Origin of the sequence: Paracoccus sp. FO-3, assembly GCF_006386455.1 — a bacterium.
Classification (GTDB): domain Bacteria; phylum Pseudomonadota; class Alphaproteobacteria; order Rhodobacterales; family Rhodobacteraceae; genus Paracoccus; species Paracoccus versutus.
The window spans coordinates 1-43,053 of record NZ_VCBQ01000039.1 but is presented as its reverse complement, the minus strand read 5'-3'; the positions used below and the strand labels follow the sequence as shown (position 1 = coordinate 43,053).

At 66.7% G+C, this 43,053-nt stretch carries 43 protein-coding genes and 1 pseudogene; 27 read left to right on the top strand and 17 right to left on the bottom strand.

Annotation, left to right across the window (positions count from 1 at the left end; genetic code table 11):
- Nucleotides 1-247: 247 nt before the first annotated feature.
- The 3 genes from FE811_RS12750 to FE811_RS12740 all read right to left on the bottom strand — a co-directional run bounded on the left by FE811_RS12750 (nucleotide 248) and on the right by FE811_RS12740 (nucleotide 4,663).
- Nucleotides 248-1,573, bottom strand: coding sequence for an MFS transporter (locus FE811_RS12750; RefSeq protein WP_036758144.1), 1,326 nt, complete (start codon nucleotides 1,571-1,573; stop codon nucleotides 248-250).
- 157 nt (nucleotides 1,574-1,730) lie between these two features.
- Entirely contained in the window at nucleotides 1,731-3,257 is a 1,527-nt protein-coding gene (locus tag FE811_RS12745) for an AMP-binding protein (RefSeq protein WP_116222202.1), read from the bottom strand.
- On the bottom strand, nucleotides 3,254-4,663 hold the full coding sequence (locus FE811_RS12740) for an aldehyde dehydrogenase family protein (protein ID WP_116222203.1): 1,410 nt from the start codon (nucleotides 4,661-4,663) through the stop codon (nucleotides 3,254-3,256). The genes FE811_RS12745 and FE811_RS12740 overlap by 4 nt, the downstream gene beginning before the upstream one ends.
- A gap of 195 nt (nucleotides 4,664-4,858) precedes the next feature.
- Between FE811_RS12740 and FE811_RS12735 the strand changes: the two genes are divergently transcribed.
- From FE811_RS12735 to FE811_RS12720, 4 genes and pseudogenes are all read left to right on the top strand, one after another.
- Entirely contained in the window at nucleotides 4,859-5,905 is a 1,047-nt protein-coding gene (locus tag FE811_RS12735; protein ID WP_244295201.1) for a LacI family DNA-binding transcriptional regulator, read from the top strand.
- A gap of 268 nt (nucleotides 5,906-6,173) precedes the next feature.
- Nucleotides 6,174-6,371, top strand: coding sequence for a hypothetical protein (locus tag FE811_RS12730; RefSeq protein ID WP_140847829.1), 198 nt, complete (start codon nucleotides 6,174-6,176; stop codon nucleotides 6,369-6,371).
- 45 nt (nucleotides 6,372-6,416) lie between these two features.
- Nucleotides 6,417-6,572: pseudogene (locus FE811_RS12725) on the top strand (5-deoxy-glucuronate isomerase); the annotation flags it as partial.
- A gap of 725 nt (nucleotides 6,573-7,297) precedes the next feature.
- A complete protein-coding gene (locus FE811_RS12720; RefSeq protein ID WP_116222205.1) occupies nucleotides 7,298-8,623 on the top strand; it encodes an MFS transporter in 1,326 nt (441 codons plus the stop codon).
- A 465-nt stretch (nucleotides 8,624-9,088) separates the two neighbouring features.
- Here FE811_RS12720 and FE811_RS12715 read toward each other — a convergent pair whose 3' ends face one another.
- A complete protein-coding gene (locus FE811_RS12715) occupies nucleotides 9,089-9,358 on the bottom strand; it encodes a hypothetical protein (protein WP_036758138.1) in 270 nt (89 codons plus the stop codon).
- A 97-nt stretch (nucleotides 9,359-9,455) separates the two neighbouring features.
- Here FE811_RS12715 and FE811_RS12710 point away from each other — a divergent pair, with 97 nt between their 5' ends.
- The gene (locus tag FE811_RS12710; protein ID WP_116222206.1) at nucleotides 9,456-9,860 is read left to right on the top strand and encodes a methylglyoxal synthase; all 405 of its coding nucleotides are present in this window, start codon (nucleotides 9,456-9,458) and stop codon (nucleotides 9,858-9,860) included.
- Between the two features lie 256 nt (nucleotides 9,861-10,116).
- On the opposite strand, the gene FE811_RS12705 is transcribed toward FE811_RS12710, so the two are convergent.
- Nucleotides 10,117-11,268 (bottom strand): YncE family protein, encoded by a 1,152-nt coding sequence (locus tag FE811_RS12705; RefSeq protein ID WP_116222207.1) that lies wholly within the window; start codon nucleotides 11,266-11,268, stop codon nucleotides 10,117-10,119.
- A 351-nt stretch (nucleotides 11,269-11,619) separates the two neighbouring features.
- Here FE811_RS12705 and FE811_RS12700 point away from each other — a divergent pair, with 351 nt between their 5' ends.
- Nucleotides 11,620-13,248: an ankyrin repeat domain-containing protein gene (locus tag FE811_RS12700; RefSeq protein WP_116222208.1), complete on the top strand. Its 1,629-nt coding sequence runs from the start codon at nucleotides 11,620-11,622 to the stop codon at nucleotides 13,246-13,248.
- 73 nt (nucleotides 13,249-13,321) lie between these two features.
- On the opposite strand, the gene FE811_RS28625 is transcribed toward FE811_RS12700, so the two are convergent.
- Nucleotides 13,322-13,525 (bottom strand): LysR substrate-binding domain-containing protein, encoded by a 204-nt coding sequence (locus FE811_RS28625; protein WP_276330423.1) that lies wholly within the window; start codon nucleotides 13,523-13,525, stop codon nucleotides 13,322-13,324.
- Between the two features lie 325 nt (nucleotides 13,526-13,850).
- On the opposite strand from FE811_RS28625, the gene FE811_RS12690 reads away from it, so the two are divergent.
- The 3 genes from FE811_RS12690 (at nucleotide 13,851) to FE811_RS12680 (ending at nucleotide 15,787) form a co-directional block, all read left to right on the top strand.
- Nucleotides 13,851-14,777, top strand: a complete 927-nt coding sequence (locus tag FE811_RS12690) for an alpha/beta hydrolase (protein WP_116222209.1) — start codon at nucleotides 13,851-13,853, stop codon at nucleotides 14,775-14,777.
- Nucleotides 14,778-14,983: 206 nt separating this feature from the next.
- Nucleotides 14,984-15,178 carry a DUF1127 domain-containing protein gene (locus tag FE811_RS12685; RefSeq protein ID WP_072462037.1) on the top strand — a complete coding sequence of 65 codons (195 nt, stop codon included), beginning with the start codon at nucleotides 14,984-14,986 and terminating at the stop codon, nucleotides 15,176-15,178.
- 159 nt (nucleotides 15,179-15,337) lie between these two features.
- Nucleotides 15,338-15,787 (top strand): thiol-disulfide oxidoreductase DCC family protein, encoded by a 450-nt coding sequence (locus FE811_RS12680; protein WP_036758128.1) that lies wholly within the window; start codon nucleotides 15,338-15,340, stop codon nucleotides 15,785-15,787.
- 45 nt (nucleotides 15,788-15,832) lie between these two features.
- On the opposite strand, the gene FE811_RS12675 is transcribed toward FE811_RS12680, so the two are convergent.
- Complete coding sequence (locus FE811_RS12675; RefSeq protein WP_036758126.1) at nucleotides 15,833-16,528, bottom strand: gamma-glutamylcyclotransferase; 696 nt, start codon at nucleotides 16,526-16,528, stop codon at nucleotides 15,833-15,835.
- 120 nt (nucleotides 16,529-16,648) lie between these two features.
- The gene (locus tag FE811_RS12670; RefSeq protein ID WP_140847828.1) at nucleotides 16,649-17,428 is read right to left on the bottom strand and encodes an aminoglycoside adenylyltransferase domain-containing protein; all 780 of its coding nucleotides are present in this window, start codon (nucleotides 17,426-17,428) and stop codon (nucleotides 16,649-16,651) included.
- Between the two features lie 235 nt (nucleotides 17,429-17,663).
- Here FE811_RS12670 and FE811_RS12665 point away from each other — a divergent pair, with 235 nt between their 5' ends.
- Both FE811_RS12665 and FE811_RS12660 read left to right on the top strand, forming a co-directional pair.
- On the top strand, nucleotides 17,664-18,197 hold the full coding sequence (locus FE811_RS12665) for a hypothetical protein (protein WP_140847825.1): 534 nt from the start codon (nucleotides 17,664-17,666) through the stop codon (nucleotides 18,195-18,197).
- A 217-nt stretch (nucleotides 18,198-18,414) separates the two neighbouring features.
- Nucleotides 18,415-19,695: a replication-associated recombination protein A gene (locus FE811_RS12660; protein WP_116222212.1), complete on the top strand. Its 1,281-nt coding sequence runs from the start codon at nucleotides 18,415-18,417 to the stop codon at nucleotides 19,693-19,695.
- A gap of 99 nt (nucleotides 19,696-19,794) precedes the next feature.
- Here FE811_RS12660 and FE811_RS12655 read toward each other — a convergent pair whose 3' ends face one another.
- Together FE811_RS12655 and FE811_RS12650 are read right to left on the bottom strand one after the other, a co-directional pair.
- Nucleotides 19,795-20,841: a sulfotransferase gene (locus FE811_RS12655; protein ID WP_116222213.1), complete on the bottom strand. Its 1,047-nt coding sequence runs from the start codon at nucleotides 20,839-20,841 to the stop codon at nucleotides 19,795-19,797.
- 28 nt (nucleotides 20,842-20,869) lie between these two features.
- Nucleotides 20,870-21,460 carry a TetR/AcrR family transcriptional regulator gene (locus FE811_RS12650; RefSeq protein WP_072462031.1) on the bottom strand — a complete coding sequence of 197 codons (591 nt, stop codon included), beginning with the start codon at nucleotides 21,458-21,460 and terminating at the stop codon, nucleotides 20,870-20,872.
- 90 nt (nucleotides 21,461-21,550) lie between these two features.
- Between FE811_RS12650 and FE811_RS12645 the strand changes: the two genes are divergently transcribed.
- Genes FE811_RS12645 through FE811_RS12630 form a run of 4 tightly spaced genes read left to right on the top strand, consistent with a single transcriptional unit; the run spans nucleotide 21,551 to nucleotide 25,516 of the window.
- Nucleotides 21,551-22,537 carry a 3-oxoacyl-[acyl-carrier-protein] synthase III C-terminal domain-containing protein gene (locus FE811_RS12645; protein ID WP_116222214.1) on the top strand — a complete coding sequence of 329 codons (987 nt, stop codon included), beginning with the start codon at nucleotides 21,551-21,553 and terminating at the stop codon, nucleotides 22,535-22,537.
- Nucleotides 22,537-23,469, top strand: a complete 933-nt coding sequence (locus tag FE811_RS12640) for an NAD(P)-dependent oxidoreductase (protein ID WP_140847823.1) — start codon at nucleotides 22,537-22,539, stop codon at nucleotides 23,467-23,469. Before FE811_RS12645 ends, FE811_RS12640 begins: the two co-directional genes overlap by 1 nt.
- Entirely contained in the window at nucleotides 23,457-24,239 is a 783-nt protein-coding gene (locus FE811_RS12635; protein ID WP_116222216.1) for an MBL fold metallo-hydrolase, read from the top strand. Before FE811_RS12640 ends, FE811_RS12635 begins: the two co-directional genes overlap by 13 nt.
- Nucleotides 24,236-25,516: a F390 synthetase-related protein gene (locus tag FE811_RS12630; RefSeq protein ID WP_116222217.1), complete on the top strand. Its 1,281-nt coding sequence runs from the start codon at nucleotides 24,236-24,238 to the stop codon at nucleotides 25,514-25,516. Before FE811_RS12635 ends, FE811_RS12630 begins: the two co-directional genes overlap by 4 nt.
- Before the next feature lie 50 nt (nucleotides 25,517-25,566).
- Here the strand turns inward: FE811_RS12630 and FE811_RS12625 are convergent, their stop codons facing one another.
- Nucleotides 25,567-26,313 carry an SDR family NAD(P)-dependent oxidoreductase gene (locus tag FE811_RS12625; protein WP_208861604.1) on the bottom strand — a complete coding sequence of 249 codons (747 nt, stop codon included), beginning with the start codon at nucleotides 26,311-26,313 and terminating at the stop codon, nucleotides 25,567-25,569.
- 250 nt (nucleotides 26,314-26,563) lie between these two features.
- On the opposite strand from FE811_RS12625, the gene FE811_RS12620 reads away from it, so the two are divergent.
- Nucleotides 26,564-27,829: a CAP domain-containing protein gene (locus FE811_RS12620; RefSeq protein ID WP_116222218.1), complete on the top strand. Its 1,266-nt coding sequence runs from the start codon at nucleotides 26,564-26,566 to the stop codon at nucleotides 27,827-27,829.
- A 60-nt stretch (nucleotides 27,830-27,889) separates the two neighbouring features.
- Here FE811_RS12620 and FE811_RS12615 read toward each other — a convergent pair whose 3' ends face one another.
- Nucleotides 27,890-29,017 (bottom strand): hypothetical protein, encoded by a 1,128-nt coding sequence (locus tag FE811_RS12615; RefSeq protein WP_140847820.1) that lies wholly within the window; start codon nucleotides 29,015-29,017, stop codon nucleotides 27,890-27,892.
- A gap of 116 nt (nucleotides 29,018-29,133) precedes the next feature.
- Between FE811_RS12615 and FE811_RS12610 the strand changes: the two genes are divergently transcribed.
- Complete coding sequence (locus tag FE811_RS12610) at nucleotides 29,134-29,898, top strand: hypothetical protein (protein ID WP_116222220.1); 765 nt, start codon at nucleotides 29,134-29,136, stop codon at nucleotides 29,896-29,898.
- A gap of 179 nt (nucleotides 29,899-30,077) precedes the next feature.
- Here the strand turns inward: FE811_RS12610 and FE811_RS12605 are convergent, their stop codons facing one another.
- Nucleotides 30,078-30,401 carry an FYDLN acid domain-containing protein gene (locus tag FE811_RS12605; protein WP_116222221.1) on the bottom strand — a complete coding sequence of 108 codons (324 nt, stop codon included), beginning with the start codon at nucleotides 30,399-30,401 and terminating at the stop codon, nucleotides 30,078-30,080.
- A 149-nt stretch (nucleotides 30,402-30,550) separates the two neighbouring features.
- On the opposite strand from FE811_RS12605, the gene FE811_RS12600 reads away from it, so the two are divergent.
- From FE811_RS12600 to FE811_RS12585, 4 genes are all read left to right on the top strand, one after another.
- Nucleotides 30,551-31,234 (top strand): M48 family metallopeptidase, encoded by a 684-nt coding sequence (locus tag FE811_RS12600; protein WP_116222453.1) that lies wholly within the window; start codon nucleotides 30,551-30,553, stop codon nucleotides 31,232-31,234.
- Nucleotides 31,235-31,279: 45 nt separating this feature from the next.
- Nucleotides 31,280-31,924, top strand: a complete 645-nt coding sequence (locus FE811_RS12595) for a GntR family transcriptional regulator (RefSeq protein WP_036758106.1) — start codon at nucleotides 31,280-31,282, stop codon at nucleotides 31,922-31,924.
- Nucleotides 31,925-32,025: 101 nt separating this feature from the next.
- Nucleotides 32,026-32,877: an AraC family transcriptional regulator gene (locus FE811_RS12590; RefSeq protein WP_116222222.1), complete on the top strand. Its 852-nt coding sequence runs from the start codon at nucleotides 32,026-32,028 to the stop codon at nucleotides 32,875-32,877.
- A 127-nt stretch (nucleotides 32,878-33,004) separates the two neighbouring features.
- On the top strand, nucleotides 33,005-34,969 hold the full coding sequence (locus FE811_RS12585) for a TonB-dependent receptor domain-containing protein (protein ID WP_166435542.1): 1,965 nt from the start codon (nucleotides 33,005-33,007) through the stop codon (nucleotides 34,967-34,969).
- Nucleotides 34,970-35,227: 258 nt separating this feature from the next.
- Here the strand turns inward: FE811_RS12585 and FE811_RS12580 are convergent, their stop codons facing one another.
- Both FE811_RS12580 and FE811_RS12575 read right to left on the bottom strand, forming a co-directional pair.
- Nucleotides 35,228-36,085 (bottom strand): helix-turn-helix domain-containing protein, encoded by an 858-nt coding sequence (locus FE811_RS12580; protein WP_116222224.1) that lies wholly within the window; start codon nucleotides 36,083-36,085, stop codon nucleotides 35,228-35,230.
- A 76-nt stretch (nucleotides 36,086-36,161) separates the two neighbouring features.
- Nucleotides 36,162-37,163, bottom strand: coding sequence for a TAXI family TRAP transporter solute-binding subunit (locus tag FE811_RS12575; protein WP_116222225.1), 1,002 nt, complete (start codon nucleotides 37,161-37,163; stop codon nucleotides 36,162-36,164).
- A gap of 435 nt (nucleotides 37,164-37,598) precedes the next feature.
- Between FE811_RS12575 and FE811_RS12570 the strand changes: the two genes are divergently transcribed.
- The 6 genes from FE811_RS12570 (at nucleotide 37,599) to FE811_RS12555 (ending at nucleotide 40,933) form a co-directional block, all read left to right on the top strand.
- Nucleotides 37,599-37,892 (top strand): type II toxin-antitoxin system RelB/DinJ family antitoxin, encoded by a 294-nt coding sequence (locus FE811_RS12570; protein WP_116222455.1) that lies wholly within the window; start codon nucleotides 37,599-37,601, stop codon nucleotides 37,890-37,892.
- Entirely contained in the window at nucleotides 37,885-38,160 is a 276-nt protein-coding gene (locus tag FE811_RS12565; RefSeq protein WP_116222242.1) for a type II toxin-antitoxin system RelE/ParE family toxin, read from the top strand. Before FE811_RS12570 ends, FE811_RS12565 begins: the two co-directional genes overlap by 8 nt.
- A 187-nt stretch (nucleotides 38,161-38,347) precedes the next feature.
- Nucleotides 38,348-39,373: an AIPR family protein gene (locus FE811_RS27900; RefSeq protein ID WP_208861608.1), complete on the top strand. Its 1,026-nt coding sequence runs from the start codon at nucleotides 38,348-38,350 to the stop codon at nucleotides 39,371-39,373.
- Nucleotides 39,374-39,378: 5 nt separating this feature from the next.
- On the top strand, nucleotides 39,379-39,771 hold the full coding sequence (locus tag FE811_RS27895; protein WP_255469730.1) for an AIPR family protein: 393 nt from the start codon (nucleotides 39,379-39,381) through the stop codon (nucleotides 39,769-39,771).
- Nucleotides 39,772-39,773: 2 nt separating this feature from the next.
- Nucleotides 39,774-40,055: a hypothetical protein gene (locus FE811_RS27890; protein ID WP_219848882.1), complete on the top strand. Its 282-nt coding sequence runs from the start codon at nucleotides 39,774-39,776 to the stop codon at nucleotides 40,053-40,055.
- Nucleotides 40,056-40,300: 245 nt separating this feature from the next.
- Nucleotides 40,301-40,933: a tyrosine-type recombinase/integrase gene (locus tag FE811_RS12555; protein WP_140847814.1), complete on the top strand. Its 633-nt coding sequence runs from the start codon at nucleotides 40,301-40,303 to the stop codon at nucleotides 40,931-40,933.
- A gap of 352 nt (nucleotides 40,934-41,285) precedes the next feature.
- On the opposite strand, the gene FE811_RS12550 is transcribed toward FE811_RS12555, so the two are convergent.
- Nucleotides 41,286-41,882 (bottom strand): DUF4276 family protein, encoded by a 597-nt coding sequence (locus tag FE811_RS12550; protein WP_140847812.1) that lies wholly within the window; start codon nucleotides 41,880-41,882, stop codon nucleotides 41,286-41,288.
- 1 nt (nucleotide 41,883) lies between these two features.
- The coding region (locus FE811_RS12545; protein ID WP_219848881.1) for an AAA family ATPase at nucleotides 41,884-43,053 on the bottom strand (1,170 nt) is incomplete at its 5' end.

The window sequence follows — 43,053 nt, the reverse complement described above, 5'->3', positions numbered from 1 at the left end:
AAAAGACTCCTCAGTGGTCATTCTCATTTTATTTTCCTTGCATTTTCAGTATATTATCCAATGGCGGCGCGCATAATTCGCTGTCGGCCCAGACCGGGAACATGCCGATCCCAAGGAAAGACATTTCGCATCGGCCCTGGCATCGATCGAACTGCTCCGGGTGATCCTTCGCATGCCATTTGGCTTGGCTTGGCTTGGCTTGGTTTGGCGGGGGGATCGGACCTGCCCGGCAGGGCAGGTCCCTTCTTCATTTCGATACTGCGCCGGCGATCTGTGGATCGCAGTCCAGATCCTTGTCTTCGTTCGCGTCCTCGTTCGCTGGATCGTCGAGAAACGGACGGTCAGGCCGGATGAACAGTGCCATGCCCGCGCCCAGCAGAAGCAAGACCAGCGAGGCGGCAAAGGGCAGATCCCAGCGTCCGGTCAGGTCGATGATCAGCCCGAAGACGATAGGCGAGATCATCCCGGCCAGGCCAAAGCCGAAGTTCATGAAACCGCTGGCAGTACCGGAGTATTGCGGCGCGATATCCATCGGCGTGGCCCAGATCGGCGCCACGATCAGCTCGGCGAAGAAGAAGGCCGCGCTGAGGCTGATCGCCACCGTCACCAGATCGGTCGAGAACATTACCGGCAACATGCAGGCGAAGGCGCCCAGGAAGCCCAGGATGATCACGCTGATCCGCGCCAGGGCGACATTGCCGGTGCGGCGCAGGATGCCGTCGCTGAGCCAGCCGCCCGCCAGGTCGCCCACGACCCCGGCCAGGAAGACGCCGGCCGCGAAGATGGCGGATTTCTTCAGGTCCAGTTCGTGCTGGTGCAGGAAATAGGACGGGATCCAGTTCAGGAACAGCCACAGCGTCCAGCCATAGCAGAAATCGGTGATCGTCACCGGCAGCATCCGCTTGAGCAGCCGGCCCCAGGGCAGGGTCTTGCGCTCGCCCACGATCCTCTGGTCCGGCAGGGCCTCCAGTTCCTCGGGCGTGATGCCCTTGTGGCTGCGGGGATCGTCGCGGAAATACCACCACCACAGCGCCACCCACAGGAAGCTGATCAGGCCGACGATGACGAAGGCATGCCGCCAGGACAGCGCGATGACCAGGAAGGCGATCAGCGGCGGGGTCAGCGCATTGCCGAAACGGGCGAAGGCATGGGTGATGCCCTGCGCGAAGCCGCGCTTCTCGGCCGGCATCCAGTTCGACAGCGCCCGCGTGGCGGTCGGGAAGGCCGAGCCTTCGCCCATGCCCAGAAGCACGCGCGCGATGATGAGCGAGACCGCGCCCTCGACGAAGCCGATCATCACGGTTGCGGCCGACCAGACGGTGCCGCAGATGATCAGGGTCTTGTGCGGTCCCAGCCGGTCGCCCAGCCGGCCGCCGAGGATCTGGAACAGCGCATAGGGATAGGCGAAAGCGGAAAACGCCAGCCCCAACTCGAAATTCGACAGGCCCAGCTCGGCCTGCATGGCGGGGGCGGCGGTGCTGATGTTCACCCGGTCGATATAGGTGACCAGATACATCAGGCAGATGACGAACAGAACGCGGTCCGTCGTCCTGAATCGGGTAAGCCTTAGCATGTCTCCTCCCTGGATTATGCTGGATGTGTTGGCACGTCCGTTTGCGGCTCGTTGCGCGGTCCTCTGTTGAAGCTCCGCCCTCCTCCGGCGGGTCTTCGGGCTCCTGGCGGCGGGCCGTGTTCTTGGGAAACGACGCCTCCTTCCTGCCCCTTGGGCGCTATTGTGTCAGTTGCGCCAGCTTCAGGCGCTGGATCTTGCCCGAGGGGCCCTTGGGCAGCTCGGCCATCAGGTGGATCACCTCGGGCGACTTGAACTTCCCCAGCCGCTCCTCGCAGATCGAGATCAGCTCGGGCGCGCCAAGCGGCGAGCCGGGGCGCAGGGTGACGGCCGCCTCGACCCGCTCGCCGTAGCGGGCGCATTGGCGGGCGAAGGCCGCGGCCTCGATCACGTCGGGATGGGTATAGAGCGCCTCGTCGATCTCGCGCGGGGCGATGTTCTCGCCGCCCTTGATGATCAGCTCCTTCAGGCGGCCGGTGACGAAGACGTAGCCTTCCTCGTCCATCTGGCCCAGGTCGCCGGTGCGCAGCCAGCCGTCCGGGGTCAGCGCGGCGCCGGTGGCGGCCGGGTCGCCCAGATAGCCGCGCATGACATTGGCGCCGCGCACGGCGATCTCGCCCTCGATGCCCGGCGGCAGCGGGCGCAGGTCGGGCGACAGGATCGCCACCTGGTTGCCCACCGCCCGGCCGGGCGAGCCGATCTTGCGCAGGCCCGGCGGCAGCGGGTTCGACAGGATCTGCGCCGCGGTCTCGGTCAGGCCCATGGTTTCGACGATGGGAATGCCGAAGCGGCGCTCGAAGCCCGACTGCACCTCGGGCGCCAGCGCCGCCGAGGCCGAGCGGCCGAAGCGCAGCCGCGCCCGGGCCGCGGGCGACGGCTCGCCCTCGCCATGCAGCAGATGCGAGATGATCGTCGGCACGACCGAGAACCAGCTGGCCTCGTGCCGGTCGCACAGGCCCCAGAACCGGCTGGCCGAAAAGCGGTCGCAGACCACCACCGAGCCGCCCGAGAGCAGCGGGCCAAGGATGGTCACGCAAAGCCCGTTGATGTGATAGATGGGCAGCACGCACAAGGCCCGGTCCTCGGGCCGCAGCTCATGCGCCAACGCCGTGGTCCAGCCGCCGGCCAGCAGGCTGGCATGGCTGTGCACCACGCCCTTGGGCCGGCCGGTGGTGCCCGAGGTATACATCAGCAGCGCATCGTCCGCGGCGCCATGCGGATGCGGCTCGGCCGGCGCGCAGCCGGCGGGCCAGTCGAAGCCGGCACCCGCCTCGATCACCACAGGCGCGGCAGGATGGGCGGCGAGCGCCGGCTCCAGCAGCGCGCGCTGGCCGGGATCGACCAGCAGGGCGCGGGCGCCGGAATGCGACAGCACATAGCCGATGGCATCGGCGCCGGCGATCAGGTTGATCATGGTGGCCCGAAAGCCGCCGTAAAGCGCGCCGTAAAGGCCCAGCACCGCATTGCGGCCATTGGGCATCATCAGCGCGACGCTTTCGCCGCGCTCCAGGCCCAGCCCGGCCAGATGCCCGGCGATGCGGGCGGCCTCGTCGCGCAATTCGCGCCAGGTCAGGACCGAGCCGTCCTCGGGAAAGACATGGCTGATCGTCCGGCCCTGGTCGGCGGCGCGATGGTCCAGCCAGTCGCGGGTGGTGCCCTGCGGCGGGTTCAGCGGATCCAGCCTCATTTCCCCGCCTCCTGCCAATAGCTGCCGAAGATCTCGTCAAGCGCCGGCTCGCGCGGGGGAATTGGCCGCACGACGCGGGTGCGCTGCATGAAATGGCGCCAGTTCAAATTGGCGTCGATGGAGTTGCCGCCCCAGCTGCCGCACCCCATCGACAGCGAAAAGGGCAGGCCGTTGTCGAAGGCTCCGCCGGTCGCGAAGCAATGCGCCTGGTTGACGATGACCCGGCAGACCGGCAGGTCGCGGCCAAGCGCCAGCGGGCGATCCGCGTCGCGCGAATGCAGCCCGACCGAATGGCCGGCGCCCTGATGGCTCAGGATGCGGCGCGCCAGTTCCGCCGCATGCTCGAAATCCCGGGCGCGGTAAAGCGCGGCGATGCGGCTGAGCTTTTCGCCCGACAGCGGATGGTCGGGACCGATGCCCTCGGTCTCGACCGCGATCAGCCGGGTGCCGGCCGGCACCCTGCCGGCCAGCCCCAGCCGGTCGATCATCACCTCGGCATCCTTGGCGATGATCTCGCGGTTCATATGCCCGTCCTGCCAGAGCCGGGCCACGATACCCGGCGCCTCGGACGGCGGCAGGACCGCGCCCCCTTCGGCCGCAAGTGCAGCGGCGAAGGCGTCATAGACCGCATCGACCACGATCAGCGCATTTTCGGACGAACAGGAGGTGGCGTTGTCGAAGGTCTTGGAGGCGGCGATCTTGCCCGCCGCATCGGCCAGGTCGGCGGTCTCGTCCACGATCACCGCCACATTGCCGGCGCCGACGCCGATGGCGGGGGTGCCGCTTTCATAGGCGCGCCGTACGTTGTCCTGGCTGCCGGTCACGACCACCAGGTCGGCGGTCTCCAGCAGGCGCTGGGTCTTGGCCTTGCTGCCTTGCCCTGGAAGCATCTGCACCAGGTCGCGGTCCTCGCCGATGCGGTCGAACTCGGCATGGATGAACCCCAGCAGCATCTCGCAGCAGGCCACCCCCTTGGGCGAGGGCGACAGAACGATGGCATTGCCGCATTTCAGCGCGTTGATGATGTTGTTCGCCGGCGTCGCGGCCGGGTTGGTCGAGGGCACCACCGCGCCGATCACGCCGATGGGCCGCGCTATCTCGGCGATGCCGGTTTCGGGGTCGTCGGACAGGATGCCATGCGTGGCCACGCCACGGATGTCGCGCAGAAGCCCCAGCGTCTTGCGATGGTTCTTGACGATCTTGTCGGCGACATTGCCCAGCCCGGTGCTGCGGACCGCCAGTTCCGCCAGTTGCCGGTTGCGTTCGGGCTGCATGATGGCCCAGCCGACGGCAAGGGCAGCCCGATCATAGCGGCTCTGGCTGCCCCCCGCCTCGTATCCGGCCTGGGCGCTGCGCGCCCGCACCATCGCCGCGTCGACCGAAAGAATATCGTTCGAGATGTTCATACCTGTCATTTGCTCCTGCTCCCGGCAGTCCGCCCGCCGGGAAGGTGAATAGGTCAGCAGCCCGGAAAAACCGGGGCTCGCCCTGTCTGCAATGTTGGTCTGGCACGGCCTCCTCTTGCCGTGGTTTTCGACCCTAGGCCATGAAAACAGTCTTGCAACTGTTTTCATTAAATTTTATGATTCATAAAAATATATATGGAAAATCTGATGATTAAGCCAGATATTGTTTTCGTAGCCAATCTTGCAGGCGTTTCACCGGCGACGGTGTCGCGGGTGATGAATCACCCGGATCTGGTGCATCCGGCGACGCGCAAGAAGGTCGAACTGGCGATCGAGAAATCCGGCTATATCCGCAACCGCGCCGCGCAGGCCATGCATGGCAAGCGCAGCGCCACCATCGGTCTGGTGGTGCCGACCGTCGCCAACACCATCTTCGCCGAGGTGGTCCAGGCTTTTAACGACACGGTCAGCGAGCAGGGCTTCACCCTGCTCCTGGCCTCGCATGGCTACGATCTGGAGACCGAATATCGGCTGGTTCGCAAATTGCTGGAGCATCGCGTCGATGCGCTGGCGGTGGTCGGGCTGGATCACAGCGCCGGCACCTTCCGTCTGATCGCCGAACAGCGCGTGCCATTGCTGGCGCTCTGGAACTACCTGCCGGATTCGGCGCTGCCCTGCATCGGGGTGGACAACCGCGAGGCGGGGCGGATGGCCGCCGAGCATTTGATCGCGCTGGGGCATCGCCGCATCGGCATGGTCTTTCCCGCCACCTTCGACAACGACCGGGCACGTGACCGCAAGACGGCGGCGACGGCTGTTTTCCGCGATGCCGGCATCGTGTTGCAGGATCGCTGGCAGGTCGAGGTGCCCTACAGCATCGCCCAGGCCAAGGCCGCTTGCCTGGAATTACTGGCGGGACAGGACCGGCCGAGCGCCTTGCTTTGCGCCAATGACGTGATCGCGCAGGGGGCGATCTATGCGGCGGCGCGGCTGGGGATCGCCATTCCCACCACCTTGTCGGTGATCGGCATCGGCGACTTTGCCGGCTCGGCGCAGATGGAACCGGCGCTCACCACAGTGCGCATCCCCGCGCAGAAATTGGGGGCCACGGCGGGGCGAGAGATTCTTGCGATGATTGGAGCGCCCGACCCCAATTACATGGTTCATAGCAAGATTGAATTGGAACTGATTATGCGTAGCAGCACAGCGATTGCGGTCGAGCTGTCCGGGGCGATCGTGTAGGTATTTGCAGCGGGGAAGGCGTATCCCCTTGTCCGCACGCAATGCGTTTCGAAAGAATACAGCCGCATTGCCCTATTCCATTCCGCCCCATTGCGAGTTCTCCGAACCGGGTCAGCCGGCCTCATGGGCCAGCGCCCACCTCCGCATCTGCGTGAGTTTCCCCGCCCGCCGGCAGCCGTGCCAAGCGCCCGGCTGCCGGCGGTTGGTCTTCCTGCAATCGCCGGGGCGGCGGGGATCGGCGACGGGGCGACGGCCGCGGCCGGACGGGGTGACGCATCTGATCCCATTCGACGGGTTGCTGGATGGCGAAGGCCAGCCGCTGATCGGCGCGGCACTGATGCCGGCGAGGCGGGGGTCCGCGCGGCCTCCGGCGGCTGCCGCATCCTGCATTTTGCGGCGCATGGCTTTTTCCAGCCGGTCGCCGGGCGAGACGGCGAAGAGGATCAAGGTGATCGAGGCAGGATAAGGATGCCCAGAAGCGACGAAATCTCCAGCAGCGCCGCCGAATAACCGTGCGGATACCGACGACGGCACCCTTGACGAGTTGATGGCGGTGAAGGACGGCGACGTGACTCTGGTCCCGCGCGGCCACCATCCCTGCGACGCACCTCATGGCTTCCAGATCTACTACCTCAACGTCATGGCAGGGCCGCGCCGCCCCCAGAGGTCCGGGGGATCGGGTAACCATGGCCTTGCATATTGCTTGACTTTCGACACCAGGCCCGCATTTTCGGGCCTTCCAAGGCCAACAGAGGATGGCTGCGCCGCTACTTGCGCATTGAGCAACGCTTGGCGGCAACGGCACGCGAAGGCGCCTTGGCGGCGCGGGTTGCCTGCGCTTGCGCGATACCCTTCCCGACGGGCTTCAGGCAAGCGCGCCCCACGCCATCGCCCGCATCCCGGATGGCATGATCCCCAAGGCCGACGCTCTGCCCCCTTTCGCGCCGGGATGGGCGGTTGAACCGAAAGGCGTAACGCTCTTGCATAAGGCGGCCGGCCATCGGGTGGCGCGTCCCATCCGGCGCAGGCGGCATGCCCATCGGCGGCCGGCAGGCTTGCCGCCGAACCGCGCAAATCCGACAGAACGGATGCGAAAGAACCGCGGCAAATTTGAGCTGGATTGCTTGCGGGTTTCGCGCCCGATCCGCTGAAAAGACCCTGGCTGGGCGGCCTGTGCGCCATGGTGATGCAGCCGGCGACGCGCGTCGAAAGCGGCGCCGGGATGGCCTTGGCGGCCAGGTGCCAGGCATTCGCCGGCAAGCCATGCGCCAGCCACCGCCTTCATGGCCTGCGGAGGAGCCACATCGTGGGCAAGCCATGGATCATGCGGATTTGCGAGGTTCCGCCGCTCTTCAGCGGAAGCCTCGGGCTTGAACGGAACGAGGAGGATAGATGGCCATTGCAATACTGTCGGGCGGGCCGGCGGTGCGGGACGCCCAGGGGCGCCTGCCTGTCGACGAGGCGCCGCTGAAAACCATTCACATCCTGGCCGCCGCCGCCGTTCTGGGCGGCGCGGTGCTGGACGGCTATGTCCTGGGCATCGTCGGCCCGGCCCTGTCGCTGGCCGGAAACGAGATGCAGCTTTCCGCGCTGGCCCAGGGCCTGATCGCATCGAGCGCGCTGATCGGCATCTTCGTGGGCGGGCTGTTTTTTGGCAACCTGGCCGACCGCTTCGGCCGCCGGCCGGTGTTCGGCTGGAACCTTGCCGCCTTCATCCTGCTGTCGCTGATGCAACTGTTCGTCCAGGACGTCTGGCAACTGGTGGCGCTGCGGCTGGCGCTGGGCCTGGCCGTCGGCGTCGAATATGCGGTCGGCTCGTCGGTGCTGGCCGAGTTCTCGCGCCGCAGGGGGCGGGGGATGCTGCTGGGCAGCTTCTCGATCGGCTGGCAGGTGGGCTTCACCCTCGCCTTCATCGTGGGCGCGCTTTACCAGGGCGACAACTGGCGCATGCTGCTGGCGACCAGCGCCGTGCCGGCGATCATCACCTTCGTCTTGCGGATGACCCTGCCGGAAACCCCGATGTGGCTGCAAGCCAGGGGCCGCAAGGCCGAGGCGCGCGCCGTCGTCGACCGCCATTTCGGCAATGAGTTCTACATCCCCGAAATCGAGCTGGGCGCGGAACACGCCTCGCCGCGCGAGCTGTTCACCGCCCGGACCTGGCGGCAGTCGCTGTATTCGGGCCTTTTCTGGTTCTGCCAGGTCGGCCCGTTCTTCGGCATCTTCACCTTCATGATGCCGGTGCTGCAATCCCTGGGCGTCGAGGAATCGGGCTCGGTCGACATGTGGCTGAACGCCATCCAGATCGCGGGCGCGTTCGCCGGCATCCTTCTGCTGCACTGGATGAGCCGGCGCGGCTTCGTCATCTGGACGTTTGCCATCATCCTGCTGACGCTGCTGGGCCTGGGCCTGTTCCCGCAAGCGCCCGCCTGGATCGTGCTGGGCCTGTTCGGCATCTACATGTTCGTGGCCCCGGCCGCCAACGACATCCAGTATGTCTATCCGCCCGAGATCTTCGACACCCATGTCCGGGCCACCGGCGTCGGCTTCTCGGCCGCCTTCTCGCGCATTTCCGCGGCGGGCGTGACCTTCCTGCTGCCCTGGCTGATGCAGACCTTCGGCTTCTCGGCCACGCTGACGATGATGGCGGGCTTCCCGCTGCTGGGCCTGGTCCTGTCGATCATGTGGGCGCCGGAAACCAAGGGCAAGCACCTGAGCTGAGCGCCTCATTCAGCAAGAGACGACCAGCCGCCCCTCCCTTGCCGGCGCAAGGGGCGGCTGGTGACGGCGCCGGCAGGACATCCGGTCCGCCGCAGCCGAGGGTGAAAGGGCCGGGCAGGGAAGGGTCTTTTCCGGGCGTCCTGTCCAGGCGGATTTCGACACCGCCGGGCACGGATCGGCTTGCCCGGCCTTCGACAAGCTCTCCGCCGCCGGGACGAACCGGGCTGGCAGATGCCGGATGCCGCGGCGGGAGTTTTCAGCGCGACCCGCTGATCCAGCGTGCCGAGCCCGCGTCCAGCACGCAACGCGGCCCGGCCCGCGCCACGATTTTCGGGACGATCTCGGCGAGGTGGCCTCGGCGCGGGCCTTATCGCCCACGGCTCTCCACTACCCCCGGTCGCCGCCGGCCGGGCTGGACGGCGACCGGCGTCACGCCGATCCCGCATCCCTGCGCCGGCGCGGCGATCATGCGGGGTCCGCGAGCCTTGCCTTGATCTTCCAGCCGGCATCGTCCCGCCCCAGCAGCCAGGACTTGCGCGCGATGGAGGTTCCTGCCGCGGTGCGATGGCTGGCGATTTCCAGCCGGAATCCTTCGGGGCAAGGCGACAGGCGGCCCGGCACCTCGATCCCGTCGGCAAGGCATATGACGACATCGGTCCCGGCCGCGGGCAGATCGCCCGGCAATGTCGCGCGGCATCCCGGATAGGCATGGCTGTCGCCGAGGAAGATCTGCATCACCGCTCGCCCCTGAAAGTGCTTGCCATCATTAACTCGACTTGCGGCGGGCAAACCAATATGATTGCGCTAACAACAGCTATCTTGCGGAGCCTGCATGGATATTCACGCCGACCTGGCCCTTGTCGCGCATGACGGCAAGAAGGACGACCTGATTGCCTGGGTCGAAGAGCGGATCGACCGGCTGCGGCTGCGGCTGCGGCTGCGGCCGCTGTCGCTGGTCGCCACCGGCACCACCGGAGCGCGGATCCATGCGGCGACGGGGCTTGATGTGACCCGGCTTCTCAGCGGCCCGCTGGGGGGCGACGCGCAACTGGGGGCGATGATTTCCGAAGGGCGGCTGAAGAACCTGATCTTCTTCATCGACCCGCTGTCCGCCTTGCCCCATGACGTGGACGTGAAATCGCTGCTGCGGCTGGCGATTCTTTACGATGTGCGCCTGGCCGTGAACAGCAAAAGCGCGGATGCGGTGCTGGCGGCCATCGACGCAGATCCCCGCTGAACGGTGGGGCGATCCTGCGCCCCATCCTTTCCCGGACTGTGGTTCTTTGGCGTCGATTTCGAAGGTTTCCGTCGGAAAATGCCCTGGCGATCTTGCGGGCTCCGCCGGCCTGACGCGCATCGCGCGAGGCGTTCTTCGGGACGGCGGGGTCTGCGCAGGCTGACCCTGCGCGCAAGGTTCCAGGATCTCGTGCCGGCCAGGCCCCAATGGAAAGGGGCCGGGATGATCCGGCCCCCGATGCCCTTCGCGCGGGCGGTCACAGGTCGATGCGCGCCACGCTCTCGTCGCTGTTCTTGGGCGCGCCCTCGGCGGATTTCACCGTCGCGAACAGCGCGTTGCGGCCGGCGTCGAAGGCCAGGCTGTTCGGATGCGCGCCCGTCTCCAGCTTTTCCAGCAAGTCGTAGCTGTCGGTGTCGAAGACGCTGATGCTGCCCTCGGCCCGGTTGGTGACGTAAAGCCGCCGGTGCTCGCCGTCGAAGCGCAGGGCGACCGGTCCTTCGCCGCTGGCCATGCGCCTGATCTCGCTGCCGTCCCTGGTGCTGAAGACGAAGACCTGGTTGCCCTCGCCCCTGGGCTGGTAGTCGGGAAGCGCCTCGGCGCGGTATTTGGTGACACGCGGATGGCCCTGGTCGATGGCGAAAAGCCGCCCGCCCTCGGCGTCCAGCGCCAGGTTCAGCAACTGGTCCGCGCCGGTCTCGACCGTGCTGACGATCTCCAGCGTCCCGGTATCGACGGCGAAGAGCTGGCCTTGCAGGTTCGAGACATGGACCCGGCCCGCCGCGGGGTCGATGGCGATGCCGGTGGCGTTGTAGCCAAAGCCCGGCACGACCTTTTCCACCTTCATCGCCTCGGTATCGACGACATAGAGGCTGGAGCCCGTGGGGTGCAGGCCCGGCGCATAGAGGCGATGGCTCTCGGGGTCCAGCGCCAGTTCGCGGAAATGGTGGGGATAGGCGTCCTCACCTTTTTCGTCCTTGATCTTCTCGGCCAGCTGGATGGTGCCGACGACCTTGTTCGCGGCCGTGTCGATGACGATGACGGCGGCGTCCAGCCCGGCGCCGACGTAAAGCCGACCGGCCGCGTCGTCGATGGCAAGGCCGAAGCCCTTCCGGTCCAGCGGGATCTCGGCCTGGACGGCCAGGGTCTCGGGGTCGAGGCGCAGGATGCGCGAAGGCGCCGCATTCTCGCCGAAGCCGCCGGCCGAGGCCGCGAACAGCGCGCCCTGGCGGGGTGAATGCACCAGTTCGTAAAGCCCTTGCGCCAGGGCGGCGGTCCTGATCCGGCTGTCCTGCCGGACCGCGGCCGGATCGGCTTGCGGCGCCGGGGCCGCCTGTTCGGCATGGGCGGCAAGGCCGCAAAGCAGCGATGCGGCCAGGGCGGTGGCCAGTCGCAGGGATGAATGTCGCATGAGGTCTCCTTCCGTTTTTCCGGGAGTCTTGCGGATCGGGCCGCCGCCCTTTCCTTGCATCCGGGTGGTGGCCTTGCCCTTGGGTCCAGGGGCCGGAAGCTGCCTGCCGCACGCCTTCCGCTCTAGCCCGATTTCCCGCGGGATGCCAGTCCGCGCGCCGTCGCAGGGGGGTGCGGCGGATTTCCCGCCGTTTGACAGCCCCGCCTGCGCGACCTAATCTGCGGCCAGCGGTCCAAGCCGCTTCCAGACCCGCGGAAAGGGCCGAGCCCACTTGACCCGACGCCTGATCGTCGAACGAACCTTTGTGCTGCCGGATTGCGGGTCGTCGGCATCGGATGCACTGAGGGTTCCATGAGCGTTCTTCCCGAACGACCCGATCTTGATCAACTGAAACGGCAGGCTAAGGAGCTTTTGCGGCTTTGCCGCGCGGGCGATGGCGGCGCGCTTGACCGCCTGCGCCGCGGCTTGCCTGCGGCAAGGGGGCGCGGCGACGCGCAGGTCGCGGCGGCAGGCTGCCGGCTGCATGATGCGCAATCCTGCATCGCGCGGGAACATGGCTTCGCGTCCTGGGCGGCGCTGAAGGCCTTCGTCGAGGCGGCGCGGCCGCGCGGTTTGCAGCCCGGCGTGCTTGCCGAGGCTTTCGCGCGCTTCGCCTATGCCGGGGATATTGCCGGCGGCACCGGCAATGCGCGCCCGGAACTGGCGGTGCGGCTGCTGCAGGACCAGCCCCGGCTGCCGCTGGATTTCCCGATCATCGCCTGTGCCGCGGGGGATGTCGCCGCGGTGCGCCGCGCGATCCTTGCCGATGCGGGCTGGGTGCATCGGCCGGCGGGGCCGCTGTCCTTGCCGCCTCTGGTCGCCGCGACCCATTCGGGGCTGTTGCAGCTGCCGGCATTCCGCCCGCGCATCCACGCTGTGGTCGGGCAGCTTCTGTCCGCCGGCGCCGACCCCGACCAGCGGGTCGGCAGCCGCTGGCCGCCCGCCTCGGTCCGGGAACCGGACGCCGGCGTGCCGCTTTCCGCGCTTTACGGCGCCGTGGGGCGCAATCACGACGCCGAGCTTGCGCGCCTGCTGCTGGAGGCCGGCGCCGATCCGAATGACGGCGAGTCGCTTTACCATTCGCTCGAGGGCCTCGGCTGCACCGATCTGCTGCTGGCGGCGGGGGCGGTCGTCACCGGCACCAATGCGCTGTTCCGCTGTCTCGATTTCGACGATATTGCGCGGCTTCGGCTGTTGCTGGATCATGCCGGCGCCGCGCCCGAGCTGCGCGGCGGCGCCCTGCTGTTCCATGCCATCCGCCGGCGCCGCTCGCCCGCGCATGTCCGGGTGCTGCTTGCGGCAGGCGTCGATCCCGGCGCGCGGACCGGGGATGGCACCGATGCGGCCGCGCTGGCCCTGCGCTATGGCCTGCCCGAGGTCGCGTCCCTGCTGGGCCGGCCGGACGCGCTGTCGCCCGAAGAGCGCTTCATCGCCGCCTGCACAAGCGCCGATGCGGCCAAGGCCCGGCGGATGCTGTCGCAAGACCCCGGACTGGTCGCCCGCCTGGACCCGGCCCGGCTGCGGCTTTTGCCGGATCTGGCGGCCGAGGGCGCCCGCGATGCCGTCCGGCTGATGGTCGAGCTGGGTTGGCCCATCGAGGCGCGCGGCGGGGATTGGGGCGCAAGCGCGCTGAACCACGCCGTCTTCCGCGGCGATAGCGCCCTTGCCGAATTCCTTCTGCAGCATGGCGCGTCCTGGCGGGCCGGGCAGGGGTTCGGCGACGATGTGTCCGGCACCCTGGGCTGGGCATCCTTGAACCGGCCCGTGCCGGAGGGCGACTGGATTGGCTGCGCAAGGGTGCTGGCCCGGCATGGAATGGCGCCCTTCGGCCGCGATCCCGCGACGCCGGACGCGCTGCTTCTGGAAGGCCGCCGCCGGTATTTCTCGCCGGAGGTGGCCGATTGCCTGCTAAACGAAGCGGCCGGGGATCAGGGGCCGTGACGGGCCTGCTGCCTGTGGCAACGGCATGGGCCCGGATCGTCCGGCGTGCGGCTTTCGGGGCGTCGATACGCCATCACCCGCGCCAGCGCAGGGTTTCGACCAGCAGGGTGAAGGCCGACGAGGCATGGCGGCGGCGGGGATAATACAGGTGATAGCCCGGCAGGTCGGGCGTCAGCCGGGCCAGGACGCGCCGCAGGCGGCCGTCGTCCAGATCCTGCCGAACTTGGTCCAGCGGCAGATAGGCCAGGCCGTGGCCGTCCAATGCCGCATCGCGGATCAGGTCGATGCTGGTCAGGACCAGCGGGCCCTCGACCCGGACGCGGGTTTCCCGGCCGCCGCCAGCCGTTCAGCGTGCCGCTGGTCGGCAGCCGCAGGTTGATCGCCCGGTGGTCCACCAGCTGCGCCGCAGCGGTCGGGGGCGCGTGCTGGCGAAAGTAGTCGGGCGACCCTACGATGGCCATGGGAATGTCCGGCCCGATCCGCACCGCGATCATGTCCCTGGCGATCTCGCCGCCCAGCCGGACGCCTGCGTCGAAGCGATCCGCCACCACATCGGCCAGGCCGTAATCGAGGGTGATCTCGACCGTGAAAGGAACCGGACAATGACCAGGATCAGCTTCACCAACAGCAACAACCCGGCGATCACCATGGCGGCGGTCGTCCACTTTCCCCAAGGCTTCGACGCGGCCAGGACATGGCCTGCCATCGTCGTGTCGCATCCCGGCGGCGGGGTGAAGGAGCAGGCGGCGGGCACTTATGCCGCCCGGCTGGCCGAGAGGGGCTTCATCACCATCGCCTATGACGCCAGTTACCAGGGCGAAAGCGGCGGCACCTCGCGCCAGCTGGAAAACCCGCATATCCGCACCGAGGACATCAGCGCCGTCATCGACTACCTGGTGACGCTGCCCTATGTGGACCGGGCGCGGATCGGCGCGATGGGGATCTGCGCGGGCGCGGGCTATACCGCCAATGCCGCGATCCAGGACCGCCGCATCAAGGCGATCGGCACGGTCAGCGCGGTCAATATCGGCGCGATGTTCCGCAACGGCTGGGACAACGACGTCCGATCCAGCGACGCGCTGCCGCTGATCGAGGCGGGCTCGAACGCCCGGACCTCGGACGCCGCGGGCGGCAGCGCCACGATGCCGCTGGCGCCCCTGAAGGAAGCGGATGCGCCGACCGAGGAACTGCGCCAGGCCTGGGAATACCATCACACCCCGCGCGCGCAATGCCCGACCGCGCCGGGCTTCGCCACCCTGCGCAGCCTGAACCAGATCATCACCTATGACGCCTATCACATGGCCGACATCTACCTGACCCAGCCGATGCAGATCGTGGCGGGCAGCAAGGCCGGCAGCAAATGGATGAGCGAGGATCTTTTCGACCGCGCCGCCAGCGCCGACAAGGCCTTCCACGTGGTCGAGGGCGCCAACCACATGGATCTCTATGACGGCCGGGAATACGTCGGTGAGGCGATCTCGGTGCTGGCGCCGTTCTTCGCGGCCAGGTTGAAGGGCGCGGCGCAGTAGCGCCGCCCGCGATCCGGCTGCGGCTTGGGCTGCGGCGGGGTCGCGCCTTCGGCAGGGGTCATGGCCCTGCGCTGGGTGCTCATGCTGCGGCGCAGAATGCATAGCGGCTTTGCCGGGATCACGGCTACTTTCCGCGATTTGCCCAGCCTATATCCGCCTTGTCCGCAACATGCCCGCTGGATGGGCAAGATGAAAAAGGTGCCGAGATGTCCGCTGTCGAAATGAGCCATAACCATGCTGCCGGTGGCCTGGGCCAGGTCTTTGCCCGCGCGACCGCAATGATCGCCGCCTGGAACAACGCCCGCATCACCCGCCGCGAACTGGCCCGGCTGACCGACCGCGAACTGAGCGATATCGGCCTGACCCGCGGCGATATCGAGCGGATCGCCCGCGGCGCCTGAAGCCATCGCCATCGATGAACGAACCCCGCTTTGCCGCGGGGTTTTTTCATGCCCGCCGGCAGGGCCATGGTCCGGCCCCCTGGGCATCCCTCCGCGGCTGGACGACCGGCGGGCACGAAGGGGCTTGCCCGGCCGCCGTCCCTGGCCGATGCTGGCGGCATGACCGCGCCCTATTCCTTTCGCGACGATCCCTTGGTGCCGCGTTTCGACGATTCCGCGCCCCTGGCCGTGATGGATGCGGAATGCGCGCTTTGCAGCTGGGGCGCGCGGATGATCCACCGGCTCGACCGTTCGGGCAGGGTGCGGATATGCCCGGTCCAGACCCCGCTTGGCGCGGCGCTCCTGCGCCATTACGGGCTGGAGGCAGAAGACCCCGCAAGCTGGCTTTTCATCGAGGACGGCATCGCCCATGCCGATTGCGATGCGGTCCTCTATGCCGGGCGGCGGCTTGGCGGGCCCGGCAGGCTGGCCGCGCCGCTGCGGATCCTGCCGCGCGGGCTGCGCAACTGGCTTTATCGGCGCTTTGCGCGCAACCGTTATCGCCTGTTCGGCAGGGCGGACATGTGCGCCTTGCCGGACCCGGCGTTCCAGCGGCGGCTGCTGCGCTGACCGCGGCCGCCCGTCGCGCGCGGGTTCGCCGCCAGCGCCCGGCGGTCATTCGTCCGCGCCATCCGCCCCGGCCTCGATCTCTTCGGCCACGAGCTGCTGGAGCGTCCAGATATAGTCGTCATGGATGCCGTGTTCCGCCAGCCCGCGGACGGTGCGCAGCAGGTATTCCGCGCCCGATCCCGCGGCCCCCGATGCGCGGGCCAGCCGCCGCGCCTGATCCTCGACCGTCAGCTCGGCAAGCTGGGTGCCGATCGGGTCGGCATAGAAGGTCAGCGCCTCTTCCCGGCCGCGGGCGGTCTCGACCTCGATCCAGCAGGCGTTGGCCGAGAGTTCATGGGCGACAAGCTCGCGCCGCAGGATGGCGCGCAGCGACTGCGCCTCGGTCCCCTGGGCGATGTCGAGGACCAGCCCCTCGCAACTGCCGCCCGAGGCCAGCGCCAGCATCAGCCCCGGCCGCTCGGGCGTGCCGCGGAAATGCTCGAGCGAGATCGAGAAGCGGCGATGCCAGCCGATGGCGGTGGCGCGGCGCCGGGCGCCGACGGCAAAGCCGGGGTTCCAGATCAGCGAGCCATAGGCAAAGACCGGGATCGGTCGCGGCCGGTCCTGCGTAAGCCGGTCGGCCAGCAGGTCCAGATCGGCATCCTCGAGCATGCGCCAGCGCGGATCGTGCAGCGGCCCCTGGGCCGAGGCGACGCGGGCGACGTGATCGTCCGACAGCAAGATGGGGCGGCAATTGGTCATGGGGATTCCTGCAAGCGGCGACTGGTTCACCCGCGCAGGATTTCCGCGGCCGAGGCCGCCGGTCAACCCCGAAACCGGGCAAGGCCGCATCTCGGGGGCCGCGGGACGGGTCGCCGGCGATCACAGCAATGCGAGGATGCGATCCCGCAGGTGCTGCGCCAGCCGCCGCGCTTCGTTGCCGCGAAGGCGGCATTCCTCCGCGGCCTCGCCCAGATAGGCCCGCCGGGCATGATCCAGCACCGCGGCATCCTGCGGGTCGGGGATCTGCGGCATCGTCCATGCCGCGGCCGCGTCCTTGGCGACGAAGGCCCCGGTGCTGGCGGTGTGCCACATGCGGGCCAGCGTCAGCAGCACGTTGCGCCCGTCCCCCGGCAGTCCCGCCAGCAGCGCCGGCAGCGCATCGCGCATGGCCCGGCGGATATGGCCCAGGGGGATTTCGGGCAGCATTTCGGCTGCGGGCGGGCCGAAAAGCGGCCTGGCCTGCCGTTGCGCCTGCGCCAGCAGCAGCGTGTATTCGGGATCGCGGCTGGGCAGGGGGCTTTCGCCCGCCTCGAAATCCCCCCGCAGCCATTCGCCATAGAGGAACTCGGCCCTGGCCGGAAAGCCATGGGCAAGGTCCGGGGCGCGGACCACCAGCAGCTCGATGCAACGCGGCCCGCCGGGCCTGGCGGGATGGCGGGCGGAAATCCGCAGCAGGGCCGCCAGCAGCCTGGCCCGCCGATCCTCGGCCAGGCCCTGGGCGACGATGGCGAGCAGGTCGATGTCGCTTTGCGGGCGAAGCCCGCCCGACACCGCCGATCCGTGCAGGTAAAGCGCCAGCAGCGCCTCTCCGCACACGTCCTTCAGCGCGGCCATGACCGCCGGGATCTGGTCGGGGCTTTCCGCTGTGCTGTCCTGCATTCCGCCTTGCTCCTTGGAAGGCGTGACTATCACGGGGAAAGCCGCTTGTCCCCCCGTCGCGCTATCGTCGGCCGCCTTGTCCGACGTGTTCGTCGCCGGGTGCCGCATCCGCCGCCGCTGTCCGACCCGATTTCGGGCGGGATGTCGCAACGGCGCGGCCGCCCCCTTGCGGGCGCCGGTCCCCGTGCCTAAGTCCTGCCCGTGACCCGCCGGCAGCGAAAACAGAACAAAGGGCATGCTGACGATGCGTTTTCTGCTGACATTCCATTGCGAGGCGACCGGTCAATGGCGTTGCCTCGACACCGCGCTGCTTCCCGCGTTCCGGTCGGGCAGGGCCGAGGATCTGCCCGCCGCCCTGCGGGCCGAGCCGGAACTGGTCATGCGCTGGCTGCTCGGGCGTTATGAGATCGCGGATGCGCTGGTCTCTGCGACGACAGCGGCGCAGACGGGTCAGGGGGATGCGATCGCAGTCTATCCCCTTGGCGCCGACCGCGCGGTCATCGGCTTCGAGAATGCGTATAACGGCGCCTGGCTCGAGATATTCCTGCTTGAGAACCGGCCCATCGGCTTTGTCGCCGCCCACAAGCGGCAGGTCTTGCCGGCCGGCGGGGCGATGGCCTCGTTGAAGATACGGGCGGCGCGGCCGCTGCATGCCTCCGACCAGGCCTGCCGCCTGACGGTGAGCCGGATCATCGAGCATCGGCAGATATGGGCCGAGCAGCGCAGGGAGGGTGCCGATCCGGTGGCCGCCCTGACCGAGGAAAGCTGAGCCGGGCCTGACAGGCTTTCCGGGCGTTCGGCCCGCATGCGCCGGGAATGGGCCGAGGATGTCTGCGGATCATGCGGCCATGGGCTTTCCCCTCGGGATCGTCCGCGGCCGGGTCCAGGGTGGCCTCGGCCGAAGCCGCAGGGCGAGGGGCAAGCTTCATTGCCAGCGCTTGGCCTTCCTGTTACCCGGAACAAAACACGCACATGGTGGAATCCGCATGAGCGATCTTTTCGACGCCGCCCCGCGCCAGGGCCGGCTGCCGCTGGCGGCGGCGCTGCGCCCGGCCACGCTGGACGAGGTCATCGGGCAGCAGGCGCTGACCGCGCCCGGCTCGATCCTGCGCCGCCGCATCGCGGCCGGGGCGCTGGGCAGCGTCATCCTCTACGGGCCGCCGGGGATCGGCAAGACCTCGATCGCGCGGGCGGTGGGTGCCATGCTGGGCAAGAGCTTCCGGCCGCTGAACGCCACCCGCGCCGGGGTCGCCGACATCCGCCGCCTGGCGGACGAGGCGCGGATGACCCCGCTGCTGATCTTCGTCGACGAGGTGCAGCGCTTTTCCGCGACCCAGACCGACGACCTGCTGGCGATCTGCGAGGATGGCACGGCCGATTTCATCGGCGCGACCACCGGCAACCCCTATCACGTGCTGACCCCGGCGCTGGTCTCGCGCTCGACCATCCTGAAGCTGGAGCCGCTCTCCATCGAGGACATGGAACAGGTGGTGCGGCGCGGGCTGGATCACCTGCCCGGCGTGGCGATGACGCCCGAGCAGATCCGCCTGGTCGCCGGCCGCTCGGGCGGCGATGCGCGGCGCGCGCTGACCACGCTGGAAAGCCTGGCGCTTGGCCATGACGGGCCGGTCACGGAGGCGATGATCGAGGAAGCCTATGCGGCAGCGCCGATCAACCACGACCGCTCGGGCGATGCGCATTACGACGTGGTCTCGGCCTTCATCAAGTCGATGCGCGGCTCGGACCCGGACGCGACGCTTTACTGGCTGGCGCGGCTGATCCATGGCGGCGAGGATCCGCGCTTCATCGCCCGGCGCATCATGATCCATGCGTCCGAGGATGTCGGGCTGGCCGACAACACCGCCCTGCAGACGGCGGTGGCCGCGGCGCAGGCGGTCGAGAAGATCGGCTATCCCGAGGCGCAGATCGTGCTGGCCCATGCCGCGCTGCATGTGGCGCGGGCGCCGAAATCGGCCTCGGCCTGCCGCGGCATCATGGCGGCGCTGCAACTGGTCGCCTCGACCCCGCCCGCCCCGGTGCCGCTGCACCTGCGCGACGCGCATTACAGGGGGGCCGAGGCGCTTGGCCACACCGGCTATGTCCTGCCCCATGACGACCCGCGCGGCTGGGTCGAGCAGGACTATTCCCCGATCCCGCCCGGCACGCTTTACCAAAGCGACGCCCGCGACGCCGCGACCTTCGAGAAGCGGGCCGATGAATATTGGCGGAAGGTGACGGGGCGGCCACCGCACGGGCCGCAAACCTAGGCCGGTCGAGCATCCGGCCTTGCCGATATGCCGGGCGGGCGCCCACAGGCGGCGAACCATTCTTGCCGCCGCAAAGGCGGCCGCCCTTGGCTTTCCCGGCTAGGACGAGGGCGAAGCCGCTTCAGCACCCGCGCCGGAGCAGAAGGCGGCAAGCGCCGCCTCGCCGGGGGCGCAGGCGCGTTCCAGCGCCTCGCGCTCGGCGGGGGAAAGCGCGGCCAGGCGCGACGGGCGCAGCTGCGGCATGGCGGCGGCCCGGTCGAGCCATGCGGCGGGGGCGCCGGCCTGCAGATGTGCGCCCAGCCTTTCGATCCAGGTGCGGGGGTCGCGGCACAGATCCTCGTGGCGCAGGAGCATCGGCCGGGCGCCGCGCAGCCCTTGCAGGCCGCGGATGGTCAGGGTCGACCAGAAGGCCCCGGTTTCGGCAAGGCCGGGACGGCGGGCAACGATGCGCCGGACGCCGGACGGCCCGCTGATCGCGGCGACCAGCGGCCAGAGGGCGCCGCGCCCGAAATGCCGGCGCGGGTGCAGCAGGTCGAGGCCCAGCGGCCCGAGCCTGCGCCAGCACCAGATCGCCAGCCGCGCGGCGGGATAGTCGCGCATCGACAGCACCGTGTCCGGCCCGTTGCGCGCCAGCAGCACCAGCGCTGCATCGGGAAACATCTCGCGCAGCGTCGCCGCGGCCACCAGCGACCCGCCTGACCGTTCCACCCAGATCTCGCGCCCGCCGATCTGCCGGGCCATCGCCTGGAAAAGCGCGCGGTAATGCGCGGCCAGCGGGGCCGGGGCCCGCGCGCGCATCTGCCCGGCCAGCGCATCGAACAGGGCATCGGGGTTTTCGCTCAGATGCGGCAGCGTGACCGCCAGGATCGGCGGGCAATGCCACGGGTCATGCGCGGGGTGCGGGACGCGGCCGTAAAGGAACTCGGAGGGCGCGGCATCGGGGTTCGCCACCTGCGCCATGGCGCGCGAGGGCCGGGCCATATGCGCCCAGAACCGCGCGCCGTCCAGATGCCGCGGGCGAAAGGCGTTATGCCCGGCGGCGGCGAAAAGCTCGGAAACCGACAGGACGGCCGGATGCGCGTTCAGGATCTGCGACACCAGCGTCGAGCCGCAGCGGGCGGAGCCCAGGATCAGCGCCCCGCGCATGGCCGGTTCTGCAACCTCGTCCGGGGCATCATTCGGCCCCGGCACGGATGGCGGCGATCATGCGCTCGACCGCGGCATGCGCCAGGTCCATGGGCTTTTGCCTGGTGATCAGGTCCAGCCGGTCGATGGCCGCCAGGGCGACGATGCCATGCACCGACAGCAGCAGCTGCTCGGCCAGCAGGCGCGGGTCGCCCTTGGGCTTCAGCGCCGCCACCGGCTGGGTGATGCGGCCGATCAGCCCGTCGATCTGCGCCAGATACCAGTCGGGAAAATTGTTCGAGATGCGCGGCCCCTCGAACAGCGCCCGCCAGACCGCGCGGCGATCCAGCATGAAGGTCACATAGACCTCGGCCAGCGCCAGCAGGCGTTCGCGCGGCTCGGTCTCGCGCACCGCATCCACGGCGATCGCCAGATCGACCAGCGCCTGCCGGTTCACCTCTTGCAGCACCGCGCTCATGCTGTCGAAGAGGTTGTAGATGGTGCCGGGCGTCGTCTTGACCGCACTGGCCAGCGCGCGGGCGGTCAGCGCCGCCGGCCCGCCTTCCTCCAAAAGCAGCTTCGCCGCCTCGATCGTGCGGGTCCGCAGGGCGTCGTGATCATATCGTCTGGGTCTGGCCATGGTGTTCCTGAACTATGTTCAAAAATATGCTTGACAGGAATCGGGGCGATTGTCAATGTTAATGAACATCGTTCAATAATGGTGCCTCACATGTCTCCGATCAATCTCACAATCACCGGGACCGGCAGCTACCTGCCCGCCACGGTCCTGCCTTCGACCGATATCGACGACCGCATGGGATGGGCGCAGGGCGAATGCCAGGCGCGCTTCGGCATCGCCTCGCGCCATGTCGCCATGCCCGAGGAAACCACCTCGTTCATGGGCGCCGAGGCGGCGCGGCGCGCCATGGAGATGGCGGGTTGCAAGCCCGAGGATCTGGACATGATCCTGGGCGCCTGCGGGGTGATGGAACAGCCGATCCCCTCGACCGCGACGCTGGTGCAGGAACGGCTGGGGCTGGGCCGGTCCGGCATTCCGGCCTTCGACGTGAACGCGACCTGCCTCAGCTTCCTGCAGGCGCTGGACCTTGCGGCGATGTATGTCCAATGCGGCCGGGTGCGGCGGGCGCTGGTGTTTTCCTCGGACATCGCCTCGGTCGGACTGGACTGGAACCGGCCCGAGGCTGCCGCGATCTTTGGCGACGGCGCCGCGGCCGTGGTGGTCGAGGCGGGCGGCAAGGGCGCGGTGCTGGCGCATGATTTCCAGACCTATGCCCATGGCCATGACGCCTGCGTGCTGGCGGCGGGCGGCACGCGGGTCAATCCGGCCCGCGGCATCGCGCCGGGCCAGGACCGCTTTCACATGGACGGGGGCAAGGCGTTCAAGGTCGCCTCGCGCTATCTGCCGCGCTTTCTGCAAAGGCTGCTGAAAAAGGCCGAGGTGGGGCTGAACGGCATCGCCTGCGTCATCCCGCACCAGGCCAGCGCCCAGGCCCTGCAGCACGCGACCCGCAATCTGTGGCTGCCGCCCGAGCGGGTGATCGACATCTTTGCCCATGCCGGCAACCAGATCGCGGCCTCGATCCCGACGGCGCTGGATCATGCGGTGCGCTCGGGGCGGCTGATGCGCGGGGATACGGCGCTGCTGATGGGCACCTCGGCCGGCATCTCGCTCGGCGGCACGATGGTGCGGTTCTGATGCGCGCGCTGGTGACAGGGGCCAGCGGCTGCCTGGGCCGTGCCTTGGTCGAGCAGCTGGCGATGCATGGCTGGGACGTCAGCACCACCGCGCGCCAGCCCGCGGCGCTGCCCGGCTTTCGCGCCGCCGATCTGGTCAGCGCCGATCTGGGCCCGCTGCTCGACGGCATCGACGTGGTGTTCCATTGCGCCGCGCGCAGCTCGGCCTGGGGCACGCGGGCCGAGTTCCATGCCGACAACGTGCTGGCGACCCAGCGATTGCTGGACGCGGCCGAGCGGGCAGGGGTCAAGCGCTTCGTCCTTGCCTCATCGCCCAGCATCTATGCCGACGGCACCGACAGGCTGGACGTGGCCGAGGATGCGCCGCTGCCGGCGCGCCCGCTGTCGCTCTATGCCGAAAGCAAGCTTATGGCCGAGCGGATGGTGCTGGGCCATGCCGGGGCCATGGGCTGCACGGCGATCCGCCCGCGTGCCATCTACGGCCGCCACGACCGGGCGTTGCTGCCGCGGGTGATCGAGGCGATGCGGCGCGGCCGGCTGCCGATGATCCGGGGCGGGCGGGCGCTGATCGACCTGACGCATCGGCACGATGCGGCGCGGGGGATGATCCTGGCCGCCTCGGGTCCGCGCGGGGGCGTGTGGAACATCACCTCGGGCGAGGCTTTCCGGTTCTGCGACCTGGCCGAGATCATCGCGCATCGCGCCGGGCTGCGCCTGCGCGGCATGCCGCTGCCGCAGGGGCTGGCGCGCTGGCTGGCCGGTGCCTCCGAGGCCGTGGCCCGGATGCGCGGCGGGGCCGAGCCGCGGCTGACCTTGCAGGCCGTGGCGTCCCTGGGCAGCAGCCTGACGCTGGACATCTCGGCCGCGCGGCGGGATCTGGGCTATCGGCCGCGGGTCGGCTTCCAGGAGGGGGTGGCGGAATGCTTCGCCTGACCACGCTGAAGATCGGCGAATGCCGCGCCCCGGCCTGGGGCGCGGGACTGCCGGGCCTGGGCGGCGCCACCTTCCCGGCGCTGGCCACGCTGGTCGAGACGGAAAGCGCCTGCGTGCTGGTCGATACCGGCTATGGGCCGGCCTTCTTCGCGGCGACGCGGGGCTTTCCGGCCCGGCTCTATCGCTGGCTGACCCCCGTCCGGCAGCCGGCGCAGGAACAGCTGCTGCGCCGGCTGCCGCGCCTGCCGGATCTGGTGTTCCTGACCCATATGCATGCCGATCACAGCGCCGGGCTGATCGACCTGCCGGCCGGCATTCCGGTCACGGCCTCGGCCGCGGCGATTGCCGAATTGCGGGCGCTCGGCGATCTGGCCAGCATCCGCGCCGCCTGTCCGCCGCTTTTGCGCGACGCGATCCTGGCGCGCGATCCGCAGCCGGTCGAGGCATGCGTGGCGGTCCCGACCGGCCTGCCCGAATTTCCGCAAGGCCATGACCTGCTGGGCGACGGCCGGCTGATCGCCGTGCCGCTGCCGGGCCACGGCACCGGACAGACGGGGATTTGGCTGCCCGAGACCGCGCGCTTCCTGGTCGCCGATGCCGCCTATGGCCGGGCGCAGCTGCGCGCAAACCGGCTGCCGCCCGGCCCGGTGCTGGCGCGCCTGGGCGATGCCGCCGCCTATCGCCGGACCTTCGCCCGGCTGCGCGCGCTGATGCTGCGCCGCCCCGACATCACCATCGACCCCTCGCATTGCCCCGAGACCGCCAGATGAGCCTGACCGCATTCCTGCACAGCCGCCATGGCCGCGGCTTTTCCTGCCGCGCCGAGATCGAGGCGCATCACGCCGCCGCCATTCACCGCTTCCGCGCGCGGGTCATGCCGCGCTCGCCCTTCTATCGCGGCATGGCCGACCTGCCGCTAAAGGCGTTGCCGCGCATGGACAAGGCGCGGCTGATGGCGAATTTCTCGGCCATCAACACCTGCGGCATCGATCATGACGCGGCGATGCAGGTGGCCATCCGGGCCGAGGCCAGCCGCGATTTTCGCCCGCTGATCGGAAAGGTCTCGGTCGGGCTTTCGACGGGCACCTCGGGCCAGCGCGGGCTGTTCCTGGCGACGCCGCGGGAAAGGCGGCTCTGGGCCGCGATCATGCTGGGGCGCTACTGGCCGGAACTGTGGCGGCGCCAGCGCGTGGCGTTCTTCATGCGCGCCGACAATGCGCTTTATCGCAGCCTGTCGAATCCGCTGGTCCGCTTTGCCTTCTTCGACCTGCTGTCGCCCTTCGAGGATCACCTGGCCCGGCTGGCCGATCTGGACCCCAGCGTCCTGATCGCGCCCGCGCGCATCCTGGCGATGCTGGCCGAGCGGCAGGCGGCGGGCGGGCTGGCCCTGTCGCCGCGGCGGGTGATCTCGGTCGCCGAGACGCTGTCCCCCGAGGATGCGGCGCTGATCGAACGCGCCTTCGGCACCCGCGTCCACCAGGTCTACCAGGCGACCGAGGGCGTCCTGGCGATGACCTGCCGGCTGGGCCACCTGCACCTGAACGAACGCTGGCTGCGCATCGACCGCGACGTGATCGACGCGGCAAGCGGCGCCTTCTGCCCGGTCATCCACGACTTCACGCGCGAAAGCCTGCCGATCCTGAACTATCGCCTGGACGACGTGCTGATCCCCGATCCCGAGCCTTGCCCCTGCGGCTGCGCCAGCCAGCGCATCGCCCGGATCGAAGGCCGCGAGGACGATGTCTTGTGGTGGCCCTCGGCCATGGGGCCGCGCATGGTCGCGTCCGAGGCGATTCGAACCGCCATCGCCTGCCTGCCGCAGCCCTTGCGCGACTATCGGGTCGTCCAGCAGGGCAGGATGCTGCACCTGTGGCTGGACGCAGCCGCGCCGGGTGCCGAGCCGGCGCTGCGAACCAGCTTGGCCGGGCTGGCGCGGCGACTGGGGGCCGAACTGCCCGCGCTTGCCTTTCATCGCGGCCTGCCGCCGGAAACCGACGCCAAGCGCCGCCGGATCAGGGTCTTGCCCGAGGCGCGGGCCGGGGTGTAACGGCCGGAGCCCAGGGGTTTCCGCCTGCCCGGCAGCCCCCCGCGACCGTGTCAGACATGCTGGCCGCCGTTGATGTGGATCTCGCTGCCGGTGACATACGACGCCTGCCCGCTGGCGAGGAAATAGACCACCTCCGCCACCTCTTCCGGGCGTCCGAGGCGCTTCATCGGCACCTGCGCCTCGATGATCCGGTCGGTGCCCGGCGACAGGATCGAGGTCTCGATCTCGCCGGGGGCGACGGCGTTCACCCGCACCCCGTATTCGGCAAGGTCATAGGCCAGCTCGCGGGTCAGGGCCGAGAGCGCGGCCTTGGAAACGGCATAGGCCGCGCCGGCGAAAGGATGCACCCGGCTGCCCGCGATCGAGGTGATGTTGACCACCGCGCCCTGCCTTGCCTTCAGCGGCTCCAGAAGCTCCTGGCAAAGCTGCAGCGGGGCGACCAGGTTGACCTGCTGCACGCTCAGGAGCGTTGCCAGCGGCGTGACCAAGGCCCCCATGCGCCCGCCGTCCCCGCACTTCGGGGAAATCCCGGCGTTGTTGACCAGGGCCGACAGCCCGTGCCCGTCCAGCATTCGTTTCAGCCTGTCGGCGGCGTCGGTGATCGAGCCGGGATCGGACAGGTCGACCTCGATGTGATGGATGATGCCTTCGGCCCAGGGGCATTGCGAGGAGAACGGCGTCCGCGCCAGGGTGATGACCTTCCAGCCCTGGCGGTGGAAGTGGCGCACGATGGCATGGCCGATGCCGCGGCTGGCGCCGGTCACCGCGACGACGGGCTTGGAAGGATCGGTCATCATTTCTCATGTCCAGGTGACGGTGCGCGTGGCGAGCTTAGCCCCGGCCTCGGTCCAGATCAAACGGGTCCGCCGGTTGCGGCGTTCGGGCGGCGCAGGTCCGGGCGATGCCTGCGCGCCCGGCCCTGGCGGCGGGGCGGCTGGCTGATATCCGCCGTCCTGCCCTGGCGGTGGTTCTGATTCCACCCAGGCTCTGATATGCTCCCTGAAGCTGCATTTTATGAGATGAATTCTCGCGAGGCGGATAACGACCATGTCCTTTGCATCTGCAAACGAGCGCTACTTCGTCAGCCTGGTCAACCAGGCCCGTCAGGCCGAAGGGCTTCCCGCGCTGTCCATCGAAAAACGGCTCAACGATTCGGCCGAGGGCCATAGCCGCTGGATGCTGGAGACGGATGTGTTCTCGCATACCGGCCGCGGCGGCTCTTCCTCGCGCGAGCGGATGGAGGCGGCGGGCTTCGACCTGGCGGGCAACTGGATGACGGCCGAGAACATCGCCTATGTCTCCATCCAGGGCGAGGCCGACCTGCGCGACGAGATCCGCCAGCTGCACCAGAACCTGATGAACAGCTCCGGCCACTATCAGAACATCATGAGCGATGCGGCCTTTATCGGCATCGGGCTGGAGGTCGGCTATCTGACGGTGAACGGCCGCGACTACAAGGTTCTGATGGCGACGCAGAACTTTGCCGATACGGACGGGCAGGTGCGCGTCGACACCGGCACCTTCACCCGCGTCGCCAATCCCGGCGCGGACCTGTCGATGCAGTCCCGCGCCGACTGGCTGGCAAGCTTCAACGGCGAGGTCTTCGTCACCCCCGGCCCGACGCAAAGCACGCCGCGCAACGACGATTATCGCCTGACGGCCCGCAACGATCTTGCCTCGGCCGGGGACGGCCACGATTGGATGGACGGCAAGGCGGGGAACGACACGCTGAGCGGCAACGGAGGCCACGACCGGATCATCGGCGGCGAAGGCTTCGATTCCCTGCATGGCGGTTACGGCAACGATACGCTGCAAGGCGGCCCCGGCAACGATTCCCTGGCTGGAGCCGAGGGCAATGACCAGTTGCGCGGCGAGATCGGCGACGATTCCATCTGGGGCGGAGTGGGGCAGGATCGCCTGCTGGGCGGGGTCGGCCACGACATGCTGGACGGCGGTGCAGGTAATGATTGGCTGAGAGGGGAAGGGGGCAACGACCGCTTGATCGGCGGCGATGGCAATGACACGCTGCATGGCGGCATTGGCAACGACGTTCTGGCCGGCGGGGCCGGGGCCGATGTCTTCATCTTCCAGGATGGTCATGGCGTCGATACGATCAACGGCTATCAGCGCGGCATCGACCGGCTGCTGATCGACGATGCCAGGCTGGATGCGAACCCCGCCGCCTTCATCCGCGACCACATGCAAAAGACCGCGAATGGCGTGGTGATCGACTTCGGCGACGGCGACCGCATCGTGGTCAACGGCCAGAACCTGACCGTGGCCCAGGTGGCGGACGACATCTTCGCGATCTGACGGCGATCCCCCGGCCGAAACAAACGGCCGAGGGCAGGATATGCAGAAGCGGGCCGCCGGTCACGCCGCCTCTTGCAGCCGTTCGGGGGCGGGTGCAGGCAGCAGGCGCTTGCCGCAAGCTGCAATCAGGTAATGCTGCAAATAGCTGCCCGCATTTCCGGTGATGGACCCGCCGAGCCGAGGATTGATCTCGAAGATCTTGGGCTTGCCGTCCACCTCGCGATAGTCGATGCAGCAGGCGCCATTCGCAAATCCCACCCTGTCCAGGATTTCCGTAAACAGATCCCGATGGCGCGAACCTTCCTGCCATACCAGGCTCTTGTGCCCGGTATTGATCCCCTTCACATGCGGCATGTCCGGCATGTCGAATATGGCCGTGCGGGAAAAAGCGATCCGGCCGTCGCGCATCAGCAGATATGCGGATAATTCGGTCGTGCCGGGAATATATTCCTGCAGGAATTCCTGCTCGGGATCGTAGACCAGCGGCGAATCCGGGGTCAGGCAGCAAATACGCGACAGCTTGCCCCATTCATCCTTGCGGCGCTTGACGATGATGGGCTCGCCAATCGGAAGGTTGCCGGGATCGGCGAACATGGCCGGGACGTAATCACCCAGGCTGGAGCTGGCCATCAGCCGGTTGAAGGCAAGCTTGTCATGGCAGTTTTCCTGTGCCGTGGCGCTGGGGAACAGGGCGTTGAACATCTCGCCCCCGGCACGCCTTTGATCCAGGAAATCGCGGTCCCACAGGGTCAGCGGGACCACGGCGTCATAGCTGGACAGATCGGCATGGCGAAGATCCGCCATATGGCTTTGGATGCCGATGGCCTGCGCGCTGCGCTCCAAAGCTGCCGACCAGTCGGCCTTCATTCCAAACAGAATACTTTTCACCACAAACCTCCCAGGCAATCGATAACTGATTGCAATCCGCCAGAGACAACAATCGGAACGCGAACAGGCCCAGTGATGCCCCACGGGGTGCTGCATGAGAAGCTGACTTTTTGGGCAGTTATTGCCCGAATCCTGCGGAGAATTGGCGCCAGGCGCCGGATATTTCCACGATATGGACGGATTTCCCGCCCGCCGCCGGATTGGCGGATCGGCAGGGGTGACGGCGCTGCCAACCGCTCCGGGCGCCGCGCCGTCGAGGGTATTTTCGCCCCGGTCGGCGATTCTCGAAAATGGTTTCAAGGGGGTGCGACAACGATACGCAGCTGCGCGGGATGACGCGGATGCGATCCGGCGCGACGAAACCCTTTACCGCTCGCCGGGGTTTAGACCCGATGAGCATGAAGGAGGTAAGAGTCATGCTGAAACGCAGTTTGACGACCGCCCTGGTCGGCGGCAAGGCATTGGCGCTTGGCGCCATCATGGGCTCCACCGCACTTGCGCAAAGCGGCGAGGTGATCGATGGCAATACCACCGTCATCGAGACGCCCTCGGGCAACACCGCCATCGCGCCGGGCGCGGCGGTCGAGCCGAGCGCGCCGGTGGGCGCGGTTCTCGAGCCGGATTACCCGTTGCTGGAGCAGCTCGACAATGACCAGGAGATCGCGCGGACGCTGATCGCGCAGGGCTTCAGCGACGTGCATATCCTGCGCGAGGGCCCGATCCTGACGATCAATGCGCAGCGCAACGGCCAGCCCACCGAACTGGTCTACAGCATCGCCAATGGCAGCCTGATCTCTGTGGACGGCGTGGAACTTCGCGCCGAACCGGACGAAAGCGGCAAGGGCGGGCCGACCGTCTCGGAAACCCAGGATGGGCCCGGCGCCGGTGATGAACCCGGCGAGGATGCAGGGGGTGATACGGGCGGCGATACGGGTGACGGGACTGGCGACGGGACTGGCGACGGAACCGGAGAGAATGGCGATGGTTCGGACGGCTCCGACAGCGGCTCCGACAGCGGCTCCGACAGCGGCTCCGACGGCGGTTCGGACGGATCGGATGGCGGCACCGGGGGCTCTGACGGAGGCGCGGATGGCGGCGCGGACGGCGGCTCCGACGGTGGTTCGGATGGCGGCTCCGATGGCGGTGATTCCGGCGGCGATGGTGGCGAAGGCAACGGCTGATCCCTGCCGCTAAGCCTACGCCAGCCCCTGGGCGGGCGCGTGCCCTCATTATGGCCGCACCGGCCGGCGAAGGCCGGGCCAAGATCGACGATACCCGTCGGACCCTGCCATGGCCCGATGGGAAAGGCCCCGGCGGCGCGGTCGCGCTCCGGGGCCTTCTGGTTGGTCAGGACGCGGATCTATTCGTCGTCGCTGTCCGGCACGTCGGCGATGTCGTCCAGCGACATGTCGCCATCGTCGTCGTCATCGTCCAGCAGATCGTCGTCCAGATCGCCGGTGTCGGCGTCGTCGTCCAGATCCTCGTCCTCGGCCAGGTCGGCCTGGTCCGCGTCGCGCGCAGCGGTCTTTTCCGAGATCAGCGAGCGCGAGCGACCGTTGGTCAGGCTTTCCACGGTAAATTCCGCACCGCAGGCCGGGCAGGTAATCGGGTCGTTCATCAGGTCGTAAAAGCGCGTCGCGCAATGGGGGCAAAGGCGTTTCGTGCCCCATTCCTCTTTGGGCATGGTTGTTCTCTTTCTGCCGCGTTCAGCTAAATCCGCTGTCCCCTGCCACAGCCGGGGCAGGGTGTCAAAGCCTTTTCCCCCTTGCGGCCGGCCGGCGGTGCGGGGGAAAGATGGGCAGAGGCGCGGCCCTTCGCAAGATGGGGGAACGGATGGACAGGATTCTGGTCGGAGGCGACATTCCGGTGACGCTGCGGCGCTCGTCCAGGGCGCGGCGCATGACCCTGCGCGTGGCGCGCGCGGGGGGCGAGGTGGTGCTGACCCTGCCCAGCCGCACCAGCCTGTCGGACGGCCGCGCCTTTGCCGAATCACGGGCCGAATGGCTGCGGCAGACCCGCGCCGGGATGCCGCCGCTCTGCGTGGTCGAACCGGGCGCCCTGCTGCCCGTCCAGGGGCGCCCGCGCCGGATCGTGCCCCATGACGGGCGGCGGGTGGAACTGACCGAGGCGCTGCTGCTGGTCCCGCAGGGCCGTCCCGCCGGCCTGCTGGTCGAGGCCTGGCTGAAGCACCTGGCGCAGGCGCGGCTGAGCCGGGCCTGCGACCGTCATGCCGCGGCGCTGGGGCGCGGGTTTCGCGCGCTGGCGCTGCGCGACACGCGATCGCGCTGGGGCAGTTGCACCCATGACGGGCGGCTGATGTTTTCCTGGCGGCTGGCCATGGCGCCGCCCGAGGTGCTGGACTATGTCGCCGCGCATGAGGTGGCGCATCTGCTGCACATGGACCATTCGGCCGCCTTCTGGGCCGCAACCGGCCGGCTGATGCCCGATTACGCCCGCCATCGCGACTGGCTGCGCCGGCACGGGCATGAACTGCTGGCCTGGCGCTTTCGTTCCTGATCGAGGCGGCTTGACGGCGCCCGCATTTGTGATCACAGATGGCGCATGACAGCTTCGCGTTCCTCGGAAAGTTCGGCCCATGAGCGGCTTTATCGCAACCTGCGCCAGCGCATCATGCTGGGCGAGCTGCCGCCGGGCCTGCCCCTGACCCTGCGCGGCATCGCGGCCGAGCATCGCGTCTCGATGACGCCCGCGCGCGAGGCGGTGCGGCGGCTGGGGGCCGAGGGGGCGCTGTCGCTGTCCTCTTCGGGGCGTATCGCCACGCCGGAACTGTCGGTCGAGCGGATCGAGGAGCTTGCCGCCTTGCGCGGGCTGATCGAGCCGGAACTGGCCGCCCGCGCCCTGCCGCGCGCCCATCAGGCCCTGATCGAGCGCATGGCCGTCATCAACGCCGCCATCGGCGAGGCGGCCGAGCGGCACGACGCCGTGGGCTATATCCGCACCAACCTGGAGTTTCATCGCCTGCTTTACCTGCGCGCCCAGGCCCCGGCGATGCTGGCCATCGTCGAGACGGTCTGGCTGCAGCTGGGCCCGACCATGCGGGCGCTTTACGGGCGGATGAAGCGCAACGAGCCGCCGCGCCATCACCGCATGATCCTGGCCTCGCTGCGGGCGGGGGACGAGCCGGGGCTGCGGCTTGCCGTGCGCGCCGACGTGACCCACGGGCTGCGCCACCTGGGATCGAACTAGGCGGGGGGCTGCCGGGGCGCGACAAGTCATCGCTGCCCGAAATGATTTACCTTAACACTCAGGTATTCTAGGCATGGCGGATCAGGAGGTATCCCGCGACCATGCCAGGCTTTGCCCAGGACCGGACGACCGCTTTTGCCGGCCCCGAACTCGGGCGCCTGCGCCAGATCGACAGCTGGAGCGCACCGCTGCTGCTGCGCATCACCCGCCTGCACGAGGGCCAGGCCTGCAAGCCCCATGCCCATGCCCGCGGCCAGTTCCTGTTCCCGCGCAGCGGCCGCTGCCGGATCTGGACCGAGGGCGAGATCTGGACCGCCTCGCCCCGACAGGCGATCTGGATCCCCTCCGGCGTGCTGCATTATGTCGAGGGGATTGCCGCGACCGAGGTGCATAACGCCTATGTCGATGCCGGGATCTGCCGCGACATGCCGGGCCGGGCCAAGGTGATGACCGTCTCGCCGCTGCTGGCCGAGTTGATCGCCTATGCGCTTGGCCGCGGGGCGGAGGCCTTGCCTGTCGGGGCGGATGCGCGGGTGTATCAGGTGATCGCCGACCAGATCCGCAGCGCCCGCGACATGGCGGCGATGCACCTGCCGCTAAGCGGCGACGACCGGCTGGGGCCGCTGCTCGACCGGATGGTGCGCCACCCCGAGGACGGCCGGTCGCTGGAGCAATGGGCCGATGCCGCGCATATGAGCGCGCGCACGCTCGCGCGGCTGTTCCTGCGCGAAACCGGGCTGTCCTTTGGGCAATGGCGGCAAAGGCTGCGGATCATGGAGGCGATGGCGCGCCTGGCCGAGGGGCAGTCGGTGCTGGCCGTGTCGCTGGACCTGGGCTATGCCAGCCAGAGCGCCTTCACCGCCATGTTCCGCAAGGTGACGGGCATGACCCCCTCGGACTTCCTGCGCGACAGCGCCGCCCCGACCGGGCGCGGCCGCCGTCCGGGATCCTGATCGCGCCCTGTCCGTTTCTCGACGGCTTTTGGCCGGGGCGAAACAGACCGCCCCCCGCCCGGCTGATACAAGCCTGCATACCCAAGAAAATTTATCGGGTTTGCCGGAGGCGAAGGAACAGATGATTGTGAAAAGGTTGATTTCGGGAAAAGGGCGCCGGGCTTGCCTGGCCGCCGGGCTGGCCACGGCTTCGGCCTTGGCGATGACCTCTGCCGCGGCCCAGGAGGACACGGTGCGGTTGGAAACGATCTATCTCAAGGCCGGAACCGACGCGGACGGTCAGTCCGTGACCGATGAAAGGATCGCGCAGCGCCAGCCGCTGACGCTCAACGATCTCTATGCCGCCGAGCCCGAGGTCCGTGTCAGCGGCGCCGACCGCAGCACGGCGCAAAGGGTCTATGTCCGCGGGATCGAGGAAACCAGCCTCAACGTCACCGTGGACGGCGCCCGCCAAAGCGGCAACCTGTTTCGCCACAACGGCAACATGGGCATCGACCCCTTCATGCTGAAGCGGGTCGAGGTCGAGGCGGGCACCGGCGGCGCGCTGGCCGGTCCGGGCGCCCTGGGCGGCGCCATCCGCTACGAGACCAAGGATGCCGAGGATCTGCTTCTGCCGGGGCAGCGGCAGGGGGTGATGCTGCGTTTCGCCGGGCAGAGCAATGGCGACCGGCTTTCGCCGTCCCTGGGCTTCTACGGCCGGCCGGACGAGCGCTTTTCCTATCTGGTCTATGGGTCCAAGACCTGGGCCGGCAATTACAAGGACGGCGGCGGCAACGAGGTTCCCTATAGCGACGACGAACCCGCCGAGGGCCTGGTCAAGCTGCGCTTCCGTCCCGCCCCGGACCACGAGATCGCCCTGACCCACAACCGGCGCGAGGATAACGGCATGCGCGCCACGCAGGCCAATTTCGGCCTGCCGGATGCCGAGCCGCAGGACCAGGAGTTCATCCGCGAAACCACCAGCCTGCGCTATTCCTATGCTCCGGCGGGCAACCCGCTGATCGACCTGGAATTGCGCGCCTATGACAACCGCAGCGCGCTGAAGCGGCTGACCGCCTCGCCGTCCGAGGGCGAGTGGCTGACCAGCGGCCTGGATATCCGCAACCGTTCGGAACTGGGGGCGCTGGTGCTGACCTATGGCTATGACTACACGAGGGAACAGTCGCGCGGCCGCGCCGGTTCGGGCCCGCGTGTCTCGGAGACGGGCGAGACGCATGGCCTGTATCTGCAGGCCGAATACGGCTTTGCCGGGCATTGGCTGGCCTCGGGCGGGCTGCGCTATGACAGCACCTCGCTGACCGATCTGGCGGGGAACGTCTATGACGGCGACCACCTCAGCCCGAATGTCGGGCTGCGCTTTGAAACGGCGCAGGGGCTGTCGCTTTTCGCCTCGTGGTCCGAGGCGCATCGCGGTGTCCGTCCGGTGCCGGGAACGCAGCTGACAAGCGGGATCAACGCCGCCGCCACCGACCCGACGCTGGAGGGCGAACGCGCCCGCACCACCGAGATCGGCGCCACCTTCGACGCCAATGGATGGCGCGCGGGGCTGATCCTCTTCGACACCCGCATCGAGGGTTCGATCCTTTACGGCGGGCAGCGCGGCATGCCCTATGCCCGGACGCGCGGCGGCGACATCGACAGCCGGGGCTTTACCGCGCGGCTTGGCCGGGACTGGGGCGGCTGGAGCCTGGACCTCAGCTATTCCCGCGCCGATGTCGATTACGCCGGCGTTCCGGTCGGGCCGGGCGACTGGTCGAACGGCGTGGCTCCCCAGGGCGACAAGCTCGTGCTGGACATCGCCCATGCCATGGCCGCGCATGACCTGCAATTCGCCTGGACCAGCATCCTGGTCCTGGCCGAGGACGACCTGCCCGCCGCCTTCACCGCGCTCGAGGAACTGCCGGGCTATGCCGTGCATGACCTGTCGGTGGTCTGGCGGCCGGCGGAAGGGCAGGAATACAGCCTGGCGATCCAGAACATCTTCGACAAGCGCTACCTGGATCATTCCACCCCCTACAGCGTGTCGGGCGGCGTGACCAATCTTTACGAGATGGGGCGCAGCATCCGGCTTGCCGGGGGCTGGCGGTTCTGAACCCCGACGCGGACTGCCGGGGGCCGTGACGGAAGGCGATCACGGTCCCCTGGGGCAAGGCGTTCGGGCGACGGCCACCGGTGCCAGCGTCACCGGCCGTTCGCCAGCGCGCCGACGGGTGTCCCTGGCGATGGGCGCGAAGGTCGCCGGGGCCGTTCACCAATGCGCCGCGCATCCGCCGGGGCCAGGCTATGGCGGCGCGGGGTGCCGATTGCGACGATCGTGGCCCCGCAGGCCCGCGCTGCGAAAGGCCGGAGATCAGCCTTCGGCGGGGGCATCGGGGGCCCGGCCGATCCGGTCCACATGGCCTTGCAGCGACAGGCGGTCGAGCGAGGCGATGGGCAGGCTGACGAAGGCCGAGATGCGGTTCTTCAGCGCGCGATAGGTCTCGGCAAAGGCCAGGTGCCGCTCGGCCTCAGTGCCGGTGGCGGCGGCCGGGTCGGGCAGGCCCCAATGTGCGGTCATCGGCTGGCCGGGCCAGACCGGGCAGATCTCTCCGGCCGCATCGTCGCAGACGGTGAAGACGAAATCCATCTGCGGCGCCTCGGGTCCGGCAAACTCGTCCCAGCCTTTCGAGCGCAGCCCGGCCGTGTCATGCCCCCGCCGCTCGAGCAGTTGCAGGGCAAGAGGGTGGACCGTGCCTTTGGGAAACGAGCCGGCGGAATGGGCGCGGAACCGGCCCTTGCCTTCGGCGTTCAGGATGGCCTCGGCCAGGATCGAGCGGGCCGAATTGCCGGTGCAGAGGAAAAGGACGTGATAGGGATGGTCGGTCATGGCGGGCCTCCGGCCGTTGCGGGCGATCTGGTCCAAAACCGGCTGGCACAGCTCGGGCCGGCCGCCGCAGCAATCCTGCATCAGGAAGGCCAGCAGCCCGCGCATCGCCTCGATCCCGGCGAAATAGCGGATCGAGCGGCCCTCGCGCGCCGAATGCACCAGCCCCGCCGCGGCAAGGACGGTCAGGTTGTTCGACAGCGTATTGGCGCGGATGTTCAGCATATCCGCGATCTCGCCTGCCGTCCGACCCTCGGGACCGGCCTGGACCAGCAAGCGGAACACATCCAGCCGGATGTCATGGGCCAGGGCGGCGAGCGTGTCGAGAACGCGATTCTTTTCCATTATTCATGTATAATGGAAATAATTTGGCAAGGCAAACGCCGGCCATGGACGCGGGCATGGCCGTTCGCGACCCGGTTCATTCCAGCTGACCGGCTTCCCTGTAGAAACGCTCGGCGCCCGGATGGAAGGGGATGCCCGCGCCCTGGGTCGCATTCTCCAGCGTGATCAGCCTGCCCCTGGGATGGCCGGCGGCGAGCAGCCTTTGCGTGGTCTGGTTGTAAAGCGCCTGGGTGATGCCGTGGATCAGCACCTCGGGCTGGTCGGCGCTTGTCACCAGCTGCGCCCCGACCGAAAGCGTGGCGACATCGGCATCCTGCCCCTCATAGGTGCCGGCCGGCACCGTGTCGGTGGCAAGGAAGGTGTAGGTTTCGCGCAGCCCGTCGACCTCGGGTCCGGCGATCGGCACCAGCGCCACCTCCTGCTGGCTGGCCAGCTTGGCGATGGCGCCCGCCGGATAGCCGCCGACGAAGAAGAAGGCGTCTATCGTCCCCTCGCGCATGCGGCCGGCCGCCTGGTCGAGCCGAAGATATTCCGGCGTGATGTCGCTTTCCGACAGGCCGAAGGCCGCGAGGATGATCTTGGCATCGACCAGCGTGCCCGAGCCCGGCTCGTCCAGCGATACCCGCTTGCCCCTGAGATCGGCGACCGAGGCGATGCCGGCATCGGCGCGGGCGACCAGGTGGATGCTTTCCGGGTAAAGGTTGGCGATCAGTCGCAGCTTTTCGACCGCCGGCTGGCCTTCCCACAGCCCGGTGCCGGTCTGCGCCCAATAGGCCACGTCGGACTGGCTGAAGCCGGCCTCCAGGCTGCCGCCGTCGATGGCCTTCACATTGCCGACCGATCCGCTCGTGGCCAGCGCCGTCGCCACCAGCCCCGGCACGCCGCAGGAGCCGCCTTCCTCGCAGGCACGCGGGCCGGGCGGGCTCGAGATCGCATTCGCGATCAGCCCGCCGATCGGGTAATAGGTGCCGGCGGTGCCGCCGGTGCCGATGCGGAAGAACGCGATCTCTTGCGCCGTCGCGGCCTGGCCCAGGCCGGCGGCGATGGCGAAGGCCGCGAACATTGTCCCTAGCTTCATGGCATGCCCCTGTTGCCCCGATCGTCCGCGGCGATGCTAGACAGAGCCGCCGCCGTCAACAACCGGCGGGGGCTGCGAAAATGCGCGGCCGTCCAGCTGCCTGGGGGAGGAGGGATCCAGCCGACCTAGGCGCGCATTCTATGCGCTGGCCTAAGTCGCTGGGAATCATGGTGGGCGATAACGGATTTGAACCGCTGACATCTTCGATGTGAAGCCAGAAATTGCTTTGTCACCCCATTGCACGAGATGACACGAGACTGCATGAAAGTCTAGGATTCGAGGCGTCGGGGGAAGCGGGCCACCGGGCGGTGCTAATGTGCAAAGGTGTCGAAGATCGTGCAATCTGGTCGAATCCGGGGGAGGTGACCGGATGGTGACCATGCCTTGCTTCTGGGTCTCATTTGAGATACAATGCTGAAAGCACAGGAGGCCACCATGCCCGCACAAACTTCGATGCTGCACGTCCGCGTGGACGACCAACTCAAGGCCCAAGCTGCTGAGGCGCTGGCTGGCGTCGGCCTGACCCTGTCGGATGCGGTTCGCATCTTGCTGACCCGCGTCGCGCGGGAGGGCGGGTTGCCGGCCGGTTTGACAGCCGATCCAGATGCCTATGACGCGTGGTTTCGTGCCAAGGTGCGCGAAGCACTTCAGGATGATCGGCCGACGATCCGTCATGCCGATGTCATGGCAGAGATGCGCGAACTGATCGAGCGGAAGCGCCGTGCCTGAGGTGGAATGGCGGCAAGCCGCCCGTGACGACCTGCGTTCGATCTTCGAGTACATCGCCGATGACAATCCGACAGCGGCACTTGCGCTGCTGGATGAGATCGAGGCAAAGGTTGGCAAGCTGCCTGATCGGCTTAGAGCGTATCGGCCGGGCAGGGTGACAGGGACACGCGAAATGGTCGTCCGGCCTAACTATCTTGTGGTCTATGCTGAGGTCGGGGGAGCGCTGGTGATCCTGCGGGTTTTGCATGCGGCGCAGATGTGGCCGTGAGAGGCAAAGGTGGCAAAGACGGCCCAAAGCCGCCTGTCGCCCCTCTCGACGCTGCGTAGCCGCACGCCATTCGGACCATTCGTTGCGCCAGTAAAGTTGCATCCTGACGCCAGAGGTACATTTTGGATTGTTGTGCTGCAGCACGGTCGTATATGCTTCCCGAGCATCGTCACTGCTGGGATCCATCATGCATCTGGTTACAAAGTCTTATTTCGACACTTTCTGCGCAAATTTTGCCTCCCCTTTCGACGACGCAAAAAACTTCGAAGCTTTCACCGCATACTGCGCCTTCACCCGCTATTCCGCCGACAATGTTGAAGCGACGGACTTGGTGTACGATGGCGCTGACCCGGGGATCGACGGTGCACTTCTCTTTCTTGATGACCGGGCAGTTTTCTCCGCTGACGAACTTGAAGAGATTTTCAAGTCGTCCCGTCGAGAATTTCACGTTACGGTCGTCCTGACACAAGCCAAGCGATCTGTGACTTGGTCGAAGCAGGAGATCGACTCGTTTGTTGCGGCAATCACAGACTATTTGTCCGAAGCCCCCAAACAGCCGCACAGCCAATTTTTGGCAGATTTCAAAAGTATGTTTCAGCTGTTGTTCAAGAACATCGGCCGTATAAGGGGCGGCCTTCCAGACCTGCACACATACTTCTTCACTGCTGCGCCGGACACTGATGCAGTGGAAATCAACGCAGCCTTCGATGCTGGCCTAATTGCGATCGGGGCGTTGGGTTATTCGAATGACACAAAGCTAGTTAAAGCTCATCGCGACGTGATCCACGAGTACTGGCTCGCGGCTGATGGCCCCGTCGAAGCCAGCCTAACGACTGTTGGATATGCGCCATTCCCGGCAGCTCAGAGCATCAACAACGCATATGTTGCCACGGTGAAGGCGCGAAGTTTCATCCAAGCAATCCTTAAGGATCAGCACGGAGTACCTCGGAAAAAACTTTTCGAAGAAAACGTGCGTGATTTCCTCGGCGTCGACGCAGACGTGAACGCCGAAATTGCAGGAACTCTTGGTGATGCTAACAAAAAGGCTCGATTTGGCCTTATGAACAATGGGGTAACCATCGTTGCGTCGAGCGTTCGGCCTTCCGGTCAGGAAATCTATATTAGGGACTTCCAGATCGTGAACGGCTGTCAGACATCGGTCAGACATCGAATGTGCTTATCGCGCTTGACGATCAAACGGATGACACGGTGAGTCTGATGGTGAAGTTGATTGAGGCTGATGACCCTGCCGTGATTGATGATATTGTCCGAGCGACGAACCGTCAGTCTAAGGTGGAAGATGCTCAGTTCGTCTCAACCATGGCAACGCTTCGAGATTTGGAGCGATATTTCAATGCTCGCGGCGCAGGCGAAGCCAATCGTCTCTACTTCGAACGCCGGAAAGGTCAGTATGGGCCCGAAAATGTGGCTCCAGTCAGGATTTTTGATGTCAGGGAGACAGCGCGATGTTATGCTGCGACGGTGATGATGCGGCCTGATCTGGCGAGCCGCTACCCTAATCGCCTGACTGGAGAGCTACTGTCTGAGGTCTTTGGTGCAGGAAACCGGAAGAAGATTACTACACCGCCTGCTTCTGCCACTATCGCCTGAGGATGCTCACCTCGAATAAGCGGTTCGATGGCAAGTATTCTAAGCTTCGTTGGCACATCATGACGGCCGCAGTAAAGTACTGCGGCGCAAAGTACAAAGAGTGGCGTTGTAAGACTCGCAATGAGGCGCTGTACAACCTCTTTGCCTCGAACGATGGCGAGTGGTTCGAAAGGCTGGATACGTTGATTAAAACAAGCATCCCGGATCCGGACCTATCGCGCGACGTGCTTAAGTCTCCGCCGCTGACCAATACGACTTTGGCGAACGTCGATCAGTTGCTTTGAAGTAGTTGCCGCCTGCTGGAGCAACGTAAGCAGCCGGCTCTATGGGGAAATTCAACCGATTGAGTTGCCCGGTCTTTCCAATTGAATATCGGATTGTGCGACATGCCGCGGTTGCGGTGCTGCAACGCTGCATGTCCGCTTTCCGCCCGCGAGGCTGCGCAGAACGACTCGGACATCTCGTGATATCATCGAGCTTGTCGGATCATCCGAAGTCAGGGCGGGGCTGGAGGACAGGAGGTAACGCCATGTCCGCTGACTATCTTCCAGTACTCCGGCCTGAACATCCTGCCTGGAACAAGGGGTGCATCATCGGCCAGAAGCGCCCGCTGCTGCCGAAACACGTATGGTCGATCCGAGTCCGCCTGGAGATGGCAGACAACCGACGCGACCTGGCGTTGTTCAATATGGCTATCGACAGCAAGCTTAGGGGTTGCGACCTTGTCTGCCTGAAGGTCCGCGCCGTCTTCACGGCGGGGAGAGTCAAGGAGGGCGCCTCCGTCACCCAGAGCAAGACGGGCAAGCCGGTTCGCTTCGAGATCACCGAAACGACGCGCCAATCGCTTGATCGCTGGATCGCCGATCCTGAGATGCTTGGGCTGGAGTATCTCTGGCCCAGCCGCCTCCACCACAGCGCTCATTTGTCGACACGCCAATATGCGCGCATCTTGCGGGGATGGGTCACGTCGATAGGGCTCGAGCCGAGCGCCTATGGCACGCATTCGATGCGTCGGACAAAGGTGGCGCAGATCTACAAGAGGACCGGCAACCTGCGGGCGGTTCAGCTTCTGCTGGGCCACACCAAGATGGACAGCACAGTTCGATACCTCGGCGTCGACCTTGACGATGCGTTGACACTGTCAGAGGGGATAGACCTGTAGTCCGGAAGCCGGTCAACAGATTTCCTGCTGGCCGACCCTTACCTGCCGTTCGGCTCAGCGAGATGCTGCATGCCCGCATTCTCCAAAGCCGCCCCTCGACACGTGACGCAGCAAAACACGCGAGAGGCATGGTAGTGATGCGGGACCTAGCTGCCGTTTGCAGGTGCCGCGCGACGAAGCGCGCCATCGCCCCCGGGCCGACCTGCAGGGCGGGGAGCCGCCTGTGAGGTTGCTGCATTGCATTCTTGGAATTTGTTGATAGCAGCCCCTTGTCGTCTCCATGGAGCGGCTGCAATGCGTGGAAAGCAAACTGGCAAACGCTGCCACTCTCTGTTGTCCTCTTGGGAGCTATTCAGGTAGTTGCAAGGCGCTCAACTTCCGCCAATAACTTTCGAAATGAACGACACCGGCCTCTAACGACACTTAAGTCAATTTGAGCGGTGAACTTCGACTGATCAACAGTTTCAGAGTATGTTCGTCCCTCTATGAGTATCTCCCTATCGAAAAAACCTTTTGCTCCCCGAATCGTCTCCGCCTGATCATGCGAAGGTGCATCATTTCTCACCCATTCGTGCGCCCTCATATTTTCTCCACATGCAATAAACCAAGCCTCATACTCTCGGTTTGCAAGAACGAACGAAACTGGAAAGTTGAATCCATTCTGGTTGCAGAACTCGATGAATCTGCCATGCATTTCTGCTGGGCAATCGTCGTCGGCGTCGGCAACTATCATAACTCCGCCAGCACCCCCCGCAATTTTTAGACCGCCGAACTGCACAGCTTTCAGGAGATCGTCGTCAAATTTTCCTATTTTAGATCTGGGAAGCCTATATGGAGTGATTATACTGCAGTCGAAAATAAGCAGCTCCTCGTGCAAAACTCTTCTGACTAGAAGGGGAACCGCGTCAACCTCTCCATGCCCTTCAACAATTGGAAAAATCAAGCTCATGTTATTGCGCGAACAAACTTGCTTGTGAGAGGTTAACCCTTTCTTTCTTGTTGACTGCCAGTTGGTTGGCTCGAAGTAGCTCTCCAGCGGTCATAAGGCTATCTCTCATAGCTCTACGAGAAGCTTCGTCCGCATGACCAACGCTCGTCTCGTTTCGTTCGCTGGTGACTACCAAGAGATTATCATCGCGCACCCCAGAATGATCCAGCAGCTCGGGGCTGTGCGTTGTCAAAATCACTTGGCTCGACTTTGCCGCCTCCAATATAGCATCCATAAGTACAGCCGCTGCGCCTGGATGAATAGTGCCTTCAGGTTCTTCAATTCCTGTGAATGCAGCCCTTGAATTCCGATGCATTTTTTGGTGGAATAGGGCCGTTAATACCCCCAAAGAGCGTAGGGTGCCATTAGACATATTCAAAGCATCAAATCTCCAAGGCGATGAACCGCCCTGCACATTCTGCGAAAATTGAATAGTTTCGGTGGGGCCAAGAGACTTCACTTCGACGCGCTCGATTCCGGACACAATCCGCTTTAGATATTCTGATATTCGATCATAAATCATCGGCGACTCGTTGCTTACTTCTCGGAGAACCGCCGCTAAGTTTTGCCCCGACGAGTTCAATGAGCTTCCCGCCTCATGTGGCTGTGGAAATCGGAAATCATCTGGGTTGATGTCATAAACCACTAGGCTCGACATCGCATCGAAAAGTAGATCAAACGGCTTTAACCCCGCAACACTTGTAAGAAAAAGTCGATCTGGTCGAATATCAGGCTTCACGCCAATATCCGTCATTGATATTATCATTCCTCGTTCGACTTTATAATCATAAGACTTGGTTGGGTCAGGATCGGAGATCGAAGCAACTTCCTTTCTGACTTCAAATTTTTCTCCAGGCAAAGCAGATATCTCAAATGCGTAGAAAGCATTTCTTCCTTCATCCAGATTTACAAAGAATGACATACCGAAATTTACTGGATGCCCTCCGGATTTCCGTCGCACGGCCCCAACTCCACCACGGTTCCGAAGAGCAGCGTCGAGGGTGTTGTTGCAAGCATCTGAAATAAATGCGAATGCATCTAAGAAGTTTGACTTACCCGCGCCGTTCAGTCCAACGAGAACCGACAGATCATTAAGAGTAACATCACCCCACATTCTCCAAGTAAGTCGCTG

Bases quoted from the DNA above. Each gene is read 5' to 3' on its own strand.
- FE811_RS12750 (WP_036758144.1), bottom strand. From the start codon at position 1,573: ATGCTAAGGCTTACCCGATTCAGGACGACGGACCGCGTTCTGTTCGTC.
- FE811_RS12745 (WP_116222202.1), bottom strand. From the start codon at position 3,257: ATGAGGCTGGATCCGCTGAACCCGCCGCAGGGCACCACCCGCGACTGG.
- FE811_RS12740 (WP_116222203.1), bottom strand. From the start codon at position 4,663: ATGAACATCTCGAACGATATTCTTTCGGTCGACGCGGCGATGGTGCGG.
- FE811_RS12735 (WP_244295201.1), top strand. From the start codon at position 4,859: ATGGAAAATCTGATGATTAAGCCAGATATTGTTTTCGTAGCCAATCTT.
- FE811_RS12720 (WP_116222205.1), top strand. From the start codon at position 7,298: ATGGCCATTGCAATACTGTCGGGCGGGCCGGCGGTGCGGGACGCCCAG.
- FE811_RS12715 (WP_036758138.1), bottom strand. From the start codon at position 9,358: ATGCAGATCTTCCTCGGCGACAGCCATGCCTATCCGGGATGCCGCGCG.
- FE811_RS12710 (WP_116222206.1), top strand. From the start codon at position 9,456: ATGGATATTCACGCCGACCTGGCCCTTGTCGCGCATGACGGCAAGAAG.
- FE811_RS12705 (WP_116222207.1), bottom strand. From the start codon at position 11,268: ATGCGACATTCATCCCTGCGACTGGCCACCGCCCTGGCCGCATCGCTG.
- FE811_RS12700 (WP_116222208.1), top strand. From the start codon at position 11,620: ATGAGCGTTCTTCCCGAACGACCCGATCTTGATCAACTGAAACGGCAG.
- FE811_RS12690 (WP_116222209.1), top strand. From the start codon at position 13,851: ATGACCAGGATCAGCTTCACCAACAGCAACAACCCGGCGATCACCATG.
- FE811_RS12685 (WP_072462037.1), top strand. From the start codon at position 14,984: ATGTCCGCTGTCGAAATGAGCCATAACCATGCTGCCGGTGGCCTGGGC.
- FE811_RS12680 (WP_036758128.1), top strand. From the start codon at position 15,338: ATGACCGCGCCCTATTCCTTTCGCGACGATCCCTTGGTGCCGCGTTTC.
- FE811_RS12675 (WP_036758126.1), bottom strand. From the start codon at position 16,528: ATGACCAATTGCCGCCCCATCTTGCTGTCGGACGATCACGTCGCCCGC.
- FE811_RS12670 (WP_140847828.1), bottom strand. From the start codon at position 17,428: ATGCAGGACAGCACAGCGGAAAGCCCCGACCAGATCCCGGCGGTCATG.
- FE811_RS12665 (WP_140847825.1), top strand. From the start codon at position 17,664: ATGCTGACGATGCGTTTTCTGCTGACATTCCATTGCGAGGCGACCGGT.
- FE811_RS12660 (WP_116222212.1), top strand. From the start codon at position 18,415: ATGAGCGATCTTTTCGACGCCGCCCCGCGCCAGGGCCGGCTGCCGCTG.
- FE811_RS12655 (WP_116222213.1), bottom strand. From the start codon at position 20,841: ATGCGCGGGGCGCTGATCCTGGGCTCCGCCCGCTGCGGCTCGACGCTG.
- FE811_RS12650 (WP_072462031.1), bottom strand. From the start codon at position 21,460: ATGGCCAGACCCAGACGATATGATCACGACGCCCTGCGGACCCGCACG.
- FE811_RS12645 (WP_116222214.1), top strand. From the start codon at position 21,551: ATGTCTCCGATCAATCTCACAATCACCGGGACCGGCAGCTACCTGCCC.
- FE811_RS12640 (WP_140847823.1), top strand. From the start codon at position 22,537: ATGCGCGCGCTGGTGACAGGGGCCAGCGGCTGCCTGGGCCGTGCCTTG.
- FE811_RS12635 (WP_116222216.1), top strand. From the start codon at position 23,457: ATGCTTCGCCTGACCACGCTGAAGATCGGCGAATGCCGCGCCCCGGCC.
- FE811_RS12630 (WP_116222217.1), top strand. From the start codon at position 24,236: ATGAGCCTGACCGCATTCCTGCACAGCCGCCATGGCCGCGGCTTTTCC.
- FE811_RS12625 (WP_208861604.1), bottom strand. From the start codon at position 26,313: ATGATGACCGATCCTTCCAAGCCCGTCGTCGCGGTGACCGGCGCCAGC.
- FE811_RS12620 (WP_116222218.1), top strand. From the start codon at position 26,564: ATGTCCTTTGCATCTGCAAACGAGCGCTACTTCGTCAGCCTGGTCAAC.
- FE811_RS12610 (WP_116222220.1), top strand. From the start codon at position 29,134: ATGCTGAAACGCAGTTTGACGACCGCCCTGGTCGGCGGCAAGGCATTG.
- FE811_RS12605 (WP_116222221.1), bottom strand. From the start codon at position 30,401: ATGCCCAAAGAGGAATGGGGCACGAAACGCCTTTGCCCCCATTGCGCG.
- FE811_RS12600 (WP_116222453.1), top strand. From the start codon at position 30,551: ATGGACAGGATTCTGGTCGGAGGCGACATTCCGGTGACGCTGCGGCGC.
- FE811_RS12595 (WP_036758106.1), top strand. From the start codon at position 31,280: ATGACAGCTTCGCGTTCCTCGGAAAGTTCGGCCCATGAGCGGCTTTAT.
- FE811_RS12590 (WP_116222222.1), top strand. From the start codon at position 32,026: ATGCCAGGCTTTGCCCAGGACCGGACGACCGCTTTTGCCGGCCCCGAA.
- FE811_RS12580 (WP_116222224.1), bottom strand. From the start codon at position 36,085: ATGGAAAAGAATCGCGTTCTCGACACGCTCGCCGCCCTGGCCCATGAC.
- FE811_RS12575 (WP_116222225.1), bottom strand. From the start codon at position 37,163: ATGAAGCTAGGGACAATGTTCGCGGCCTTCGCCATCGCCGCCGGCCTG.
- FE811_RS12570 (WP_116222455.1), top strand. From the start codon at position 37,599: ATGCCCGCACAAACTTCGATGCTGCACGTCCGCGTGGACGACCAACTC.
- FE811_RS27900 (WP_208861608.1), top strand. From the start codon at position 38,348: ATGCATCTGGTTACAAAGTCTTATTTCGACACTTTCTGCGCAAATTTT.
- FE811_RS27895 (WP_255469730.1), top strand. From the start codon at position 39,379: ATGGTGAAGTTGATTGAGGCTGATGACCCTGCCGTGATTGATGATATT.
- FE811_RS27890 (WP_219848882.1), top strand. From the start codon at position 39,774: ATGCTCACCTCGAATAAGCGGTTCGATGGCAAGTATTCTAAGCTTCGT.
- FE811_RS12555 (WP_140847814.1), top strand. From the start codon at position 40,301: ATGTCCGCTGACTATCTTCCAGTACTCCGGCCTGAACATCCTGCCTGG.
- FE811_RS12550 (WP_140847812.1), bottom strand. From the start codon at position 41,882: ATGAGCTTGATTTTTCCAATTGTTGAAGGGCATGGAGAGGTTGACGCG.